Source organism: Escherichia sp. MOD1-EC6098, from assembly GCF_002965865.1.
Taxonomy (GTDB): Bacteria; Pseudomonadota; Gammaproteobacteria; order Enterobacterales; family Enterobacteriaceae; genus Escherichia; species Escherichia marmotae.
Map to the genome: position 1 here is coordinate 1 of NZ_PTSN01000022.1, position 54451 is coordinate 54451.

The 54451-nt window shown below is 52.2% G+C and carries 68 protein-coding genes and 5 pseudogenes; 10 read left to right on the forward strand and 63 right to left on the reverse strand.

All coding sequences use genetic code 11. The features are described from left to right. The 5 genes and pseudogenes from C0K55_RS20310 to C0K55_RS20335 all read left to right on the forward strand — a co-directional run. The coding region (locus C0K55_RS20310) for an RHS repeat domain-containing protein (RefSeq protein ID WP_172955696.1) at positions 1-740 on the forward strand (740 nt) is incomplete at its 5' end. After that, positions 737-1333, forward strand: a complete 597-nt coding sequence (locus tag C0K55_RS20315) for a hypothetical protein (protein ID WP_236942610.1) — start codon at positions 737-739, stop codon at positions 1331-1333. The genes C0K55_RS20310 and C0K55_RS20315, both read left to right, overlap by 4 nt. 155 nt (positions 1334-1488) lie before the next feature. Further along, positions 1489-1983: pseudogene (locus C0K55_RS20320) on the forward strand (RHS repeat-associated core domain-containing protein); the annotation flags it as partial. Further along, complete coding sequence (locus tag C0K55_RS20325) at positions 1970-2419, forward strand: DUF2947 family protein (RefSeq protein ID WP_105267054.1); 450 nt, start codon at positions 1970-1972, stop codon at positions 2417-2419. The pseudogene C0K55_RS20320 and the gene C0K55_RS20325, both read left to right, overlap by 14 nt. A 604-nt stretch (positions 2420-3023) precedes the next feature. Beyond that, complete coding sequence (locus C0K55_RS20335; RefSeq protein WP_001516396.1) at positions 3024-3308, forward strand: hypothetical protein; 285 nt, start codon at positions 3024-3026, stop codon at positions 3306-3308. A 41-nt stretch (positions 3309-3349) separates the two neighbouring features. Here the strand turns inward: C0K55_RS20335 and C0K55_RS26705 are convergent. Further along, positions 3350-3481, reverse strand: a pseudogene (locus tag C0K55_RS26705) (SymE family type I addiction module toxin); the annotation flags it as partial. Between the two features lie 133 nt (positions 3482-3614). Between C0K55_RS26705 and C0K55_RS20345 the strand changes: the two are divergent. Beyond that, positions 3615-4223 (forward strand): annotated as a pseudogene (locus tag C0K55_RS20345) (ISAs1 family transposase); the annotation flags it as partial. A 29-nt stretch (positions 4224-4252) separates the two neighbouring features. Here C0K55_RS20345 and C0K55_RS20350 read toward each other — a convergent pair. Further along, positions 4253-5302: a sensor domain-containing diguanylate cyclase gene (locus C0K55_RS20350; protein ID WP_105266973.1), complete on the reverse strand. Its 1050-nt coding sequence runs from the start codon at positions 5300-5302 to the stop codon at positions 4253-4255. Between the two features lie 102 nt (positions 5303-5404). Next, a complete protein-coding gene (locus C0K55_RS20355; protein ID WP_105266971.1) occupies positions 5405-7381 on the reverse strand; it encodes an alkyl/aryl-sulfatase in 1977 nt (658 codons plus the stop codon). Positions 7382-7703: 322 nt separating this feature from the next. On the opposite strand from C0K55_RS20355, the gene pptA reads away from it, so the two are divergent. Beyond that, on the forward strand, positions 7704-7931 hold the full coding sequence (pptA, locus tag C0K55_RS20360) for a tautomerase PptA (RefSeq protein ID WP_001120151.1): 228 nt from the start codon (positions 7704-7706) through the stop codon (positions 7929-7931). A gap of 4 nt (positions 7932-7935) precedes the next feature. Here the strand turns inward: pptA and C0K55_RS20365 are convergent, their stop codons facing one another. Further along, complete coding sequence (locus C0K55_RS20365; protein WP_000085920.1) at positions 7936-8505, reverse strand: flavin reductase family protein; 570 nt, start codon at positions 8503-8505, stop codon at positions 7936-7938. A 174-nt stretch (positions 8506-8679) separates the two neighbouring features. Between C0K55_RS20365 and nhoA the strand changes: the two genes are divergently transcribed. Beyond that, the gene (nhoA, locus tag C0K55_RS20370) at positions 8680-9525 is read left to right on the forward strand and encodes an N-hydroxyarylamine O-acetyltransferase (RefSeq protein WP_061090624.1); all 846 of its coding nucleotides are present in this window, start codon (positions 8680-8682) and stop codon (positions 9523-9525) included. A gap of 143 nt (positions 9526-9668) precedes the next feature. Here the strand turns inward: nhoA and C0K55_RS20375 are convergent, their stop codons facing one another. From C0K55_RS20375 to C0K55_RS20575, 43 genes and pseudogenes are all read right to left on the reverse strand, one after another. After that, positions 9669-10562 (reverse strand): PhzF family isomerase, encoded by an 894-nt coding sequence (locus tag C0K55_RS20375; RefSeq protein ID WP_000804361.1) that lies wholly within the window; start codon positions 10560-10562, stop codon positions 9669-9671. An 80-nt stretch (positions 10563-10642) separates the two neighbouring features. Then, positions 10643-11323, reverse strand: coding sequence for a respiratory nitrate reductase subunit gamma (gene narI, locus C0K55_RS20380; RefSeq protein WP_000617141.1), 681 nt, complete (start codon positions 11321-11323; stop codon positions 10643-10645). Next, positions 11320-12015, reverse strand: a complete 696-nt coding sequence (gene narW / locus C0K55_RS20385; protein ID WP_061090623.1) for a nitrate reductase molybdenum cofactor assembly chaperone — start codon at positions 12013-12015, stop codon at positions 11320-11322. The genes narI and narW overlap by 4 nt, the downstream gene beginning before the upstream one ends. After that, positions 12015-12539: pseudogene (locus C0K55_RS20390) on the reverse strand (respiratory nitrate reductase subunit beta); the annotation flags it as partial. The pseudogene C0K55_RS20390 and the gene narW, both read right to left, overlap by 1 nt. Before the next feature lie 107 nt (positions 12540-12646). Then, positions 12647-13372 (reverse strand): Mom family adenine methylcarbamoylation protein, encoded by a 726-nt coding sequence (locus tag C0K55_RS20395; protein ID WP_072160522.1) that lies wholly within the window; start codon positions 13370-13372, stop codon positions 12647-12649. Continuing rightward, entirely contained in the window at positions 13293-13478 is a 186-nt protein-coding gene (locus tag C0K55_RS20400; protein ID WP_001372435.1) for a Com family DNA-binding transcriptional regulator, read from the reverse strand. Before C0K55_RS20400 ends, C0K55_RS20395 begins: the two co-directional genes overlap by 80 nt. A gap of 123 nt (positions 13479-13601) precedes the next feature. Further along, a complete protein-coding gene (locus C0K55_RS20405) occupies positions 13602-14177 on the reverse strand; it encodes a DUF4376 domain-containing protein (protein WP_105283426.1) in 576 nt (191 codons plus the stop codon). A gap of 14 nt (positions 14178-14191) precedes the next feature. Further along, positions 14192-17290 carry a prophage tail fiber N-terminal domain-containing protein gene (locus C0K55_RS20410; RefSeq protein ID WP_105283427.1) on the reverse strand — a complete coding sequence of 1033 codons (3099 nt, stop codon included), beginning with the start codon at positions 17288-17290 and terminating at the stop codon, positions 14192-14194. Further along, on the reverse strand, positions 17277-17717 hold the full coding sequence (locus C0K55_RS20415; RefSeq protein WP_000988326.1) for a tail fiber assembly protein: 441 nt from the start codon (positions 17715-17717) through the stop codon (positions 17277-17279). Before C0K55_RS20415 ends, C0K55_RS20410 begins: the two co-directional genes overlap by 14 nt. Continuing rightward, a complete protein-coding gene (locus tag C0K55_RS20420) occupies positions 17717-18604 on the reverse strand; it encodes a gp53-like domain-containing protein (protein ID WP_105266511.1) in 888 nt (295 codons plus the stop codon). Before C0K55_RS20420 ends, C0K55_RS20415 begins: the two co-directional genes overlap by 1 nt. Before the next feature lie 3 nt (positions 18605-18607). Beyond that, positions 18608-19192: a YmfQ family protein gene (locus C0K55_RS20425; RefSeq protein WP_000951402.1), complete on the reverse strand. Its 585-nt coding sequence runs from the start codon at positions 19190-19192 to the stop codon at positions 18608-18610. Further along, positions 19177-20253 carry a baseplate J/gp47 family protein gene (locus tag C0K55_RS20430; RefSeq protein WP_105266510.1) on the reverse strand — a complete coding sequence of 359 codons (1077 nt, stop codon included), beginning with the start codon at positions 20251-20253 and terminating at the stop codon, positions 19177-19179. The genes C0K55_RS20425 and C0K55_RS20430 overlap by 16 nt, the downstream gene beginning before the upstream one ends. After that, positions 20243-20695 carry a phage GP46 family protein gene (locus C0K55_RS20435; protein ID WP_000206926.1) on the reverse strand — a complete coding sequence of 151 codons (453 nt, stop codon included), beginning with the start codon at positions 20693-20695 and terminating at the stop codon, positions 20243-20245. The genes C0K55_RS20430 and C0K55_RS20435 overlap by 11 nt, the downstream gene beginning before the upstream one ends. Continuing rightward, entirely contained in the window at positions 20692-21228 is a 537-nt protein-coding gene (locus tag C0K55_RS20440; RefSeq protein ID WP_105266509.1) for a phage baseplate assembly protein V, read from the reverse strand. The genes C0K55_RS20435 and C0K55_RS20440 overlap by 4 nt, the downstream gene beginning before the upstream one ends. Beyond that, complete coding sequence (locus C0K55_RS20445; protein ID WP_105266508.1) at positions 21219-22289, reverse strand: phage baseplate assembly protein; 1071 nt, start codon at positions 22287-22289, stop codon at positions 21219-21221. The genes C0K55_RS20440 and C0K55_RS20445 overlap by 10 nt, the downstream gene beginning before the upstream one ends. Beyond that, positions 22289-23563 (reverse strand): DNA circularization protein, encoded by a 1275-nt coding sequence (locus C0K55_RS20450; protein WP_105266507.1) that lies wholly within the window; start codon positions 23561-23563, stop codon positions 22289-22291. Before C0K55_RS20450 ends, C0K55_RS20445 begins: the two co-directional genes overlap by 1 nt. Further along, the gene (locus C0K55_RS20455) at positions 23563-25434 is read right to left on the reverse strand and encodes a phage tail tape measure protein (protein WP_105266506.1); all 1872 of its coding nucleotides are present in this window, start codon (positions 25432-25434) and stop codon (positions 23563-23565) included. Before C0K55_RS20455 ends, C0K55_RS20450 begins: the two co-directional genes overlap by 1 nt. Continuing rightward, positions 25421-25558 (reverse strand): hypothetical protein, encoded by a 138-nt coding sequence (locus tag C0K55_RS26145; RefSeq protein ID WP_001127483.1) that lies wholly within the window; start codon positions 25556-25558, stop codon positions 25421-25423. The genes C0K55_RS20455 and C0K55_RS26145 overlap by 14 nt, the downstream gene beginning before the upstream one ends. After that, complete coding sequence (locus tag C0K55_RS20460) at positions 25521-25916, reverse strand: phage tail assembly protein (protein WP_000829451.1); 396 nt, start codon at positions 25914-25916, stop codon at positions 25521-25523. Before C0K55_RS20460 ends, C0K55_RS26145 begins: the two co-directional genes overlap by 38 nt. A 1-nt stretch (position 25917) precedes the next feature. Continuing rightward, complete coding sequence (locus C0K55_RS20465; RefSeq protein ID WP_001062748.1) at positions 25918-26274, reverse strand: phage tail tube protein; 357 nt, start codon at positions 26272-26274, stop codon at positions 25918-25920. Positions 26275-26283: 9 nt separating this feature from the next. Further along, on the reverse strand, positions 26284-27759 hold the full coding sequence (locus C0K55_RS20470; RefSeq protein ID WP_105266505.1) for a phage tail sheath subtilisin-like domain-containing protein: 1476 nt from the start codon (positions 27757-27759) through the stop codon (positions 26284-26286). Next, positions 27759-27944: a DUF2635 domain-containing protein gene (locus C0K55_RS20475; RefSeq protein ID WP_024195697.1), complete on the reverse strand. Its 186-nt coding sequence runs from the start codon at positions 27942-27944 to the stop codon at positions 27759-27761. The genes C0K55_RS20470 and C0K55_RS20475 overlap by 1 nt, the downstream gene beginning before the upstream one ends. Continuing rightward, positions 27925-28536, reverse strand: coding sequence for a hypothetical protein (locus tag C0K55_RS20480; RefSeq protein ID WP_105266504.1), 612 nt, complete (start codon positions 28534-28536; stop codon positions 27925-27927). The genes C0K55_RS20475 and C0K55_RS20480 overlap by 20 nt, the downstream gene beginning before the upstream one ends. Further along, entirely contained in the window at positions 28533-29075 is a 543-nt protein-coding gene (locus tag C0K55_RS20485) for a phage virion morphogenesis protein (protein WP_105266503.1), read from the reverse strand. Before C0K55_RS20485 ends, C0K55_RS20480 begins: the two co-directional genes overlap by 4 nt. Continuing rightward, on the reverse strand, positions 29075-29512 hold the full coding sequence (locus C0K55_RS20490; RefSeq protein WP_000540583.1) for a gp436 family protein: 438 nt from the start codon (positions 29510-29512) through the stop codon (positions 29075-29077). The genes C0K55_RS20485 and C0K55_RS20490 overlap by 1 nt, the downstream gene beginning before the upstream one ends. Then, positions 29512-29823 (reverse strand): hypothetical protein, encoded by a 312-nt coding sequence (locus C0K55_RS20495; protein WP_001290368.1) that lies wholly within the window; start codon positions 29821-29823, stop codon positions 29512-29514. The genes C0K55_RS20490 and C0K55_RS20495 overlap by 1 nt, the downstream gene beginning before the upstream one ends. A gap of 81 nt (positions 29824-29904) precedes the next feature. Continuing rightward, the gene (locus tag C0K55_RS20500) at positions 29905-30807 is read right to left on the reverse strand and encodes a Mu-like prophage major head subunit gpT family protein (protein WP_105266502.1); all 903 of its coding nucleotides are present in this window, start codon (positions 30805-30807) and stop codon (positions 29905-29907) included. Beyond that, the gene (locus C0K55_RS20505; RefSeq protein WP_105266501.1) at positions 30807-31769 is read right to left on the reverse strand and encodes a phage protease; all 963 of its coding nucleotides are present in this window, start codon (positions 31767-31769) and stop codon (positions 30807-30809) included. The genes C0K55_RS20500 and C0K55_RS20505 overlap by 1 nt, the downstream gene beginning before the upstream one ends. A gap of 214 nt (positions 31770-31983) precedes the next feature. After that, positions 31984-32748 carry a phage head morphogenesis protein gene (locus C0K55_RS20510; RefSeq protein ID WP_105266500.1) on the reverse strand — a complete coding sequence of 255 codons (765 nt, stop codon included), beginning with the start codon at positions 32746-32748 and terminating at the stop codon, positions 31984-31986. Beyond that, positions 32741-34312, reverse strand: a complete 1572-nt coding sequence (locus C0K55_RS20515; RefSeq protein WP_105266499.1) for a DUF935 domain-containing protein — start codon at positions 34310-34312, stop codon at positions 32741-32743. Before C0K55_RS20515 ends, C0K55_RS20510 begins: the two co-directional genes overlap by 8 nt. Continuing rightward, positions 34309-35844: a terminase large subunit domain-containing protein gene (locus C0K55_RS20520; protein ID WP_000192879.1), complete on the reverse strand. Its 1536-nt coding sequence runs from the start codon at positions 35842-35844 to the stop codon at positions 34309-34311. Before C0K55_RS20520 ends, C0K55_RS20515 begins: the two co-directional genes overlap by 4 nt. Continuing rightward, on the reverse strand, positions 35841-36422 hold the full coding sequence (locus tag C0K55_RS20525) for a DUF3486 family protein (protein ID WP_000426824.1): 582 nt from the start codon (positions 36420-36422) through the stop codon (positions 35841-35843). The genes C0K55_RS20520 and C0K55_RS20525 overlap by 4 nt, the downstream gene beginning before the upstream one ends. Beyond that, positions 36412-36570, reverse strand: coding sequence for a hypothetical protein (locus C0K55_RS26250; protein WP_165787343.1), 159 nt, complete (start codon positions 36568-36570; stop codon positions 36412-36414). The genes C0K55_RS20525 and C0K55_RS26250 overlap by 11 nt, the downstream gene beginning before the upstream one ends. Then, the gene (locus C0K55_RS20530; RefSeq protein WP_000101554.1) at positions 36560-36859 is read right to left on the reverse strand and encodes a hypothetical protein; all 300 of its coding nucleotides are present in this window, start codon (positions 36857-36859) and stop codon (positions 36560-36562) included. Before C0K55_RS20530 ends, C0K55_RS26250 begins: the two co-directional genes overlap by 11 nt. A gap of 2 nt (positions 36860-36861) precedes the next feature. Next, entirely contained in the window at positions 36862-37149 is a 288-nt protein-coding gene (locus tag C0K55_RS20535) for a VpaChn25_0724 family phage protein (protein WP_024168521.1), read from the reverse strand. Between the two features lie 5 nt (positions 37150-37154). Continuing rightward, positions 37155-37460 (reverse strand): DUF2730 family protein, encoded by a 306-nt coding sequence (locus C0K55_RS20540; RefSeq protein WP_001372558.1) that lies wholly within the window; start codon positions 37458-37460, stop codon positions 37155-37157. Continuing rightward, positions 37445-37672, reverse strand: coding sequence for a TraR/DksA family transcriptional regulator (locus tag C0K55_RS20545; RefSeq protein WP_000128966.1), 228 nt, complete (start codon positions 37670-37672; stop codon positions 37445-37447). The genes C0K55_RS20540 and C0K55_RS20545 overlap by 16 nt, the downstream gene beginning before the upstream one ends. Then, on the reverse strand, positions 37669-38277 hold the full coding sequence (locus C0K55_RS20550) for a hypothetical protein (protein ID WP_000371429.1): 609 nt from the start codon (positions 38275-38277) through the stop codon (positions 37669-37671). The genes C0K55_RS20545 and C0K55_RS20550 overlap by 4 nt, the downstream gene beginning before the upstream one ends. Next, entirely contained in the window at positions 38265-38675 is a 411-nt protein-coding gene (locus tag C0K55_RS20555) for a hypothetical protein (protein ID WP_063103520.1), read from the reverse strand. Before C0K55_RS20555 ends, C0K55_RS20550 begins: the two co-directional genes overlap by 13 nt. Continuing rightward, the gene (locus C0K55_RS20560) at positions 38659-38886 is read right to left on the reverse strand and encodes a hypothetical protein (protein WP_040088621.1); all 228 of its coding nucleotides are present in this window, start codon (positions 38884-38886) and stop codon (positions 38659-38661) included. The genes C0K55_RS20555 and C0K55_RS20560 overlap by 17 nt, the downstream gene beginning before the upstream one ends. Before the next feature lies 1 nt (position 38887). Then, positions 38888-39484 (reverse strand): glycoside hydrolase family 108 protein, encoded by a 597-nt coding sequence (locus tag C0K55_RS20565; protein ID WP_105266498.1) that lies wholly within the window; start codon positions 39482-39484, stop codon positions 38888-38890. Positions 39485-39569: 85 nt separating this feature from the next. Continuing rightward, positions 39570-40019 carry a Mor transcription activator family protein gene (locus C0K55_RS20570; RefSeq protein WP_105266497.1) on the reverse strand — a complete coding sequence of 150 codons (450 nt, stop codon included), beginning with the start codon at positions 40017-40019 and terminating at the stop codon, positions 39570-39572. Next, positions 40016-40567, reverse strand: coding sequence for a gp16 family protein (locus C0K55_RS20575; RefSeq protein ID WP_105266496.1), 552 nt, complete (start codon positions 40565-40567; stop codon positions 40016-40018). Before C0K55_RS20575 ends, C0K55_RS20570 begins: the two co-directional genes overlap by 4 nt. A 72-nt stretch (positions 40568-40639) precedes the next feature. Here C0K55_RS20575 and C0K55_RS20580 point away from each other — a divergent pair, with 72 nt between their 5' ends. Next, positions 40640-40879, forward strand: a complete 240-nt coding sequence (locus C0K55_RS20580) for a hypothetical protein (protein ID WP_105266495.1) — start codon at positions 40640-40642, stop codon at positions 40877-40879. Here C0K55_RS20580 and C0K55_RS20585 read toward each other — a convergent pair. The 13 genes from C0K55_RS20585 to C0K55_RS20640 all read right to left on the reverse strand — a co-directional run bounded on the left by C0K55_RS20585 (position 40839) and on the right by C0K55_RS20640 (position 47083). Next, positions 40839-41120, reverse strand: coding sequence for a hypothetical protein (locus C0K55_RS20585; RefSeq protein WP_105266494.1), 282 nt, complete (start codon positions 41118-41120; stop codon positions 40839-40841). The genes C0K55_RS20580 and C0K55_RS20585 overlap by 41 nt on opposite strands. After that, a complete protein-coding gene (locus tag C0K55_RS20590; protein WP_105266493.1) occupies positions 41117-41425 on the reverse strand; it encodes a hypothetical protein in 309 nt (102 codons plus the stop codon). Before C0K55_RS20590 ends, C0K55_RS20585 begins: the two co-directional genes overlap by 4 nt. Before the next feature lies 1 nt (position 41426). Next, positions 41427-41576, reverse strand: coding sequence for a hypothetical protein (locus C0K55_RS26255; RefSeq protein ID WP_172956166.1), 150 nt, complete (start codon positions 41574-41576; stop codon positions 41427-41429). Further along, positions 41569-41751 (reverse strand): hypothetical protein, encoded by a 183-nt coding sequence (locus C0K55_RS20595; RefSeq protein WP_105266492.1) that lies wholly within the window; start codon positions 41749-41751, stop codon positions 41569-41571. Before C0K55_RS20595 ends, C0K55_RS26255 begins: the two co-directional genes overlap by 8 nt. After that, positions 41744-41974: a hypothetical protein gene (locus C0K55_RS20600; protein ID WP_236942611.1), complete on the reverse strand. Its 231-nt coding sequence runs from the start codon at positions 41972-41974 to the stop codon at positions 41744-41746. Before C0K55_RS20600 ends, C0K55_RS20595 begins: the two co-directional genes overlap by 8 nt. Before the next feature lie 94 nt (positions 41975-42068). After that, a complete protein-coding gene (locus C0K55_RS20605; RefSeq protein ID WP_001107927.1) occupies positions 42069-42593 on the reverse strand; it encodes a host-nuclease inhibitor Gam family protein in 525 nt (174 codons plus the stop codon). Between the two features lie 20 nt (positions 42594-42613). After that, positions 42614-42901: a hypothetical protein gene (locus C0K55_RS20610; RefSeq protein ID WP_105266491.1), complete on the reverse strand. Its 288-nt coding sequence runs from the start codon at positions 42899-42901 to the stop codon at positions 42614-42616. 12 nt (positions 42902-42913) lie between these two features. Then, positions 42914-43333 carry a hypothetical protein gene (locus C0K55_RS20615; protein WP_105266490.1) on the reverse strand — a complete coding sequence of 140 codons (420 nt, stop codon included), beginning with the start codon at positions 43331-43333 and terminating at the stop codon, positions 42914-42916. A gap of 14 nt (positions 43334-43347) precedes the next feature. Continuing rightward, on the reverse strand, positions 43348-43611 hold the full coding sequence (locus tag C0K55_RS20620) for a hypothetical protein (protein ID WP_096965955.1): 264 nt from the start codon (positions 43609-43611) through the stop codon (positions 43348-43350). Between the two features lie 32 nt (positions 43612-43643). Next, on the reverse strand, positions 43644-43871 hold the full coding sequence (locus tag C0K55_RS20625) for a hypothetical protein (protein ID WP_000987805.1): 228 nt from the start codon (positions 43869-43871) through the stop codon (positions 43644-43646). Next, the gene (locus C0K55_RS20630; RefSeq protein WP_105266489.1) at positions 43868-44827 is read right to left on the reverse strand and encodes an AAA family ATPase; all 960 of its coding nucleotides are present in this window, start codon (positions 44825-44827) and stop codon (positions 43868-43870) included. The genes C0K55_RS20625 and C0K55_RS20630 overlap by 4 nt, the downstream gene beginning before the upstream one ends. Before the next feature lie 38 nt (positions 44828-44865). Beyond that, on the reverse strand, positions 44866-46854 hold the full coding sequence (locus tag C0K55_RS20635; RefSeq protein ID WP_105266488.1) for a transposase domain-containing protein: 1989 nt from the start codon (positions 46852-46854) through the stop codon (positions 44866-44868). A 7-nt stretch (positions 46855-46861) separates the two neighbouring features. Next, the gene (locus C0K55_RS20640; RefSeq protein ID WP_000551058.1) at positions 46862-47083 is read right to left on the reverse strand and encodes a helix-turn-helix domain-containing protein; all 222 of its coding nucleotides are present in this window, start codon (positions 47081-47083) and stop codon (positions 46862-46864) included. Between the two features lie 185 nt (positions 47084-47268). Between C0K55_RS20640 and C0K55_RS20645 the strand changes: the two genes are divergently transcribed. Then, positions 47269-47793: a MerR family transcriptional regulator gene (locus tag C0K55_RS20645; RefSeq protein ID WP_105266487.1), complete on the forward strand. Its 525-nt coding sequence runs from the start codon at positions 47269-47271 to the stop codon at positions 47791-47793. A 335-nt stretch (positions 47794-48128) separates the two neighbouring features. On the opposite strand, the pseudogene narH reads toward C0K55_RS20645, so the two are convergent. The 3 genes and pseudogenes from narH to narU form a co-directional block, all read right to left on the reverse strand. Next, positions 48129-49166 (reverse strand): annotated as a pseudogene (narH, locus tag C0K55_RS20650) (nitrate reductase subunit beta); the annotation flags it as partial. Then, complete coding sequence (gene narZ / locus C0K55_RS20655; protein ID WP_105266486.1) at positions 49163-52903, reverse strand: nitrate reductase Z subunit alpha; 3741 nt, start codon at positions 52901-52903, stop codon at positions 49163-49165. The gene narZ and the pseudogene narH, both read right to left, overlap by 4 nt. Before the next feature lie 143 nt (positions 52904-53046). After that, positions 53047-54435: a nitrate/nitrite transporter NarU gene (gene narU, locus C0K55_RS20660; protein WP_001207879.1), complete on the reverse strand. Its 1389-nt coding sequence runs from the start codon at positions 54433-54435 to the stop codon at positions 53047-53049. Positions 54436-54451 lie beyond the last annotated feature (16 nt).

The following is a 54451-nucleotide window of genomic DNA, read 5'->3' on the forward strand; positions in this document are numbered from 1 at the left end:
AGGGGATAAGCCGCCTGTATATCTACAGCGACCAGGGGAGTTATGAACCGCTGGCGCGGGTGGACAAGGCGGGCAAAGAGGGACCGAACCGGATACTGTATTTTCACACAGATGTGAACGGCGCGCCGGAAGAGATGACGGACAGTGACGGGAAAATCGTGTGGGAGACGGGGTATCAGGTCTGGGGTAACACGATACAGGAGAAGGACCACGGCAGGGTGGAACAGAACCTGCGTTACCAGGGGCAGTACCTCGACAGGGAAACGGGGCTGCACTACAATCTGCACCGTTACTATGATCCGGATGTCGGGCGGTTCATAGTAACGGACCCGATAGGGCTAAATGGAGGTATCAACCTCTATGCTTATGCGCCGAATCCTCTGTCATGGATCGATCCACTTGGATTGTTTTGTGGTTCGTCTCAGAAGCACCATCCAATACCTAAATTTTTAGGCGGAAATAAAAAGCAAGATTTAATCAAATTGGATAAGGCACCTCATGTTGATTTTCATAATGCTTTAAACGAGAGCCTTAAAAAGCTTTTGGGTATGAGAGGTGGTGGCAAAGGTGGCGGGACTCGTGACTGGGAAAAAATGATGCAACGTACCCCTGGTGCTCAACAAAGAGCACTGGATGCCGCGCTCGATGCTGCCAGAAAGACTGACGCAACTCACGGGACCAGTATTTTTGATGCTATTATTGATAATATTAATAAAGGTAATTATAAGAAAATACCATGATGCGCGAACAACTTTATCATCTTTATTACTCTGGAATGGATGTCTACGATTTGACTCCTGAGTGGATATCCAAAAATGAAAGGCAGTTTTGTGGTTGTTGTGGACTACTGAAACTGCCTCATAGTGGTATGGATTTTGTTACGGACGGGAAAATAAGAAAAGACCTAGACATGATATCTATAGGACATTATTTGATACCTAGTGTTATGTCGCTCCGCTTATTTGAACTATTAGGTGAAAATGCTGTTCAATATCTAAATATTGGAACTATTTACAATGGTGTATCAAGAGATGATAAAAAACAACCTTTTGTCACCTTCGTTAGTAAGTACGACTACACTGTACTCAGGGGTGAGAAACCTGATATTTTTGATGGTATTCCTGTTTCTGAAGATGAACGGGAAATAATTTGTCCAGAGTGCCACTTTCGAGCAAGAAGAGAAAGGTCTCCATATTTTTTACTTGAAAATGAATATCCGGAACATCCAATTTGTTGTACAGACGCAGGATTGTTAATATATGAAAGTGTTTATAATAGAATAAAAGACATTAAATTGGTTGGTGTTCGGATAGAGAAAGTTAAAATTAAGTAAAGGCTTTTAAACTTTTGTCGTTGATGATCATAATTAAGGATGAAAATATTCCAAAAAAAACGATAATTTAATATAAAATGGAAATGTTCCCGATCAAAATAGACCGAATATTCAGGCGGTAACGTGTGAACTATGACGTCATGGTTCCAGAAAGGTATAGCAGAAGCAGGAAGTATGATCCACTGATTGGGTAGATTCATCGCACTGACCCGATAGGGCTAAAGGGTGGGATAAATTTATACCAGTATGCACCTAATCCATTAAGCTGGATCGATCCACTTGGTTTATTGAAATGTGGTCTGACTGGTAATGAAGTCGGTAATGCATCAAATTTACCTGTTATACGACTTGGCACAAAAGAATGGAGACAGGCTGTTGAAGCTATCAGAAGCGGTAAAAATACTAACTTCAGGGTAGCAAGCGAAAAAGATGCTGTAGATCTTATTAGTCAGGGCCGTGGACGGATGCAAAGACAAGGTGCTCCTAGCGATCCCTATAATGAGATGGGTGAACCTTACAAGAAAGGATATGAAGTTCATCCAAATGAATCACATACGCAAAATGCGCCTGAAAATGACATACCCCATGTCAAATGGAAAGATTGGGAATCGGGAAAATCTAGCGGAGGAAGAAGCCATGTCTTTTTCTGAATATGAAGAATTTTTTGAAATATGGCGTTTTGAGGAGTGCTCTGAACTAATGCAAGCTGTTCAGCGCGGAGATATAATGTTATTTAATAAAGAGCAGAGTAAAATTCTTTGGTCTATGTTTGTCTCACCAAATGTGAAACATCTGATGAGAATGGATATGAAAGTGTTCTCGAAAATAGAATATTGCGATGTCGATTTCGACAGAAAGGAATCTGCTGATGATTTATTCTATAGATTTAATGAATTATCTGACCATTCTCAATATGTGTTTTTATTCTTTGGTGAGAAACATCTATGTATAACTCCATATTCTCTTTTGCAGAAATATTGGAATTATTGTTTTTTACCATCAGATGAGACAACTATAATTATCACGCCTCAAAATAAGCATTTTCTTTTCTCTTATGAGGAACGTTTTTTTATTGTAACCAGATGATTGCTTATAATAATTAGATAAGATAAATTATCTCCCAATGAATTTATCAATCGATGACAACAAGTTATGATGGTATAACACTATGATTTTGAACATTTATGTTTGACGTTGATGGTACGGTTCGCTAAATGGGTAGATTGCGTATCCTGATCCGATAGGGCTGGCGGGGGGGGGGCTGAACTTATATGCTTATGCGCCTAATCCTCTTGGATGGATAGATCCTCTTGGATTAAGTGCCGCCTCTGATTTGCCTCAATTAAAAGGAAGATCCCCAGGGGCAATAGGTTCTATTCTTACTGATAATGGATTCAATTTGGATAAACAAACAAGTACCGGGAATCAGACATGGAGTCACGCTGATGGCTCTAAAGTTCGTGTCGATCCCTATGGAAATCAAAGTATGACGATGAAAAACGGTGATCCATTACCCAAGTCTGGGGCTAACGCACATGTGCATAAATATGATCCCGGTGAGGTACCTCTGAATGACAGAGGCATTCCGAGTACTAATCCGAATGAAACACACATAGGGATCAGGAATCCAAATGATTATCCTACAAAACGAGGGCGGGCCCATGGGTGCGGCGCATGAGGCAAGAAATTAATGAGTGTTGAATATATTATACATGTTGATGATAAAGTAGATAATTTACTTTCTTTTATTGTCGAGAGAATAAAAGAAAATCAACCATCCTCTCGGATTAATACTGATGGTTCACTTTGGATTCCATCTAGTTATTCAAACTGGATTGATTTTTCAATAGAAGATCATGAGGATGGTTTTTTTATTGTAAATAATTTAAATGGAAGTGATAGAGATAAATTATTTTCACTGATATTTACTGCCTTTCATGAATTGTCTATAAAATATGAAATAGAAGAAGTCTAATGAAAGCTGGGAGGAAAATTAGAACTTCCCGGCTTTCATTTTTATGCTTCTTTCAATACGCCGGATATCCCAATCTTCATTTCTTTAACCACCTGTTTAACCTGATAAAGCTCCTTCCTCAGTTCCTGTACTTCGTTGCAGTCAGCGATCAGGATCAAACATCCCAGGGAAAGATCACGTAACGCTGCTTTTTTGTACTAAATAATTCGCACTAAATGTTCAATAATTAAAATATTCCTTATTACCTAAAGCTATTTTTCATTGCTTATACATGATCAAATACTCCTTACATAATTTAAAAAATTGATGGAACATATTTCTATCATCCCCGATTACAGACAAGCCTGGAAAGTGGAACATAAATTGTCTGATATTCTACTGTTGACTATTTGTGCCGTTATTTCTGGTGCAGAAGGTTGGGAAGATATAGAGGATTTTGGTGAAACGCATCTCGATTTTTTGAAGCAATATGGTGATTTTGAAAATGGTATTCCTGTTCACGATACTATTGCCAGAGTTGTATCCTGTATCAGTCCTGCAAAATTTCATGAGTGCTTTATTAACTGGATGCGTGACTGCCATTCTTCAGATGATAAAGACGTCATCGCAATTGATGGAAAAACGCTCCGGCACTCTTATGACAAGAGTCGCCGCAAGGGAGCGATTCATGTCATTAGTGCGTTCTCAATAATGCACAGGCTGGTCATCGGACAGATCAAGACGGATGAGAAATCCAATGAGATTACAGCTATCCCTGAACTTCTTAACATGTTGGATATTAAAGGAAAAATTATCACAACTGATGCGATGGGGTGCCAGAAAGATATTGCAGAGAAGATACAAAAACAGGGAGGTGATTATTTATTCGCTGTAAAAGGAAATCAGGGGCGGCTTAATAAAGCCTTTGAGGAAAAGGGAGCGTAATCTGACTTGTCTCCCAAAGCTTACAAAGCCCACCGGTTCCGCCCGCTTTCTTTCGCCCGGTACAGCGCAGCATCGGCATCTGCAACTATTTGTTCAGTCGTTTTGGCGGGAGCAGAACAGGTGATCCCCTGGCTAACCGTAACAAACGCACTTACAGAAGATGCCTGATGGGCAATCGCTGCTAGTTTAAGTTCTTGCTTAATTCTGGCTGCTATCTTTTCGGCTTCCTGCAAGCAGGCATTAAAAAGAATAATGGCAAACTCTTCGCCACCATAACGAGCGACTATATCTTCGGGCTGGCGAATTGCGCGTTGCAGTACATCGGCAACTTGTATCAAACAACGATCGCCCGCCGGGTGTCCGTAAGTGTCGTTGTAGCGTTTAAAAAAATCGACATCCAGCATAATTAGGGCAAATGAGGCCTCTTGTTCTACTGCATCACCTAAAATACTATCCAGCGCCCGTCGGTTTGCCACTCCCGTTAAGGGATCGCGATGAGCCAATGCGTCGAGGCGATTAATTAGCAGGTTGTTGTATCTGTTTTGTTGCCATGCTTCTTCAAACCAACGTAATAAAATAAAACGTCCACCATAGAGAGCGAGAGAAAAAAGGCACCAGATAACAACGAAATGAATATTTAAATGATGATTGAGCATAAGACTGGCTAACGGAATGGTAAACCATAAGGGAATGATAAATGCGAGTAGTGATGGAGTATGAAAATACAATGCAACAATGGCGCTAAGCATTAATAATACACATAGCGGATAAGCAAAAGGTAGCGTCCAGTGTGCAATAAAATAAAAGCAACACCATGACCATAACAGGCTTAGAACGAACAATAACCGCTGAATATACAGTACGTTTTTGCGGGGGGTGACCAATAAAAGGCCACTGATCAGCAGAATGCCAAATGATGAAATATCGATAGTATGTACAAGGTTTTCCTCATTAAACCATGAAGTCATATCCTCATTGAATAAAATGCTTCGCAGCAAAATCATCGATGAAAAAACGATGTTAATCAAGGCAAACCACGGCAGGCTAATCGACATTCCACGAATAACCATATCCTGTCGTTTTTTCCACGAATAATGAGAGTGTTTTCTTTTATCAAAAATCATTTCTTATAACCAGAAAAGGGCAGGAAGCCTGCCCAATTTATGCTGAACTTATGGCGTCACAATATTGAACCAGAATTCAAAATTATCCATATAGCCTAACATTTCGTTGAGTTTCTCTGCATTGCCACTGATTTTGACTTCGCCTTTATCTATCGCTTCTTTCAATGTCTCTTCCTTCAGAACGATTTTATTCAAGACATCGCGGGAGAGAGTGATTGTCGCGTCAGCATCAGATGCTTGCGTACCTGCAGTGTGATTGAGCACACCATTTTCAAGCTCTACTTTATAAGTGCCGCCATCTTCACCGAAATCAAAATTCAATACAGCTTTAGCGTCTGCTGCTTTCTCGCCATTAATGTGCACCGCAAGATAATCAAAGAACATTTCCGGCGTCATTGCGCGTACAGTGTCAGGGCTGGCAGTATTTGGCGTTGGCAGTTTTTGCACGCCGTTACGTAATTCCTGTGCGCCAGTAAGATAGAAATTACGCCACGGCCCGGATTCTGCCTGGTAGCCTAACTGTTCAAGCGCATCGGCTTCCAGATTTCTCGCAGCCTGGTTATTTGGATCGGCAAATACCACCTTGCTGACAACCTGGGCAACCCAGCGGAAATTACCCTGGTCATAATCCTGTTTGGCTTTTTGTAAAATGGCATCAGCACCGCCCATATATTCGACAAATTTCTTCGCAGCGTCTTCTGGCGGCAATTCATCAAGCGTTGCCGGGTTACCATCAAACCAACCGAGATAAAGCACATAAGTTGCTTTCACATCATGACTCACCGAACCGTAATACCCGCGATTCGCCCAGGTGTTAGCAAGCGAGGAGGGTAATTTAAAGTTTGCGGCGATCTCATCGCGGGTCTGCCCCTGATTCGCCATGCGCAGCGTTTGATCGTTGATGTAACGATACAAATCGCGTTGGGTTTTTAGCAGTTTAACGACGTTGTCATTGCCCCAGGTTGGCCAGTGATGCTGAGCGAGAATTATCTCCGCTTTATCACCCCACAAATTGAGTGCCTCGTTGATGTATTTGGACCAGGGAAGAGGTTGACGAATTTTGGCACCACGCAGTGAATAGGTGTTGTGGAGGGTGTGCGTGACATCTTCTGCAGTTTCGATCAGTTTCTTTTCTTCGATAAACCACAACATTTCAGAAGGAGCTTCGGAACCGGGCGCCATCAGAAAATCGTAGGTCAACCCATCGATCGTCTCTTTTTGCCCGGTTTTGGTGATGTAGTTGGTAGGGGCAATCAATGTAACTGTTCCTGCTGACGTTGTTGTTCCCAGCCCGGCTCCAACCTGGCCTTTAGCATCAGGTTTCAATAAGTTGCCGTACATATAACTGGCTCTTCGGCTCATCACATTGCCAGCCATAATATTTTCTGAAACGGCCTCCTCTAAAAAACCGGCTGATGCATAAATTTTTGTTTTACCTGATTTAACGTCAGCTTCATCAACCACGCCGCGAACGCCACCGTAGTGATCGACATGGCTGTGCGTGTAGATAACTGCCACTACCGGTTTTTGACCACGATTTTTGTAATAAAGATCCATACCCACTTTGGCTGTTTCTGCAGAAACCAGTGGGTCAACGACGGTAATACCTTCTTTACCTTCGATGATGGTCATATTTGATAAATCGAGATTGCGAATTTGATAGACGCCGTCGGTTACTTCAAATAAACCACTGATATTTATCAGTTGCGCCTGACGCCATAAACTTGGGTTAACCGTATCAGGTGCTTTATCGCCTTCTTTTATAAAAATATATTGCTGTGGATTCCAGATGACGTTCCCTTGTTCACCCTTAATCACCTCCTGAGGTATGGGGGCAATGAATCCTTTATGAGCATCAGTGAAATCGGTGTTATCGGAAAAGGGTAATTGACTATAAAGCGCATTATTCGCTTGTTGGGTGGCTGAGGTGGCCTCTTTTGGTGCTTCCGCGGCAATGAGAGGAAGTGAACTGGTGGTGAATAATCCCATGACTAGCAGACTTTTAGCAATATGATTAAGCTGCATCGCAAGTGTCTCCAGAAAGACTTTATAAAAGAAAGGATATTCCGAGCGAAAATTCTTAGTGAGGGCAAGAATAACTATAATTGGCATTAATAAATCAGCAAGCTGGATGTCGTGAATTTTCTTAATATGATAAGAAATAAAGAATAGATTCTGTATATTACAAGACAGGTGTTTATTATTGTGGAAGCTAATAGTATATGTACGTTATTAAAATGGAGATGTAAATATCGCTATCTCTTTGCACATCATTTCGCATCAAAGAACACATGACGTTTTCGGCTTGTGCTAATTTTGCTGGCAGTCTTTAAAAAGGAGCATAACAATGCCACATATTGATATTAAGTGTTTTCCCCGTGAACTGGACGAGCAACAAAAAGCGGAACTGGCCGCGGAGATTACCGACGTCATTATTCGCCATCTGAACAGTAAAGAGAGTTCGATCAGCATCGCACTACAGCAGATCCAACCGGAAGCATGGCAAGCTGTCTGGGACAGCGAAATCGCGCCCCAGATGGCGACATTGATCAAAAAACCGGGTTACAGCATGTAGCGCGCTATCCTGCCGTGACGCGTTTACCGCTGGTAACGAAAGTGCCAGCGCCTAAATGGTGAAGGGTGTTGAGTTTATCATCATCAAATTGCCAGCGACCTTCGACAAATACCCGCGCGTCTGCCGCTGCCGACACAACTTCGCCAAATAGAGTATCGTATTTTTCTTGCGCAGAAGTCGCGGGCAGCAGGCGGCATTCCATCCACGCCAGACATTTCTCTTCGACCAACGGTAAACCCAGCACCGGACCTTTCACGACAGGAATGCCGTAACAGTTAAACTTATCTTCATCGCGCCCTGAAACGCTACCTACCGCCCAGGTCCAGTTAGTTGCCGCTACGCCGGGGATCACAATGCCAAACATGCCGCTACGTTCTATCAACTCCCGTGACCAGGTGGATTTATCCACCACAATTGCCACCCGCGGCGGCTCAAATTCTACAGGCATCGACCAGGCTGCGGCCATTACGTTTCGTAACTGGGACAGTTTATCGTGACTGGTAATCAAAATAGTCGGGCCGTGGTTTAACAGACGGCTGGCATGATGCAACTCGACGGGAATAAATCGGCTCACGGTATCGCCTCGCTATGAAGGGGGTTTTAAAAGCGTAGCTCGTAACGCAATAAGCAACGAAATTAACGGGATTGGCGATTTACGAACGTGATGGATGTCCACGAACGCACAAAATAGCCGGTGCTACGTCTAATCCAGGTTATAAGTTGATAAAACCACTTAGGGAAACGCCTGATGACGCCCATTCTGAATCACTATTTTGCCCGCATTAACTGGTCGGGAGCCGCTGCGGTCAACATCGACACGCTGCGCGCATTACACCTGAAACACAATTGCACCATTCCGTTTGAAAACCTCGACGTCTTGCTGCCGAGGGAAATGCAGTTGGATGATCAATCGCTGGAAGATAAGCTGGTCATCGCCCGTCGTGGTGGTTACTGCTTTGAGCAGAATGGCGTGTTTGAGCGGGTGTTACGCGAGTTAGGTTTCAACGTTCGTAGTCTGTTAGGACGCGTTGTGTTATCTAATCCACCATCGTTGCCGCCGCGCACGCACCGTTTGCTGTTGGTGGAGCTGGAAGATGAACGCTGGATTGCCGATGTCGGTTTTGGTGGGCAGACGTTAACCGCGCCGATTCGTTTAGTGCCTGACATCGTGCAAGCCACGTCGCACGGAGAGTATCGCCTGCGACAGGAAAATGACGACTGGATTTTGCAGTTTAATCATCATCAGCACTGGCAGTCGATGTACCGTTTTGATCTCTGTGAACAGCAGCAAAGCGATTATGTGATGGGCAACTTCTGGTCGGCGCACTGGCCGCAATCGCATTTTCGCCATCATTTGCTGATGTGCCGTCATTTGCCAGATGGCGGCAAGCTGACGTTGACCAATTTCCATTTTACCCGTTATGAAAATGGTCACGTAGCAGAGCAGCAGAATTTGCCAGATGTAGCGTCGTTATATGCCGTGATGCAGGAGCAGTTTGGTCTGGGCGTGGATGATGCAAAACATGGTTTCACTGAGGATGAGCTGGCGCAGGTGATGGCAGCATTTGATACGCATCCGGAGGCAGGTAAATAGTTTGTGTCAGAGTGCCGGATGCGGCGTAAACGTCTTATCCGGCCTACATTAGCCAACAGATTCAATAAATTATGATGCGGTTGTAGGCCTGATAAGCGAAGCACATCAGGCAATTTGTTTTTCTGCCATTTATGGCAACGGTTTTAAAGATCAATTGCCCACTCGGCATGAAATAAAATCACCGCCGTACCAGAAATAGTCACTTTCTCCGGCTGGTTATCGCGAATTGTCACCGTCACATCAATCACTCCATCACGACCTAATGCGCGCCCCTGATGGCCTTTAACACGCAATACATTGCCATCGTGGGGTAACACGTTGTGATGCACCAGCCATGCGCCCATCGGGCCGTTGGCATTGCCGGTAACCGGATCTTCCACAATGCCAATTGCAGGCGAGAACATGCGTCCATCGGTTTCATTTTTACCAGGGCGGATCTGGAAGGGGAAAAAACCATTACAGCCAATCTGTTTACTGATGGCAGTCAGCGCAGCGAGGTCTGGTGAAAGGGCATCGATATCCACTTCCGGCTTCAACGGGATCATCACTTTTGAGTGTCCGGTAGTCGCCACCTGGATCGGCAAACCGGGCAGAATGTCGTCTTCAGTGAGATGAAGCGCGTTGATAATCGCCGCACGTGTTTCGCCTTCCAGCGGTGGCTCAAAGCCAGGGGAACCTTGTTCCAGCGAAATACGATAATCATCGTTATGTTTTTCGATAGTCACGCGGTGCTTTCCCGCCAGTGACGTTTGCCAGACGGTGCAATTCCCCAAACCTGATACCTTCGAACGCACATAGTGCGCCGCCACGGTCGCGTGACCGCAAATCGGCACTTCAACCGTTGGCGTAAAGTAGCGAATGCGCACATCGCTGTCGTCGCTGTGCAACAGAAAAGCGGTTTCAGAATGGCCTAATTCGCGGGCGATAAGCTGCATTTGCGCTTCGCTGAGATCATCGGCAGGGAAAACAACACCGGCAGAATTGCCGCGAAACGGTTGAGAGGTAAAAGCATCGACGTGGTAAACCTGCGGTTTCATTAACGTTCTCCTGTGGCTGGAGAACTAGCATAGCCTGCAAGTGGCCGGAGAGCGAAGGGCTAATCCGGCCAACGTGAGAATCAACGCCGCGAGCGCACAATCTGATACCGACGGGTAAAGTACTCAAACGGCGCACTCCACACATGCACCAGTCGGGTGAACGGGAAGAGCAGGAAGATGGTCATTCCTAACACCAGATGAACGCGAAAGATATAAGCCACACCATCAAGATGCGTCGATGCACCGCCCTGGAAAGTGACGATGCTTTGCGCCCAGCCCACCAGCTTCATCATTTCGCTGCCGTCCGGATGTTGTGCTGAAAAGGGAATGGTGGTTAACCCCAGAATGCACTGAATTAACAAAATGGCGAGGATCAGGATATCCGCACCAGAAGACGTCGCCCTGATACGCGGATTCGTTAAACGGCGTACCAGCAACCCCGCTCCGCCAATCAGTGTCAGCACACCGCAAATACCACCGAGGATCATCGCCATCTGCTGTTTTACCGCCACTGGCAGAAACCATGCGTACATCCAGTGTGGCGTTAGCATGCCAAACAAATGGCCGAAGAAGATCCCCAGAATGCCGATATGGAACAAGTTCGACCACAGCACCATTCCACGTTTATCCAACATCTGGCTGGAGGAGGCACGCCAGGTGTACTGTCCGTAATCGTAGCGCAGCCAGCTTCCGAGGATAAAAACCGTGCCACACAAGTACGGGTAGATATCGTAAAAAAAGACGTTCAGATACTGAATCATTTCCCACCTCCCGCACTGATGTCGACATACTGCGGTGCGACATCCTGGCTAAAGCGTCGCTGATATTGATTAAGCGGCGAGCTGTCACACGCCGTGGCGTTATCTTCAATAAACTTCACCTGTTCCTCTTCCCACACTGCATCCAGCGCCTGACGGGTGTCGTCGCGCTCCTCGCTGCGTATCTGTTTTGTGACACTGTCACTTGAAAGAGTACTTCCCGCCAGATGCAGCAGGGCGTCAAACAACGGATACCACGGTGCCTCGCGTTGTTTTAAGCGTCCGCCAAGCAGGGCGAGGATTGGCGCAACGTTGAGCAAACCTTCTTTAGCCTGGTCATCCGGCAGCACACTTAAATACTCCAGATACAGCGGCAGATAATCAGGCAGCTCGCGACAATTTAGTTGCAGGCCGACTTTTTCATACTCCGCCAGCAGATCTACCATTGCCTGACCGCGATCGCGGGACTCGGCATGAACATGTTCGAATAGCAGCAGCGAAGTGGTACGTCCACGGTCAAACACTTCACACCATTCAGCCTGTTTATCCAACAGCGGTGCATTGAGCAGGTCGCAGGTGAAATCGGTGAGCATCGGCGCGTTACGGCGAATCAGCGCCAGTGCGTCGTCTTTGTTCTCCCATAGCAGCTCGTCCGGATACTCCATCAACAAGCCGATCACTTTGAGGATTTGCATTATTCCCCCTCCGCTTTATTGCGTACTTCGGTAATGTCGATGGCATCGATCCGGCTACTGTTGAACAGGTTGAATTTGGTATCAGAACCGTGGCAACCGTCGCCAAAGGTAAAGCCACAGCCGTTACGCTCTCCAAACGCATCACCCGCCATTTCCCGATGACTGGTTGGGATGACAAACCGATCTTCATAGTTGGCGATAGCGAGATAGCGATACATATCTTCGACCTGGGCGACGCTCAAACCCACTTCGTCAATTGCGCGGGTATCAGTTACGCCTTCTACGGTTTGCGAACGCATATAGTGCCGCATCGCCATCATCCGTTTCAGTGCCCGTAGTACAGGGCCGGTATCACCCGCACTTAACATATTGGCGAGGTATTGCACCGGAATACGCAGGCTTTCGATGGCCGGCAGCACGCCTTCGCTTTTGGGCAGTCCGCCCGCGTCGGCGTAAGACTGAATGGGTGACAGCGGTGGCACATACCAGACCATCGGCAGGGTGCGATATTCAGGGTGAAGCGGCGCACGAAAAACGCGAAAACGTTTCACGATAAATGCGAAAAATCTAATTTTCGCGCTTCAAACGAAACAGCGGCATTAACCGCTGTTTTTTTATTCATTACGAGGGATCACTTCGGGTATGGCTGAATCCTGAATAGCTTGGTGTTTAGGCGCTTTTTTGCACGCTTATTCAGGAATCTGATGTAGCGATATTGATTAAATTTGTGTACCACGGCCCGCTCCTTATTAGCCCGCAAATACACGCCTCGTTGCCCTCCACGCTTAATCGCGTTCATCGTTATCTCGTGATACCACTCGCCGTCCAGCTCGTAGAACGTGCTTTCATGGCTGCCAATAAAATCAAAATTCGACGCCTGATATACCACGCCTGCACGTCCGCAACGTTCGTCTGCAAAGGACTGAACCCACTCCACTGACGGATACAGTAACCTGATGGTTTTCAGCGCGTAGCTGATGGCCCGTGATTCAGAGTTGCGGGGCATGTCATCGTGTAACCACATGCGGTTCAGTTCCATATAGCCCCGGTTATCCGTTTCAAGCACGACCCGGCGCCCTGAGTTGGGGTTAAGGGCATATCCCCACTGAAGAACACCAACCAGATCACGTCCGCTGAATACGCCCAGATGCAGGTAGGAGTTATTCACAAAACGGCGGGAATAATGCTTTGTCTGAATGATTGTGCGGGCCAGCCAGCAGGATATGGTTTCAACACGCAGCTCCTTTGAACCATAACCGACAATACGGCCTTCATACTCAATAACGCAGGGTTTTGTCAGAATGCGTGATTTCTTCTCTTTTCCCACAATACAGCTCCGTGGGATGCTCTTTGGCATTCGATATGACAATGTAACGTTTACAGCGAGGACATTTAATTTCTATATGCTTAAAACCTCCTTTAAACAGTAATTTATTGCAGTTTTTACAGCGAACAGAGTCCATGATTCCCCCTGTGTAATAACCAGACATGAGCGCCCGGAGGGCTGGGGGTATTTAATCACAACCGATGCAAACCGACGATCGATATGATGTTATCGATCGTCATAAACTATACAAACTGATTATTTAATCACCGACAGTTAACGCTCTCACCTCGTCCAGTATGGACAGCTGGGAAAGCTGCTCCTTCATTTCACGCTGGCGCTGATAAATCTCGTCATTGCGATCGACCTGTGCCTGCGCCATTGCTGTCGCCAGTTCTTCCAGTTCCTGTATCGACAGTTTCACCTGTTGATTATCGGCGTCACCCCACGTCATAACGTCGCGTGCCATATCGGATTTTGATGCCATCACCACCGGATAAAGGCGAGCCAGTGAGTCGGGGCCAGCGTTCCAGGTATGACCGTTCCATTCGAACGTGAACGGCTGCGCTTCCTGCTCTGTTCGCCACGCCTCGATTTCCCGTTTTTTGGCATCTTTTGCCGCTGCGATAAGTTCCGGCGTGACGGTGAACGGGGCGATTTCGCCCCATTTGCCGCTCTGTAACTCTTCCCAGATGCGCTGGCCTGTCGGGGCGCTATCGTCCTGCATGGCGGTATACGGGACGAATTCCCTTTCACCTTCAAATAGCACCTCGCAGTCAACCGCACCATTTTCGAGATAATGCGCGTTTCTGATGCCTTTTACCGCTCTGATTTTCATGTTTTATTTCCTCGTTACTCGATGCGCACAAACAGGCAGATACGACCGCTTGTTCCGTAAGAGTCCCTGACCCCGGATAACGCCATATAACGCCCCGGGAAAGTGTACCCTGTAGCTCCTGCACTCGGTGTGGAACCGTAGGAGCCAGCCCCCGCAGAAGATATTGTGCACGAAAGATTAACTCCGCCCAGTTGTGACCCTGGCACCACATCACCCAGGCCAATTTTGATTTCTTTATCCCCGGAAGTTGTTCCGCGATAAACAGCAAGCACCGGAACACCCACTGCCGGGTATTTGAAATATGAGCCTGAGCCTGCTGTCCGGGACAGTAAGAACGCCAGCGAATCGCCGTCGTAAATGACAGGGCTTACTGTTGCATTCCAGTTGTTTCCACTCCAGCGGTAAGTCAGGCGATGAATACTGTGCTCACCTTCGTAATACTGGTTAAAACACAGCAGCATTTTGAATTTACGCGTTGTGTCTGATTCATCGTTATCAAAGGGCGACCACATCACATCAATGATGCCGTTAAATTTTGTGGTGCCTGCCAGTAGTGTGGAAGAGTCCGCAATGCTGACCGCATAACGCCCCGGGGTGGCCTCTTTCAGCCATTCAGCAAAATCGGCCTGTCCGTCAAATGTCAGGGCTTCGGTGCTGGCAAATGCCTGACCGAACCCATACATGCCGGACAGTGCCAGCCTGCCCGGTGTGCGGTCGCGGATATCGCTCTGGGGTTCCATCGTCGCAGCCGCTTTCAGTTCAAGCTCCGTGCGCATGGCTTCTGTCGTGTCCAGCGCCAGTAATGCGCGGGCTTTTTCTGACAGTTGCGCCAGTAAAATCCGGCCCTCTGCACTGAAATAAGGCAGCGTGTTTTCTTCCGGTGTTATCTGGCTGACAGCCGTTAACACGTCATTAAGCGGCTGTTTACCTGCCAGTGCTTTAGTGACCGTTGTCGCAAAGTTCGGGTCATTGCCCAGCGCCGCTGCCAGCTCGTTCAGCGTGTCCAGGGTTTCCGGTGATGAGTCAACCAGCGCGGCGAGCAGTTTGCGGACAAACGCCGCATTGGCTATCTCAGTGCCTGCTGCGTCATCCGGCGGGGTTGGTGTTGTCGGCGTTCCGGTCAGCGCCGGGCTTTTCAGTGGTGCGCGGGTTTCAATCAGCGCCCTGAGTGAAGCCTCATCAACCTTCAGGTTCTCCCACCCAACCAGATAACCACTTCCGGTGTAACGGTTGTAATAAATATGACCGTTAATACCGTAGAAAATAATGACCTTATAGGCCTTATCATCGGTCGGGTAGTCATTGGGTGTTGGCCAGATAATTTCAACAACACCACTGAACAACACGCCCTGTATTACTGCTTTTGTATCCGCATAAACGGCATAGCGTCCGGGTTTTGCCATTTTTACCCAGCGGAGAAAATCAGCTCCTGTTTTAAACTCGGTCCTGTCGATGCTGGAAAACGCTTTCCCAAACCCGAACATGCCGGGAATCGCCAGACGACCTTCGGTGCGGTCGTAAATATTCTCCTGCGCATCCTTCTGTGCTGCATTGCCAAGTTGTGGCGTCAGATTCGTCCAGGTGACCGGGGCGGAGATATTATCGCCACGAACGGTCATAAGAATCCGTCCGTCTTTTCCAAAAAACAGAACCAGCTTTGTTGCTGTCTGGCTGGTTTTGTCGCCCCAGCCATTATCCAGCCAGATAATTTCTGTTATCCCGGTGGTTTCTTCCGTTCGCGTGGAAAAGGTGTAATACCGTCCCGGGTGCAGGTTGTGAGCGGTTCTGGCTATATCCGCTATATTGCTGGCAATAATTGAACGTGCTCCGGCGTCCGTCATTCCGTAACCAAATGCACCAGGCAGCGCAACGCGACCTTCCGTGCTGTCGTAAAGGTCTGTCTGTATGTCCCTTACCGCTGCGCTTTTCAGCTCAAGCTCATTACGCATGGCTTCCACTGTGGCCTGTGCCAGCAGTGACCGGGCTTTTTCTGACAGCGGAGACAGTGAAGCATTCCCGTCCTGATTAAAGCACAGAAGGTTATCGGCTCGCTCTTCCAGATTACTGATAGCGGTTAACACGTCGCTGAGTGGTTGTTTACCCGCCAGCGCGTTCATGATTGTTGTCGCAAACTCCGGGTCATTGCCCAGCGCCGCTGCCAGCTCGTTCAGTGTGTCCAGGGCTTCCGGGGACGAGTCAACCAGCGCGGCGAGCAGTTTGCGGACAAATGCCGCGTTCGCCATCTCCAGCCCGGTCGCATCGTCCGGCGGGGTTGGTGTGGTTGGCGTACCTGTGAACGCCGGGCTGTCCAGTGGCGCTTTTGTTTTCGTCTCGTCCATGACGGTTTTGACGGCTTTTGGCGTGGCTGCCAGTTCTTCGCTGTCGTTGTCTGTATCACTACAGAGTTGCACCAGACCTTTTTCTGTCGTGGAAGCATTGCTTCCCTTCAGGTCATCAACTATCCGTTGTGCCTCGTCCCTGTGCTGTTTCGCGCTCTGCTCGCTTTTTGCTGCCGCTTCGGCGCTGGCTTTTGCCTCGCCGGTCAGCGTTGCAGCTTCACCGAGTTTATCGACCGCTTTCTGGACTATCTTATCGGCATCTTTGACCGCCTGTTCTGCCCGGGCGGCATTCTGGTTTGTTTCGGAGGCCAGCTCTTCAGCTTTCTGGACATTACCCGCAATTTCTTCTGCATCCTGCCGTATTTCCCCTGCGAGGGTTTCTGTATCCTGGCGGGCCTGTTCAGCAGCGTCCGCATGCTCTCTGGCTTTTTCTGCGCTTTGCTGCGCCTGTTGCGCCAGTTCCTCGAATTTCTTCAGGGCTTCCGGGCGCAGGTCAATATCGGTTGCCCCCAGAAAATCATTCAGCGAACCGTCTGTCGAATCTTCATAAACGCGAATGACACCGATTTCTGAAAGGCGCTGTGTGCTTTGTGTCAGGCGAACGCTGTACACACCCGGCAGAACGGGGAAGTCGTACTCCCCGCTCTGTGTGGTGACGTGGCTGAAAACACCTTTCAGAATCCCTGCGCGGTTGTGCAGGGAGGTCAGTGTAATGGTTGCGCCGCCCAGCGGTTCTCCCGTGGGCGTTTTAATCACACCTTTAAGCTGCGGCATCGGGACGCTCCGGCCAGTTGATGGAATTAAAGGAGGCTTCATCGGTAACGGTGCTTAAATCCAGCGCCTTCAGTGATTTGATATGCGCCATCCACCGCGCCAGACGGGCTTTATCGTCATCGCTGATGATTCCCAGTTCCAGCTCAGTTTTCCAGTCGGAGGTGATTTCCCTTGCTTCAGCCAGCAGGTGCTGGCGTTGCGTTTCCGCTTTCTGCTGCCAGTTAATTACGGGTTCTTTTAATACCGGATATCCGTTTTCGCCAGATACAATAATAAAACCGTCAGTCTGGCCCTGTAACAGTCTCTGATATTCTTCATCCGTGATTTCCTGTAAATCATTCGGCCACGTTCCCGCATTTTCATAATCACCCTGAAGGCCAGAATGATAAAAACCGTTTGTTGATGGGCTGAAATAAATAGTCATCATTAATACCCTATCGCTGTCCAGTACATAACGCCGTTATTCTCGCTGTTGAATGTCGCACCTGCTGCTGATAACGATTTCAGGGAAATAGAGTAATCAGCACGGGTGTATGCGTTGGTAATAGTGATGCTGGTACATGCTGACGGAAATGATATCGGAAACGTCAGCCCGGCACTGGCATTGCCGAGATACCCCCACTGAATAATCACCCCGGTGGACGTGTCCTTAAACCAGCCATTACCGGCTTTTGACGCCGTGTTTTTTTGCTGGTAACGGTTGTCACCTTCAGTTTGTGACATTCCCGCAGAAATCGTGATATCGCGGCTGCCATCAAACAGCACATTGTTAATCCTGCGGGCCGTCTGAAGGCGGGTTGCCGTTCCGGCGTTGCCGCTGATGTTGTTGATGGTGATATCCGACATCAGAGCCATGCCGTTGACCTTGCGGGTATTCGGTACGGCATTACTGGCTTTATTTACCGTGTCACGTAATGAAAGCGCATTGATAATTTCATCGGCTGTGGTTTTCCCGAGAATACCGCGCACAAACGCACTGAGCGGCGTTAATGCCATTGTGTCCTTGCCGGTGAAATACGGGAACGTATTATTCTGACCGGTTAATCCGGCAATAGCTCCGGCTGAACCACTGTTCGTGATAAACAGCTTTTTCAGCGCCGTCATGATCTGGTCGGTGGTATTTTTATCCGGCTTGATATTTGCCTGCCGGAGAATTTCCAGCAGTTCAGACTGCACGATATTAAACCAGTCCGGCCCCGGATAGGTGGGTGGAATACCATTCCCGCCTTCGGTGAAATAAAGCGTTGTCTTGCTTAATTCAGCCGCGACAGGTGGCATTACCGGTACACCCGTCGGATTATCCACATGAAACATAAATTATTCTCCGGTGTAATAATATTCATATTCCGTGCCCGCCAGCCGGTAATGCTTCAGCAGGCATTCCAGCTCGCGGGTGCGTTCGCTGATTAATGGCGTCATGACGTCATCAATACAGGTAAACCGTCCGGCATCTTTATCCGGGACTTCCACTTTCAGCAGCCAGCGATACCGGGCCGGATGCAGCGGATACATACAGTCGCGCAGGCAGTGGTGCGGCAGAACAGCCGTCACCTTAATGGTGAAGCCCAGCGCCGCCGCAGCGGCTTCAATCTGCCAGGTTGCCAGCCCGCCTTTGCGGCGGTATTTCTCCACCACGGCCCGGCGGCGGGCTTCCGTTGTGGTGGCGGCAATTCCGCATTCCGGCAGCGCCAGATATTGCTCCCACTCCGGCAGCAGCTGGAGCGTGGTTTCCGGTCGCATCTCCACATGCAGACGCGAGGCGTCGTATTCAACGCGGGTTAAACGCTCTGCAAGCGCCCTTAAAAAACGGTTTAAATCCGCGTCGTTATCACGCGGCCATGCCTTACCCCGTGGCATGACCTGTTGTAGTGCGGTCAGCCATTCCGTCACGCTGTGAGCCATGTCACCTCCCCGATGGTGATAAGCTCATCCACATCACTTGTGGTGTCTTCCCCGATGTTGAGGAAGTAATCCGTGATACCGGACGTCATACCGATGGCCGTGCGCAGCGAGGACACCGGCAGCATCTGACCGGGGGCCAGCGTTTTCTGTAATGCGGTCAGGTTTGCCCTGACGGCGTTCCTGTTCGCCTGGCTGTCCGGTGTCAGGCGGATGGACAGGTCGAGCTTCTTCAGCCTGACCTGCACTGGCCAGACCTCGATGCCGCCCGGTTTACCCACCATCACGCCGGTGACCGGGTGTTTGTGGCAGAACAGATACTGCTCCATTGTCTTCAGGTCGTCCCGTGTGGGGATAATGTCTTCACGGTCATCATAAAGCCATGCCAGCCCGACCGTGCCGGGGCCGTGCCACGCATCCCATGCCCACGCGCGGCTGACACCCGGCACTTCACGCGCCCAGATGACGTAATCATGCAGTGCACCGCCCACCGGGGGATTGCGGCGCACATACAGCAGACGGTCCAGCAGCTCTGCGATGGATTCGATGTCTGCGCCACCGGTGATGCCACTTTCAGTCACCGCGCCTGTGCTGCCCGTTCCGGGTAGCGGGGATAACAGGGTCAGCACGGCACCGGCAGCAAGATTGCCCGCCACACCGGCTTCTTCAGCCTGCACGATGACAGTGACCTCGCCGTCCTGTACCTCGCCGGATGTGAGTACCTGATACACCTGATTTGTGTCGGACTGCATCCGGGTTTCTGCCGGAATGGGGGACTGACTGGTGAAGGTCACCGGCCCGCTGGCAAAGGTGGCCTGCTTGCGGATAACCCCTTCATACGTTGCTGTTTTGATAATGGTTTCATCATCAGACGCGGTGGACGGAATTATCTGGTCCTTAATCCAGCTCTGATGGTCGTATAAATCCCGGACCTGACTGCTGAATGACACGTTCAGTGCCTGCTCAACACTGACAGGCGGCAGCTTTTGCAGGCCGAGTTCATACGCAATATCTTTTTCGCCGTCGGCAATCAGTTTGCCCAGCGTGGGGATTTCATACGGCATTAATGGTGGCCTCCCATCGGCGGGTGATTTCAATTGTGAGCGTGGTTTTGTCCGGGCGGGTTAACACCACCTGAAAGGCAATACGGTCAGGGACGATGATTCTGGCCGTGACGGTGGCGTTACGGGCGTAACCGGCCCGCAGCAGCGGTTGCATGGACAGCCGCGCGTAATCTTCCACACGCAGGCGGACATCTTCCGTCAGCTTTTCACGCTCAAGCAGCCACAGGCGGGAACCCCACGAAAAATCGCTGTACGTGTCGCCCGGCCAGCCGCGCGGGTCGCCAGAGCCGTCAGGAATGACATCATCGTCATCAGCACGGGCATCGGTGAAAAGGCAGATAAGAACCTGAGTGACCAGCCCCTCATCCAGTGAGAGGCCGTTATGGGTGACGGTGATGTCACCCCGTGAGAGCATGTTATTCCAGCGGATTCCTGTCGTCATACGGGCGGTGATGTATTCTCATTGTCGCCGTCCTTATGAATATGTTCGCTGAAAGATTTGCCGTTGATGGTGATGTCTTCAGTAAAATCACAGGGGCCGACGAATTTCATTTGTCCGCTGATGATATTCAGCAATTCGTCGGCAGTGAGATTTACCGCTTTCCCTGAAAAGTCTAATTGTTCTCCTGTGATTTCAATGATGCCGCCTTCCTTCAGGGTGATGTGTGATTTGCCGTCCTGGTGATACAGCCGGACGTCGCCGGGGGACAGCCCTTTCGGGCGACATCGCTTATCCTCCACCGCGATGGCAACCAGCCCGTCACGCCGCCCGCTAACGGCCAGCACTATGGCTTCAGAACCTTCCGGCGGCACGGATGTAAAACCGTAGTTCTGGAAGCGTTCCACGTCGTCGTCGGTGGCATCTGCCAGCGTCTGGATTTGCAGGTTCTGCCGCTCCAGACTGTCAGACACCATGCGGACAATGGCACGGTCAACCATCAACCGCAGACGGCGGGCAATGGCGTTTAATCCCATGTGGCCACCGCCTTTGTTTTCTTCGTCTTCGCTTTCATTTCCGGCATGTCCAGTGATTCAGGCGGAACCAGCGCCAGAACCGTCATCCGCCCCTGTGCGCCATCCGTCCAGGTCACCCCGGATATCAGCCAGGTGGTTTTCAGGTTCTGAATGCTGTCGTCGATATCGACAAGGCGGTTGGTCTGCCACAGCGGGCCGCTGTCGCCCTGTTCGCGCCAGCCTGCCACCGTGATTTCCGTCGTGCGGGATTCCCCCAGCATCCGGGCTTTGTACCATTCCCCGCGAATGCTGGCCCCGCCCACGGTCAGGCTGTCTTCATTGACCAGAATGCGCGGGCGGTAACGGTTAATTTCCGGGTCTTCGGTGATGTACTGGCGACCACCCACCATCGAGGCAGGCTGGCTGTCCCACAGTTTGCCACCGGCACTGGTGGTGCCCTTGATGATGTACTGGCTGTTACGCTCCCGCCAGCTGAAGCGCCCACGGGCAGCGAGGATATTTTTCCCCAGCACCAGTGACACACCCGCGCGAACGGAAGAGGCGCGGGTGATAATCAGGTTACCTGCGCCGTCAGACGTCAGCAGAACGCCGCGCTGTTTTGCCAGCCGGTCGAGCAGTTCAAAGCCCGTTTCACCCTGTTCCAGAACAACGGACGCAAACGCCTCCCCGGTCGGGGTTTCCGTGATGACGGTTATCCCGAACGGGCGGCAGACATCAGCCGCCACCTGTTCAAGCCGCACGCCTTTCCATTTCCCGGATGAATGCACCACAGAGCAGTCCACCAGGTCACCGGTTTTGTCGCGCCCCATGACGCGGATCTCCACGTTATCTGCGTCATAGCTGGGGATAAAATCATCAATATACCCCGTCAGCACGGTATCCGCGCCCAGCCTGACCGTGCAGGGTTGCCCCTCACGAATCACGCGCGGTGTCGCCGCTGACCAGCGGGTTGTCACACTGAGATCAAACTCACCGGCAATCGCCTTCAGGGAACGGCTGATGGACATTTCCGTCCAGCCCTCCCACAATTTGCTGTCAACGGTAAGAATCACGGATTCCATCAGTCGGTAATCTCCACAGGTTGCGTTGGCAGTATGAATGACGGATGGCGCAGGCGGTTACGCTGCACGATTTCATCCCGTCGGCTGGTGTCACCATGCTCGCGCCATGCCAGCAATGCGGCAGATGTGGTTGTGGTCAGCGTCACCTGCCGGGTTTCCGGCAGACGGGCGGCACGCTCGCGGGCATCCGTAATCACGGCCTGCCGTAAATCGCGCAGCGTTCGCCACAATGCCCGCTGGTTATTTTCCACCGCCGCCACCGCCTGCTCATGCAGTTCAGCCGCCAGCGTGTCACCGGCAGATAATGCCGCATCACTGGTATCGAACGTCATCGAGGCCACGGCATTTGCCTGTCCCAGCAGGGTTTCCAGCACAACCACCTGGCGGAAGTCGTCAATGTTCTTCTGCAGGCTGTCAGATACCGGCTGATAATCCGGTGACAGCCCGATAGCAAAGCCTATTTCACCGTCTGCCACGCTGCCGGGCTTCACGGTGATATCTTCCGGCAGTGCGCCGGTGGCAACCTGTCGGGCACGTTCTCCGGCCCACTGGTTGCGTAATGTCGTGTAAACCGCCAGTGCTTCGGGTGGTTCCGTCACCAGATCAACCACGCCGTCGATGAACGAGGACAGCTCACTGACCAGACGCCCCGGTGTGGCAATGATGGTTCCGGCCATCTCCTTAAAATGGTTCAGCCTGTCCATCCACTGATTCAGTGCTGCCGGTAACGTGGGCAGATTAGCCACAAGGTTCTCCATATCAGCCAGAAAGCTGTCGGCCATCTCACCCAGCCCGTCGAGTGCGCCGAACCAGTCGCCATCGTCAATGGCGGCTTTCACCGCATCAATGCCCGTCAGCACTTCCTGCTGCGTGTTATCCGCCGCAGACGGGAACAGGCGCTCGCCTGCCTCAAACACTTCAAAGGTGACATACGCAATGCCATCTTCCTCCGTGCTGAGGCGATGGGTGACCTTGCCAACCTGTACGGTCTGTATCCCGAACCACGGGTGGATAAGCTCGCCGGGGCCTGGGGTATTGAGCGCGTCTAAAAGGGCGTTTAAATCATCCTGGAAGTTTTTACCCAGCAGCTTTGCGTTAATCTGCTGTTGCCCCGGAACGGCCCCGTTATCATCCGTCCAGGCGGTTTCGCGCCGGGGATACGCACGGGGAATAGCCCTGCGGCCACCGGTGCCTTCCGTATCCACCAGAAAGAAGGGGACACCGCGAAACGAGGCGTCGCGCAGCCCGTCCCATTTGCCTTTGCTTGTTGTCATTACCCTTGCTCCACGCTGGTGACGCCAGCCTGCGCACTGAGTCTGACGCCGGGTTGATCCACTCTGACGCTTTTCACGCGGGCGTCACCTTCCACCACCACACGGATTTCCCCCTGCAATTGTTGCGGAAGAAAAGGATAATTCTGTGTGGGTTGCATACCTGCCCACGGTCGCGGGTCGGCAATGTTCTTGTCACCCAGCGAGTTGAACCAGTCCGTTACCTTACGCCAGACGGACTCGAGCGCTTTCTGATTGTCCTGACTCTGTTGCGCGAACTCGCGCTCCCACGGGCTGGCGTCGGTGGCACCGGCAACGGATTTTGTAAGGCTGTCAACTTCACCCGGCAGGGCGTATTGCGTGGTCAGAAAATCGTAAAACTCCAGAGCACCGGCAATGATGCCAGCGCCTTTACCTGCCTTTCCTCCACGGTTACCCGGCCCCCGAGGATTGCGGGGGTTACGGGGATTGCGCGATGAATCCGGCGCATCCGACAGACCGCCGGTATTACCCATCCCGCCACTGCCCATATTAACCACATACACCGGCATCACGCCGGAGCCGAAAACATCCGTGATGCCGCCGGGTATCCCTTTGCCTTTCCCTTTGGGATTCATGATGTCGTGGATGGTTTTACCGAACTGGTACGTCTTTCTGATGGCGATAATGCCGCCCAGCGCGATCGCCATATACTTACCGACCTGTAACCAGGTCTGGACGGTGTTCTGGTCCACGCTGTTAATGGCATCAGCCAGTTCCTGAACGGGTTTTGCCAGCTGGTTGTGGGAGAATTTTTTCCAGCTGGTTTCCAGTGCCTGCATGGCGGACGTAAAATCCTGTGCAGCATACGCGGCATCTTTCATGATGCCTTTACCATCACCGACGACTTTCATATAACGTTGCAGGTTTTCTGCACCTTTGCCTGACGTTACGCTGCTTAAAAGCATGACTGAATCCTGGTTAAAACCGGCTTCAATCAGCCTTTTATTTTGTTCTTCTGCGCCCCGGTTCCCTGATTTTCTGGCAATCTCCTGAAGCAATAGTGGAAGCGAGCGCATCCGGCCATCTTTCCCGTAAACATCAATGCCATTTGTCCGCAATGTTTTTACAACCTTAGGAAGCTGTAAATCACGGATCAGGTTTTCAACAGCGGTTGCGGCGGTATCACGGTTCCCTGTGGCATCAACGGCAGATTCAAGTGCAACCCCTACGTCCTTGACACCCTGCACACCACGTCCGCCCGCAGCGGAATACAGCGACATCGCACGGGTTGCTTTTTCTGCGATGTCTTTCAGTTCATAGGCACCTTCTTTTCCCAGCAGGTTCAGGGTATCCATTGCCTTTAAGGCTTCGTTTTCATCCCTGATGCCGAACTTCGTAAACTGAGAAAACAGCGAGCCGATGGATTCGCCTGAACTTCCGGAAGCGGCAATAGATGCCGCCATCATTTCTTTGTTTTTAACACCAAAATCAATCTCACCCGTCACGGTGCCGACTTTTTCCACTGCGCTTATCAGTTCACTGTCATCAACCTTAAATTTGATGGCGGCATCCTGAATACCATTCAGCATCTGTGCCATTTCGTCGCGCGTCTTTTCTGCGGCAATACCAATACGGGTCATCCGGCGATCCACCTGCGCAAACTCACGCATCATGGCGCTACCCGCAAAACCGGCAATCATCGCCGTGTAGCGGTTACCCAGCGTGTCAAGGCCACGCGTGGCAGCCTCCGTTGTGGCTTTGACAAGGCGCATGGCCTTCTGATGATTCCGGGCGAACTGCGACATATTTGCGCCGTACTGCCGGGCTTTGGCGGTCAGGTTCCCGGCAAGGTTGATCATGATTTCCGTGCTGAGACGGTTACCTGTTGCCATGCTGTTTCTCCAGTTGCTTTATCAGGCGGAACAGCTGCCGCAGGGGCAGCTGTTCCAGGTACTGAATGCTGAATCGCTGAGACAGGTTAACCAGCAGGTTCATCAGTGCCGCCGCCAGCGGCATCAGTTCGCCCCCGCGTTGCCACCTCCTCAAGCATTTCATCCAGCGCAGCGGCTTTCGTGCTGATAAGCTCAAGGTCTGCCGGGTGGAGCATTCGCAACTGTTTCATGTCCAGCGGGCCGGGAATGCTGCCGATGGCCGCAACCTGACGGCGCATCATCTCCAGCCCCATCAGCACTTCAGAGCAGTAGGCCACTGCCTTTCCGTTCCCGCCCATGACGACGCGTTCTGCGGCCAGTTGCGCATCAATCACATCACTGGCAGTCAGTTCGCGCAGCTTCACGGTTTTATGCAGGGTTTCATCTGCCGTGCCTTTGCCGGTCAGAAGCCCGTGTTTCAGTTCAAATTCCATTTCAGCCATGTCACACCTTCACGCATTTTTCACCGATAAAGTTCGCACTGATGGTGCCGGAATCCTCGTCCAGCTCCGCCGGGTTATCCGTGGCTGAACCTGTCATCATGTAGTTCAGGCCGTTGTCGCCGTAGAACATCACCGTGACGTCTTCCCAGCTGCTGATTTCAATCACGTCCATATCCGCTGCCGCTGCAATGGTCACCTTGATGGACGGCGAGGCCATCTTGCTGGAGATACCCCAGACCTTGCCGCCGCCCATATGCTGGGTGCGGCTGAAGCCGCCCGGGTTCAGCGTGGATTTCCCCTCGGTTTTAATTTCGCGGCCATTCACGCGAATGGTCGCCATGCCAAGAATTTTTGCCATGTGGTCCCCTTAAAGCTTGAACTGAATCAGGCCTGCCAGCACACGCATCTGGTTCACCAGATTCGGGTGACAGATAAAGTTCAGACGGTTTTTATCGCTGCTGTCGCGTGTCACCTGAAGCGTGTCCTTGTAATCGCTGAAGTTCTCCACAAGGCCCGCCGGGAGGAGTTCGGTCTGGCAGATATCCAGCAGCTCTGCGGTACACAGCTTCGGCGTCATCACCGGCTGCCCCGCATCCAGCGAGTCCAGCACGTCATCGTCCGCCAGCTTGTGGCGCGGATAACGGTTCGAGAAACGGTTTTTGATGATGTAACGGATACGGCCCAGCGTGGCGGGGGACTGCACATCAAGGTACGACACATCCGCATCACCGTACTGGTTAACCCGGTACATGGTGATTTCACGCTCGATGCAGACGTTATCCCCGGCGTCCACCATGTGCGTGGCAATGCCGTCATGCAGCAGCAGGTTACGTTCCGGCATATCCCAGCGAACATTACGCGCAGGCGGCAGAATGCCGGTCAGAACCAGCGTCTGAAGCGGACGTGCCGGATCAATGGCGAGGTAATACGCTGCCGTTGCGCCGTATGACGCGGCCCACATCCACGCCGGGTGCGGTGACAGGTTGGTGCCGATACAGCTAATCAGCCAGTCATTGCGGGTTTCACCAAACGTACCGGTTTCCCCGTGTGTGCCACGAAACGCCGTCCACAGCTGCGCCTCCATCATTTTGAGCGGCCCCCAGCGGTTCAGCAGTTCATCACGCAGGGTGTTCAGGCTTTGCGTGTCGGTGAACGGGGCGATGATATCGGTAAACCACTCCGGGCCGATGGCCGCAACGGCACCCGCCATTTCCGGTGTCCCGGTGCCGCCGGTAAACGCGGTGGCTGTCACCTTCACACCTGCCGGGAAGGCTTCTCCGGTGTAGTAGTTCAGGCGAACGTCGGCACCGTTGCCGGTGACGCCGTGCCAGTTCACGGTCAGCTCCACGGTATCCGTGGCATCATCCTTCACCGCAGCGGCCACCTGCGTGGCAGGCTTTTTCGTCACCGCATCAGCAATGGCTTTTGCAATGTTTTCTTTCGTAGCCCCGGCGCTCACGCTCACCTGAACGGACACACCGTTAATCAGCAATGCCACCGTTCCGGCTTCAGTCGCTGTCCCCAGCACGGTCAGCGTGGCTTTTGCGGCAGCGCCTTCAGGCGCGGCAACCGGCATTGCCCAGGTTTCCGTGTACGTGTTGGCACGACGCAGCATTTTAAGCATTTCAGCCAGCATCGACCCTTTGCCATAAAGCTGGTCTGCCTGGCTGTCACTGGTGATGCGGGTCAGTGACAGGGCGTCTGCGCTGCCGGACGATACCGCATGGCCCATGACCAGAATTTTTCGGCTTTGCGCGGATGCACCATCCAGCGCCTGTGAATTGTCGATATCGATCCAGACAAGCGGGACGCGGATATCATCAGGAATTGAACCCAGCGACATTATTTTTTCCCTCTGGTTTTGTTGCTATTTTTCGGAAGCGCGGTTATTTCCACATCTCCCTCGGCTTCACGGCGCAGCCAGTAAGCGCAGACGTCGAGACGTTCCCCTTCCGGGGATAAATGCGCGCCATCCGGTTTACGGACACGAACGTTTTCCCGCGCTGGCTTAATCAGTTTCTGTTCCATCGTCACCCCGTACATGGATCACGTCGTTAATTTCAGTGTGTTCGCCGCAGCGCAGCGTTGCCCCGAGGCGCAGGAAGTCCGGGAGCGCGGCGAGATCAATCTCTTCATCCAGCCGAAATTCCTGCTCCCACGTCACCGCCCACATGGTGACACCCAGCCCGTCGAGGCTGGCGGAGTAAATGTTGTCTGCCCGTACATCAGCAGCCAGGCGTTCAGCCCCCATGCCCGCTGTGGCATCCGACGACAGCAGACGTTTGATCACCTTTCCGGCCAGTACTTCACAGCGCACGTCGCGGGAATACCCCCACGAATCCGTCGCCATGATGTAAGCCACCCAGGTAACCAGACCGGACAGCCCACCGCGCGGGTTGATATCCCGGACACGCAGGGCAGCTACCCGGATACAGCCGGTGCGACCGGACATATAGCGTTTGACTTCCTCCGGGCTGTTAAACTGGCCGATGTGACGCTCCACCACATCAGCCCGGTCTGGGGTGTCCCCCTGAAGGGCCGTTTGCAGCCAGGCCACAATGCGCTCTGCGGCCGCAACGGTGCTCCCCGGTGTGCGCAGTTCAGGGCGTTGTTCTGTCATGGCAGAACCTCCTTCCAGAAATGACTGATAACCTGTTGCAGCTCCTGCTGATTGGCAGAAGACAGCCCCAGAAATTCACGTTGCGGAATGTTCATCATGCGGTTATGTGCGCCGACGGTCTGCCAGACCGGATATTTCAGCGCCCGCCCGAAACACTGCGAGATAAGCCGTTTGTGGGCTCTGACCGGCACACTGCCGGAAAAGCCGTCATTCATGATGCGGGCATAATCCAGCGGTGAACCGATACGCACCACGCGGTTTTCCACGATGTACTGGATACTCTCCAGCAGATGGCCTTCACCGCGCAGCAGACTCTGGTTGCCGTGGCGGGTCTTTTTGTACCCGTCAGACCAGTCTGGCCAGCGTTCGCCACCCGGACTGGTTTTCTCATCGATGATGCGGCGGCGGGTCTGTGATTCCACCACCGCACCGATGCTCTCCAGCAGCTCTGCCTGCAATGAACCATCTGCCAGCTTTTCAACGGCGCGGCGGATATCCTCCAGACGCTGGTCACCGCTGACCTGTACAGAAATCCCCATCACAGCACCCCTTTCAGGTTGTTACGGGTGAACAGCCGGGCATTGGCACCCACTACAATGATCTTCCCGTGGTCGGTTTCTGCCGGGGTGGCATACGTCGGCAGCCCCAGGTCACGGGTGCCGTTCGCCATCTCACGCAGGGTTTTAATGGCGTCATCGTAGCGTTTCTGGATCAGCTCCGTGATTTGATTGTCACGCTCTGACAACCAGTAAAACGCCAGCGATACCGCCACGCGTTGCAGCGGGCGCGGGATTTCCGTCACTCCCAGCGGCAGCTGGTAGCGGCGGGACAGAAACGAATCAATTTCCGCTTCGGCATCACTGATGGCCTGACGGATTTTGTCTTCATCCAGTTCGTTGGTTTCCCGGTTAATCGCCATGTTCCAGACAAGATTGCCGTCCGCGCGTAACAGGTCTTCCTGCGTGATATACCCCATCAGCCTTTCTCCGCTTCCCGGACAATCAGATTCGGCTCTGCCATCAGGCGGGTGGCAACCGCAGCGGTCACCGCCACATCCTCACCAGCATGTGACCAGAAACGGCCACAGCGCCAGAACCCGTTTTCAGACACGGCCCGGACGTTCAGCCGGACAGGGGCGTCACCCTGTACAGTAACCGGGTCTTCAGCCGGACGTGGTTCATTCGCCTGACCGTCAGCCACAATAACGTCTGCCAGCGGTGCCGGGTTTTCCTGTGCTGCGCTGTTCTTTGCGGCTTTCGCGCCTTTGGTTCCTGCTTTTTCACTCATGACTCTGCCTTTTAAAAGGCAGTTAAAAGGGCATTCACAGCGCCTTTTAACTGCGGGTTACAACAGATTACGGATGACGGGTTATGCCGGGGTGGTGATGAACGGACTGACCACGATGTCCACATCCTTGTACCAGATGTTGGAATCGCCGCCGTTAACCAGCATGGCGTCAATGATGCGCTTCGCGGCTGCACGGTTTTTCGGCCCCACCACAAGGGTGGTCGGGCGGATGCCCAGCGGTTCACCGTTGGTGGTCTTCATACCCAGCAGCAGATTGCTGGCCTTCTCGTAGTTCTCCGCTGTCAGTGCCGCACGGGAACCGACGGCGGTCTGCCAGAAGCCGAAGCCCGCATTGCAGCGACCGTCCACCCCGTAAAGGAACTCGTTATTCTTGAAGGTGTGCTCGCTGTTCAGATCATCCAGGGCTTCAAACTTAAAGGCGCGTCGCGTCTGCCAGATGATGGGTTTCAGTACCTGAGAATCATCAATCAGAAACCACGGTTCCCCCTGGTCTGATGCCGGGGTGCCGACAACGTTGCTGTATGTGCCGTCGCCCAGCGGGTGGTCTTCATCAAAGAAGTTCTGACCGTCAAAACACAGGGTGTTAAACCCGGCACACAGCAGGGGGTAACACAGCTTGTCCGGGAACTCCGACGTCTGGCGGCCATAGCGTTCAGCGATAATGCTGTACTGACCAATCTGATCGTCTTCAATGTGTTCGCGTTTAACGCGGATCGAACTTTCCCAGGTTTTGTTCGCAAGGGTGTAACCATAACCGTCCAGCGTTGCCATCTGACGGGCGCTGACCCATTCCTTAATCTCCGGTAAATCTTTCATCCAGCCGTAGGTATTGGAGGCGGACGAACTCGGGATTTCAGAGGCGATGCGCTGCCACTGTGGGGTGACACCACTCAGCCCACGGGTATAAGCGGCGCTCAGACAGGTGGTCAGCGCGTGAAGGACTTCGGAAGTGACTGCTCCCATCAGTTATTCTCCTGTTTAGGTTTAGCGGCGAGGAACTCTTCCCCGGTAATACCCATGCTGCGGCACATCGCCAGTTCGGCGTCGGTCAGTGTCTGCGCGGGTTTATCCTTGCCCTGGCTGGGCTTGTCGTTGTTCACCAGCGGCTGTGCACCTTTGGTGTACTCCGCAAACTGTTTGCGGCCTTCTTCCGTACGGCAGGTGGCAAGGAACATGTCACGGTTTGCCGGGGCCACTTTTCCGGCTTCGATGGCCGCATCCACAAGCGCTTCTGCTTCCTTCTCTTCCAGTTGCTGAAGGCGTTGTTCTGCGGTTTCGGCACGGTTCAGTGCCAGATTGTGGGTTTCCACCGGCACAAACTTCGTCAGATCAGGTGTCTGTGCGCGGTTCAGCGCCACCTGTTCGCTCTCCTGAAGTTGTTTAATGGCGGCCACGGTATCGTCCACCGTGGCAGATTCAGCCAGCCCAAGCAGGCCGGTGATTTGCACAGGTACTGTCATCGGGTTTTTCTCCGTATTCAGTGCAGGAAAATCCAGGTTAGGTTTGTTGGTCAGCCCGACGCTGGACAGGCGCGTCACCACACCGTCTGCGTCAAAGAAAAACGCCGGGCTGTAATAGCGGTAACGGCGTTCGCTCAGCATCCACCGGGCGTACTCGCTCCAGACAACACGGCCTTCAATGGTGCCGCTGTCCGTCACGCGCAGTTCTTCCACCCAGCCATACGCCGGGGCTTCATCACCGCGTTGCCCTTTAATTTCGGTGGCGTGTTCAATGTCCACCGGAATTTTGATGTCGGACGAACGGGTGACCACCTCATGCGGATTGCGGTTAATCCACGTCCGGCCATCGCGCCCGGTGAACTCACCCGCAGGGACGAGTTCAAGCCATTCCGGCAGTTGAGCAGGTGTCAGCTCAGGGATGGGTTCTGGCAGGGAAAAACACAGCGCCAGCAGTTCCGGTTGCATGTCAGTCTCCGTCGTTTGGGGTTACCGACGGTCAGTATGCGGAAGGCAGAAAAAAAGCCGGATTTACCGGCTTCACTGAAAACGGGAAGAACACCCCCTTCAAAACCCCTTCAAAAACGCCACAGCATCTTCAAAAACGTCTGAGTGCACATTCACGCCATCAGAATAAAAAACGCGTTTCTGATGCGTTTCAGGGGGATTTACGGCGGGAGGGTTACTCACTGTCAAAACGGGCCTGTTTTGTCGCCAGCTGGCGCGCCAGCTCCTGCTCACGGTTTATGCCGGGATTGTAGTTCCAGCCCGGATCAATCCCTTCCGGCACATCTTCCTCTTCGCCCGTGCGTTTGTTCACCCAGCGGACAGTTCTGATTTCCGGCGCTTCGGTATGAATGGTGCCCTGTGCCGCCAGTTGCGCATACTCACCACGGCTGACCTGACGAATGGTGCATTTGCAGCCCCAGCCGTTAGGCGCAAAATGCGTCTGCCAGAACGGGTGGTCTGTCGGCAGACACAGACGCGCCCATTTCACATGCTCCGCCCGGTGCTCACGGGATGGCCCCAGCTCATAAATCAGATACGGCATGGCCCGCTTTGTCCGCTGAATGCGTTCCCACTGGCCCGCCGCGCGGGCGGTGCGCATGTTGGTGTCAAAAATCGTGCGGAGGCGGCGGTCGCTGCCCAGTTGCACGGTGCGGGTTTCACCCGTCAGCGGATCATCCATCTCCTGTACGCCCCACCATCCGCGTTTTATCAGCAACGGTTGCAGCATCTCCCGGAACTCGCTGAACGTCTGCCCGCTTTGCAGGGCGTCTTCCACAAGGGCTTTCACATCCGACAACAAATCCAGTTGCAGCATTTTTGCCACGGTGAAGCTGTTCCGGTGTTCTTCCCGCCATACATCCCGGTAATCAAAACCGGGGCGCAGCTTCTTCGCCTTCAGCCACGCCAGCGCCTCTTTCGGGATGAGGGTTTCACGCATGGCCGGTGTCCCCCAGCGCACGCGCCTTAAAGCACACCTCCGCCAGTTGCAGGGCAAAGTCGTCCGCGTTCAGCGTTTCCTGAAGCTCAGGCAGGCGTTTCAGAAAGTCATCAAAACTGTCGCATTCCTGCGCCAGTGTCAGCACCGGGTTCGTGAACGCCTCGCCGGTTTTCTGCCAGTCACGCAGGGCATCATCCACCATCTGTGCCAGTTCGTCGGGGTGTTCCCGGTTCAGGGCGACGCGCTCGCGGTTCATCGCCATATCACCCGGCATCCCGGCAGAAACCGGATGCAGAACATCAGCCCCGTCGTCCGGTTCAGCCAGGCCGAACCGGTCCCGCAGCTCCGATTCCTGAACCCGCATCCCCCGGTCAATCAGCGGCACCAGAGCATCTGTCAGCGCCTTCAGATCTTCCGCTTCACTGATACGCAGAACAACACGGGGGTAGTGCGCCTGTGGCCCGTAATTGGCCTCGATATAGGGACGCACCAGATATTCATTCAGCGTGTTAGCCAGCTGTCGCGCGTCCCAGCGCACAATGTCCATGCGCACCTGATTGTGCACGTCCGCCTGTGAGCGCGAACTGCCGTTATCCGTGGTCATGGTCTGCCCCAGCACGGCTTTACTGATTTGCGCATCACACCATTCCGCCATTTCACGGAACAGTGCGCCGCCGTTATTCCTGCTGGCGGTTTCCTTCATCTCCAGTTGCATGGACTGCGGAATGGCACACCCGGCATCCGAGGCAATGGAGGCAATCGCATCAATCAGCACGCGGATTTGCTCCTCCGTGGCGTTGGGACCGTATTTCCCCACCGTAACCGGAATGCCGAATTTTTCCGCAAATGCCCACCAGTCGCGCACGGTAAAGGATTTCAGCATGTACATCACCGCCACCAGACGGGCCAGACCGTTACGCAGCGGCAGACCGGATTTCAGACGCGGCTGGTGAACAATGAATTTTCCCGGTGTCAGCGGTACGCCATCCACCGGTTCATCGTCAGTCAGCAGGCGGAACTGGCGCAGCGTGGGTTTTTCGGCTTTCAGAAAACGGGGATCAACCCACTCATAATCACGGGGCACCCAGTGGTTGTTGCGGGTGTTCCACAAAATTTCACAGACCGCCACGCCTTTTCCCAGCCCGTCGAGCAGATCAAACATCAGCTCAGGGATTTGCGGTGCCTCCATCAGTGCACGGATGGCGTCCGCCAGTTGCACGTCAGCATCGTCATCACTGGCGGCCACCACCACCGGTTCGATACCCGCCACCGTCAGCTTGCGGGTGCGCAGTACCGAGGCGTAATGCAAATCGCGTTCTTCCATCTCTTCAGCAAGGATAAAAAAATCACGCGTGATGCCGTCAGTAGCATTGCGCAGAATGCCTGCCAGCCTGCCGGGGTTCAGCCCGGAGGCGACGCTGATACCCGGCGAGGCCGAACGCACACCGGCATGACGCGGACGGGCCTGTGCTTCGTTGAGCGCCTCTTTTTTCAGCGTGTCTTCCTCACCGGTTGCCGGGTTCAGCAGACGGCGAACGGCCCCGGCCAGTTGTTTCAGGTTCACAGTAAACCTCCCTCATTTTTCAGGCCGCGCGTTAGCTTCATCTGGCGGCGCGCGTTGCGTTCTTCCGGTTTCGCCGGGCGGTTCAGGCGGTGCAACTCGTAACGGTGGCAGTCATCCTTGCTGGCAAGGAAGCCCAGGAAAATGGCCACAGCGGCGTCGCCGTGACGTTTGTGACCGTCGCTGCCTTTGGTTCGTGAATCATCAATGCCGGGAACGCCACGCAGTAACTGAATGGCTCCGAGGTCATTGATCACGTCTTCATGCTTCGGAAGGATCAGCTCATCATCTTCAAACGCCGCACGGAAACGGGGCATGTTTTCGCGGTAAAACGCCACGGACAGCATCACCTGTTCCACTTCATCGCCGTACCGCTCTGCCGCCTGTTCTGCCAGATACTGACCATTCCCCCGCGCATCCATTTTGATGCCGTCACGGCGGGGCAGACGATCGCAAAGCCAGAACAGCACCTGCTCCTGCTGTTTAAACGGCACATTGCCAAGCTCAACCAGGAACGGCACCTCGCGGGTGGTGTCATCGTTCACCGTCACCGGGGCCAGTACGGTCAGGTCACCCGAACGCGCAAAGTCTTCCCCCAGACAGTGGCGCAGGTTCTTCGGGAGTTTTTCCAGTTCAGGGCGCACCACTGTTTCCAGCCATTCCCGGATATCTGCCCGGCGCTGGCTTTCCGTCAGTGCGTTAAATTCCGGTGTGCCGGTAAAGCGCAACACTTTCCCGGTGCCACGGGCCGCACGTTCACGCAGTGAGCGGGGGATATACGTGCCGCCGCCGTTTTTCGGGACGCAGTAATACTCCTCCAGCGCGTCTTCGCGGGTGGCGGTATTTCGCAGCAGGCCTTCTTTCCATTCCGCCTCGGCTTCCGGTGACCACACCATGCCGCGCACCTGACAGATACGTCGGTACAGCCCGTCATTGCAGGCGTCGTCCAGCGTGATGGTGTGAATGCTGTAATCTTTTTTGCCCGCGCGGCTTTCCTGAATAAGCTGATTAAACAGGTTGTCCACGCCGTCATGGGTGGAAATAAGGCGAATTTTGCCGCCCCATGTTTTCAGCGGCAGCACCGCCTTCAGCAGCTCGTCCAGTTTTTCATGGAACGCGGCCTCGTCGATGGTGACATTCCCCTGCATCCCGCGAATGTTGCTCGGGTTGCTGGACAGTGCCTTGACCTTAAAACCGCTGGCGAAGTACACGACGAACGTCAGAATGTCCTTGTCTTCGTCGGTGATCACTTCCTCGCAGATTTCTTCCGCTGCCGCATTAAACGCCTTCGCCCACATCGCCACGGCGTCGATAAATTCGCGGGCCATCTCCTTATTCGAACCGATATAAAAGTGATCGCGCCCGCCGTCTTCCTTCTTCAGTGATGCCGTCAGTGCTGCATCCGCCGCTTCCGCCCAGGTTAAACCGGTACGGCGGGATTTCTCGGCAATTTTCAGGTCGGCATCATCCGCCACCCAGCGTTTCTGATACGGCAGCAGAACATCATATTCACTGAACGTATCCATTTGTGTCATACGCTAATCCCCAGAATGTCTCGTTTGATGGTGTCAGCCGCACCACCTGACAGACCGCCCGTTCTGACCAGTTCTTCGGTTTTCTCTGCCATCTCCTGCGCAAACGCATCACGGATCGCTTTCTCGCGTTTATGGCTGGTCATGGCTGCCGCTTCCAGACGCTGGGCAACCAGCGCCAGTTGCCCCAGCGCCTTCGGTGCAACAGGCTTGTCGTCTTCTGCCATCGACATGGACGTTTCAAAAGCCAGCGTTTTTACAAACTCCATCAGCAGTTTGCCGACGTCTGACGTCGGCGCGGAACCCAGCTTTGCCGCCCAGACTTCGGCCATTTCGCGGGAGGCACGGATTTTTGCCCCGACTTTTTCCATGCGGATGGCATAGCGGTTTAAGCCCGTCCGGCTTAACTGCATCTCTTCCGGCAGGTTGTGTTCGTCAATCAGGGCGTTGATGGCTTCGCGGATTTCCTCCTGCGTGTGCCGCTTTTCCCGCAGCATCTGATGCAACTGCTCCCGGATGCTGTCCGGGAGTAAATCCACTTTGGAAAGACGGCCACGGGTGGGGCGTTGTTCATTTTCCATGTGTGCCCTCCTGTTGCTCACTACGCTGTAAACTTTCGTATGCAGATTTCAGTGCGCCGTTCTGGATTTCCCGCCATGTCAGGTTATGCGCCAGACGGCGGAGTTCATCACGGGACGCTTTACTTATCGGATTCTTTTTACGGTTCACGACGGCCCCCGTCTTCAGTTCCCGGTGTTTTCAGACCGGCGTATATTTCTTCGCGAACGGAGCGGATATCCTTACCCAGCAGCTTCCACAGCCGCGCACATGCCGGTGATGAACGCAGGGCACGTTTCATGGGGGTATCCGGTGCATCCGGGTTCCAGGGCTTTCCGGTCTGTTGTTCATATGCACGGGCGATGGCGTTTTTCTCAATATCCGCGAGCACAAGACAGTACGCCAGCTGCCGCACGACGGCCCGTTCTCCGCGACTTAACGGCTTCAGTTTTCGGGCCATGCTCAGTCCCTCGCACGGGGTTTTTTAACGCCCGGAACGCTGGACAGGCCGTTTGCCACATCCTCACCGCTGCCGGTGATTTCAGCCACGTAACAGCCGCCCACATCAGACAGACGAACCAGCCCCTGCTCGCGCAGCCATGCAAGCTGGGTGCGCACCACATCACGGGATACCTTATGACCGTAGGCCTGAAGGCAGGTCTGCAACACGGATTCATTCGCGCTGTCGCCACAATCCAGCAGGGAACGCAGCAACACCAGACGACGGTCTTCAGTGAGGATCTCTTTCATCGCCATTAATTTTTTTCCTTTAACTCGTTCTCTAATAACAAATCGCTGATGCGGGATACCTGGCGGATGGATGGCCCCAGCTCTTTGATTTCTCCCCGCAGGTTGCTGATATCCAGTTGCAGGCGGTGGAACTCATCACGATCAGGTAGCTGATGTACCTGGCTTTCCATCACCGACACGCGGGAACGCAGCAAATCAAACTCTTCGCGTTTGACGTAGGTCTTTGCCAGAATCAACTGAAGCAGGTTTATTCCTGTCATCAGCAATGCCCACAGAATGGGCCAGTTGGCTCTGATCATTTCCCAGGACACGTTTTCCTCCTGCGTTCCCGCATCTGCTGACAGTCAATACAGGTCACCACATCCGGCAGCGCCGCAAGGCGCTGTGCCGGAATAACGTTCCCGCAGTCATTGCAGAAGCCCCGGCTGTGGGGCGTTTCTTTTGTCCGTGTCTGCCAGGCTTTAACGACGCTCTGACGCTCGTTCAGAACCACTTCACTGATGCGATCGATTTCGTCGGTCATTTCGGCCCCGCAGACATTTTGTGACGGCTTGATTTGCTGTAACGGGCAAAGCCGTCAAGGGTTCTTACACCGAGATAGCCCAGCGCCGGGGTAAGCAACATCAGCGTGATATCCCAGTCCGGTGATGGCATATGCAGCGTGATACCTCTGGCACCGGCAATGGCTCCGGCAATCTGGCCGCAGGAGAGCAACAGCACATAGGCCAGACTGCTGTAACAGGAAAGGCGGGCCAGCAGCGGGCGTGTCTGGCGCACATAGCTGTCCGTGGCGTTGTCACCATTGCGGATGGTTTCCTGCTGTTCGTGGTGTGCGGCCTGCTGGTCAGCCAGCACCAGCTTCTGCCGTTCCACCTCCAGCTGTTGCAGCTGAATTTTCAGGGTTTCCAGTTGCACCAGTTGCTCCGGTGACAGCATCACCAGTTTTTGTTCCAGAATGCGTTGCTGTTCAGCAACGGGAAGGCTTTCCCGGACGCTTTCCACCATACCGGCCACCGAGTCAGCGGCGGCAGATGTACTGCCACCAAACCAGCGCCCGACGGAACGAATCAGCCCCGGCCCGGCTTTCAGCAGAACAGAGGCGATGCCTGAAAGGGTTAACGGATCCATGAATCCCCCTTATGAAAACGGCGCTGATGTTTATAAAGTGCCGCGCAAAAAATACCGCCCAGCCAGAACGCCAGCTGATAAGGCTCCTTCAGATAAAGAATGCCGAATGTCAGCATGAAAAAACCAACGGCCCAGACCACCCATGACCACACGACAATTCGAAGGGAGGCGGCCCGGAAACGCCTTTTGGGCTGCAGGCGATAAGGTACGTTGCCCAGCTGGAAACTGTGAATCAGGCAGAGTGTCGCGCCGTATGCCAGCACCATGACCGCAAACGCCCGCCATCCGGCAAAACAGCTCGCCAGAAAAAGTACTGCCGACAGTCCCAGAAACGACCACTGGCACAACATAAAGCGGGAGTAAATAACGCGAACAAAAAGACTATTCATTCTGTGCATTGAGTTTTTCCTTGTACTTCTGGCACTGCCAGAAAATGTCCCGTGTATCCACGGAGTTCCAGCCACGCATGTAGTAGCTGGCGTGTGTGCCATCATGGCCGGTATAGTCCAGCGGTTTCGGGGGCGGACCTCCGGCCATGCGGTGCAGAACCTCCTGGCGCAGGCGGTCACGCCGCCCGGCTTTCAGTGAGGCATCCCAGCCTTTGCCCATATCACCCCCGCGTGGCGGACATGATGCCTAAAGGGGTATCGATGATTTCCAGACAGGCGTCGGTCAGCTTTTCCATGCGGTTAAACCAGCCGTTCAGGTATTTTCCCTGGGCGGGGTTTGATTTGATGATGTCGGCATAAAAGCGGGAACGACGGACAATGCAACGGGCCAGCAGCCAGTCCGGGGTGGACAGACTCACGGCCTTACGGGTACGCGGACCAATGATGCCGTCAGCATCCACATCAGCGGCTTCCTGCAAAATCCTGATGGCTTTTTTAACGCCATGCTGAACCGCCGCATCGAACACAAACATCGCCACGCCATCAGGCCACTGGTCACATCCGGCAGGCAGCCAGTAATCGCGCCAGTAAATCTGCGCAACCTGTTCGCGGGTTAAATCCTTAATGCGGGTATCCGGTTTGCCGTCGCCGTTGACATCGGTTTTGCCGTCAATCACACCGTCGCGGCGGTCAGAAATGCCGTATTTGGTTTCGCCGCCACGGTCAGTGGGGTCATTGACATAAACGCCTTCGATATCAGGACGCAGAATAAAATTCAGCGCATGCTCAAAGGCCGGGGAGAATTTTTGATTTTCCATAAAAGCACCTGTGAAGCAGATTTAAACGTGGTCTGCTTCATGGTGCCGGAGGCATAAAAAAAGCCGGATTTACCGGCTTCATTGATTAAGGGCGTCGTGGCGGACGACGAACGGGGTGAGGCAGGTTCGGGGAGTGGTAAAACAAATCCGGCTGGTATTTATTACGCTCCAGACGTCGCATCCGTTTGATGGCCTTGTAGACGGTTTTATACGTCACCCCATAACGCTGAACCAGTTCAGGAATATTATGGCCGTTAAAATCACGCCAGATACGCATATCCCGGACAAGATTCTCCAGAATATTCCCCCTAGGAACATAAACCTGCATCCCGCCGATATGGCGACAAATCGCCACAACCAGCTCAATGGAATGAGCAGGGTCTGCGCCAATCCGGGCCAGCTCTTTACGCAGCAGTGCGTTCAGTTCAGAAAGTAACGCCGGATAAGCGGTGTTTTCCTGGTAATCGTTAAGGTATTCCAGAACGCTGTCGTCCCGGAAGTCTTCGAATAAATCCTGCTCTTTCATCTGTTTCATACAGCAATTCTCCCGCTGTTTCGTGCGCGGGCATATGCACTGGTCAGTGCATCATAGCCGCGCAGTTCCCGCCCGGATGGGCTTACAGGTAAAGGCACACCATGTCGGGCAAAGGCTTCCCGGATGCAGCGCATATGCCACTGTTTGAGCGTTTCGAGCACAACATGCAACGATTCCCCGTGACACCAGGCCAGCGTGGAAACACCCTGACCACCATTACGTCTGGCCGTCAGGCGTTCAACGTATTTGTCCAGCGCGGCGTCGCTGATATCGGAGACGAAACCATCAAGAAACATCTGCTGCCAGATTTTATAAATCTTCTCGCGCGGTGTGACATGCCCCTTAAAGCGACGGCGGGGATGTTTTTTCTGCTTCTTAAAACCGCGCTCTTTCATGGCATCGAGCACCTGTTCCAGTTGTGCGACAGTCAGTTCGCGGCAACTGGTCTTGCCTGTGCACTGCACCAGAAAGGCGCGGTAAGTGTCATCGTCGAGTTGTAGATCACGACGGGCAACATGGATTAATTTAATCAGGGATGTGCGACTCATAATCGTACCTCCGAAAAGGGGCGGTGCTGCAACACCGCCCGTACTATTGATAACACTGAAAATGGAGACGACATGTCTGTAGAAAACAATGCGTCAATCACTTTTAATCTGGTTTCGGGTCTGATGTTGAAACTTGTCCAGAACAAGACTCTGACAAAGGGGGAAGCTCAATCCATACTGGCCTCAGCAATTCTTGAAAACATTCAGAACCGGGAGGGCGTTACGGATCTTGATCTTCATGCGCTTCGTCTGAAACTTGCTATGTCTGATTTCAGCGTTGAAAAAGAGCCTCCACAAGACGCTCAGGCGTAATCACGTCTGATGGTTTAAGCCCCAGCCTGCGGCGAATAAATTCGTCGCGGGCTTTTTTGTTATCCAGTGAAACTTCATCTGCAATAATATTAATTTCATGCTGGATAATATTCACAGTAACACGCGCAGACAGCCCTTCACGGATAGCAATATCAATAATATCGCGCATACGCTCAAGCATTTTAGCCTTCACCAGTTCTTCATCCAGATCTTTGGGGATAAATGTGATTTCATCGTTCATTTTGCAGTTCTCAGAATAAATTCAGGATAAAAATTCATACTCATTTGCTGTAATACATTCAACGCGGCAACCGCAGCCTGCTTATCATTCCCTTTGGCTATTCCTTTTAATTCTCTGATAATCCATGCCGGGCTAAGCGCCTCAGCCATTTCCAGTCGGGCGTCGTTAAAAAGCAATAGCTCTGCATCATCATGTTTTTCGTCTTCCAGATAAGATACGAGCTTATCCGCTGATTCCCTGCTCATTCCGCCAGCCATCAATGTGGCCCGAAACTCCGCATGCAGGGTTACTTCTTGTGTTATCATTTCATTCACCTTCACAATTCACGCATGCCGTGTCATCGCCCATATCGCAGTGGTTGCATTTCTGCTCGCCACAATAAGGGCACTCTTTCAGATATTCAGGGACTTCATTACCGCAGGCCGGGCATTCCTGCTTTTCGTTTACGTTATTCATTCCTTAATACCTCCTCGCAATAAAAGATTTCACTGGGATAACGTTTTTGTATGCGCTCCATCACCTGCATACATGACTGCTCTGTGGGCCAGATTTTTTCCGTTACGGGTATGGCATCACAGGCATCATTCCCGCAGGTGCCAACCAGCAGGACAAAGCCAATTGACTTAATCACTGCTCGTCTCCATCTGTTCCAGGCGCTGCGCTTCGCGCATACACAGCTGCGCAATCATCATCTGGCGGGTAATGCCTGCACGAATAAACGAAGCTGCGCGACGGAGATTTTTTGCATTCGCCTGTTGAATCAATGCAGGTACTGATGCCAGACATTCGGCGCTGTCTTTAATCAGCGTTGCTGCTGTTATTTCTGTTTTTTGTCGTTCACTCTTTGTGGTCATAAACATCACCATTTCAGATTCAGGCGCGAGCAATCCCCTGACGCATCGCGCCATAATTAAAAGAAAGTGAATTAATTAAATATTCGTGGTGATATTAAATACCGGCTTCCTGTTCAAACGGAATAATAGAAAAATCTTCAATGCCCGATTTAACTGTAATTCCGGCAACACCTGCGACCGCTTTCGGTTCCAGTAAAATCGCTTCCTTGTTGATTTCCTGTTTCGTGCGAATAAAGCGTTGCAGGCCAAGACGCTCCAGCGTTTCCATCACCGCATCCACACCGCGAATACTTACCGATGGTGGGCGCTGACGCCATGACACATCGCCGGTTACCAGGTTCGCCGTCTTCACCTTGCCGCCGTTCGTCAGTTCGTCACGGTTCGCTTCACACCACCCCTGAACGCCTTTTGAAAGGGTTTCAATACTGGTTTTAAGGGGCGCAATCTGTGAGGCGTATTTCTCCGTAATCTCAGCGATAGCGTCATTCATTTCCGTTTCAAGTCGTGCTGCTTCGCGTTGCAGGTCACCAATCCGGCGGATATCACATACCACGGCATCGCGGGATTGCGGAACATAAGCCGCTGCGGCGTTCTTGATTCGTTTTGCTGGTTTAGCCATATAAATAAAGCTCCTGTTAATTAATATTCGCTGTATACAATGCTGGATACAGCACGATTGCTTAATTCCATCTTTTGGGCAATGACATGAATAGCCAGCCCGTCTTTATAAAGTTCTCGACACAAATATTTGTCGTGCTCACTGATTCGATATGCACACAACGATATTCCGTGCCTTCTGGCGTGTGCCCGGAGGGCGGTTGTGGCAACGTTCAGTTTTTTCGCCATTTCCTCGACGGTCATTTTCCCGACACTGGCTTCGATAAATTCCCGGTCTTCGCGTGACCAGCGTTTACGCTTACACATCATTCCGGTCACCACTCAGTACAACAGGGGTTCGCGCAGTGATGCCGGAATATGCCGCAGCGATAACTGAACCGCTTTCAGGGCAAGGGAAGAATACGTCCCCTGCGTCCAGCCTTTCGCCATTTGCCGGTAATCGCGCCAGATGTTCTGCCACTGCTCCCGTGCGTCCGGGTCTGACGCGCTGATGTATTCTCGGCCCATGACGTATTCCCATAAATCCACATTGAAGGCATTGCCAAACGTAATGGCGCGGAATACCGCCTCCCCGCAATAACGCGCACAAATGCTGTAATGGTCGAATGCAATCAGGTAAGTCTTTTCGCCATACCCCTCAACTTCGCGCGCGCAAATAAATTCGCGCAAGTCTCCGCCATTGTTATTACGCATTTTGATTCGAATTAATGCCTGGATTTCGTTTCTGATTTTGGCGTTCATTGTCAGCGTTCCTTTCAGTGACGTGTTCCTTCAACTGTCGCTTCTGTGACACTGCCACCCGAAATGACGCCATCATTTTTCAGTATTTCAATGGCCTCATGGGCTGACTCGCGAACGATATCCCGGCTTTTTTCCAGAACCAGTAACGCTATCGCACCAGCAAGCGTGTACTCATCACCATCCAGTTCTGCGCTGTGGTCCACGTTAACATTGGTGCGTAAATGCTGCCCTTTAACTTCAGATGTCACATTTTTGATTTCGATAATGACTTTTGCCATTTTGTTATTCCTCACAAATAAATAAGCCGTTATTAACGCCAGATAATCTGGCAACCATTAAGGCGTGCCGTCCATACTGAACGGGCAACCCCTGATTTATGCTCCATAATCCTGACAGCGTTTCTGACCAGCTCCGGTGGCGGGCAGGTGATTTCAAGTACCGGGCGGGCCACGCCCAGCCAGGATTCGTTGACGTGGCTGCCGCGCTCCTGTAACCAGGTCTTTACTTCCGTCGCCATTTTGATATTACGAGACATCATGATTCAGCATCCCCTTGCACACCCAGCAGCATCGAAACATCAACGTCCTGGTCTAACTCTTTGTAAGCCTCACGCAGATAATCCTCATTAACACGTTCACCTTTACCGAAGGCATTCATAACAGCAAGGCGCAGCGTTTGATTTATAATGCGGAGCGCACCAGGCGTTTGTGCAATCTGCTGTAATAATTCCCGTTCATTTTTCCCGGTAATCTGCCAGGCATCCGCAATTGCGTTTACATCGTCTTCTTTGGTTTTATTAATTGCTGTGCGCTTTGCAATACGGGAAAACAGACGGGCAAACTCAATTGTTCTGTCGCCATTAGCGGTCATATTTGAATAAACACGGTGATTCCCCATCAGAACCAGACCAATACAGGCGGACTCCTGTAACAGACGGAGCTCTTCCAGCGCTTCGGTGTCAAGGTGATCAGCTTCGTCAACAATGACCAGTCCCTGCGTCCCTTTCAGGCGGCGACGCAGATTACGGGAAAGCGGCCCTTTGCGACATGGTGCATTATTCATTCCCAACTCTTCGGCAAGTTCAGTCAGACATTCCAGCGTACTGGCACGGGATGGCGCGATGGTGATCATCCAGACATTATTATTAGTGCGACAAAATTCACGGGCTGCTTCGCTTTTACCCACTCCTGGATTGCCACAGATAACAGCAATGGTTCCGGTCAGATTAGCAAAACGCATACTTGTCCAGATTTGACGGGCTGTTGCAGTTTCCACAAAACGCGGGGGTTCCGGCAGTTCTTCTGCGCGGTGATAGTTTTCCAGCCAGCGTTCCAGTGTGCGCCCGACTGATTCCATGTTGCCGTTATATTTATCATTCACAAAACCACTGACTGTGCTCAGGGCCACGCCTGATTCACTGGCGATGCGTGTCAGCGTGGTTTCTCCATTGTCTACAAGCGTGCGCAGTCCTGCGCGAATATCGGAAATATTCATCTAAATAACCTCGTAATTAAATTTTGTTTAAACGTTAATTAAATGGCTTTTTTACGTCTTTTCTGTTCCAGAATATCCAGTGACTGATTCAGATATTCATCACGAGCGGGTTCGTATTTATCATCGGGGGTGCGATATTTAACCCGTACTGTGTTACCCACAGGCCGGAAAATACCAACAACCCTTGATTCTGGTGCTGCTGGTTCGGCTATCTGCGGCAGCAGTTCAGCAACTTCCAGCGCGTCCATTTGTTTCTGCGCCTTAATGGCTGCTTTAGTTGCAGATTTCAGTTGTTTCTGGCGGCGGCGATATTCACGGCCTGCCGCAGCATCATTAAATGCAACAGGTGCCAGACATTCCGCTTCACAGATAAATCGACCGTCCAGGGTGTAACAATAAACCGTGCTGTGTAGCTGCTGCGGATCAAACCTGACCACAACTTTTTTCACGCCGGCATTCATTAACGCCATGTTGTAATAAACGTTTTTTGCGCCTTTTAGGGAGCCGCCAACTTTTAGCGTAAACTCGCCTTTGCGTGAAACGTTCACCGCCTCAGCAGGCAGTAACAGCATCCGTTTTTGTTCTTCGGTTGGCTTACGCACAATCGTTCTGGCGTATTCACGCTCGAAAACATCATCGAACGAGAGTTTGCCCCCGCACATTTCTGTTTCACGGCCTGTTCTGGCATTGAACATCGCAACACCTTCAGCAAGGGTTTTCAGAAACAGCTCTGCATCAACAGCACGGTCGCCATAGTTATCAGGTTTTGCCTGCGGATTTGGCCCCGTATATGCGCCAGCCAGTGCCGGATGCTTATCAACGTATTCCTCAAGCCCACCAACACCGAAAGCACGTTCAACAGGTTTTGCCTGGCCCCAGCCTTTACCGGCAACAACGCTTGTCCAGTGCATTTTTGCGCCCATCAGTAAAAACAGTCCCTTTGGATCGTCCTCTTTCACCTTAAAGCGGTAACGATTGGGCGCGCCCCCCGTCAGCCATTTATTCGCTGCACCATGGGTGTTATCAATGGTGATGTGAAAATCCTCCGGGATACCGTAGCGAGTCACAACATCCATGAACGAGAGGCGAATTGAATCAATGTTCTCGCTCACATCGCAGCGCCAGCCCAAAATTTTTCGGGTTTTCACATCCTGCCAGAACCATGTTTTCGGGCGGATCACATCACCGTTAAACCAGCGTACAAAGACGTTATGCAGATAACCGTCGCCGTTGATCCACTGCATGGCGTCCAGGTGTTCCACAGTTCGCTGCTGTGCCGGTATCAGATGCATCAGTGCATGTTCACCTTCACGACAGGCAACAACCATTGCCTCGTCCAGTTGCTGAATCCGGCGAAAGGCCGTGGCGCGGGAGGGAATACACCAGCCATGCTCGCGTGCTGCCAGTTCCAGACGCTCATAACATTTGCGGAAGGCGGGTTTTTCCGGTCGCAGATAATCTGCAATCAGAAACTGCCAGGCATCCTCGTCAAATTCACTTTTGTGAACATTGCGACGAGATGCACCACGTCCATCAACAAGTGCAGCCGCCCAGTCAGGCTTCGCAAACTTCTGTACCTGGTAATACTTGTCCCGCAAAGTGGATGCGCTGACCTGGTAATGCCCTGCAACGGTCGCAAAAGCCGTTTTCGTTGAAATCCCCTGGTTCAGCATTTCGTCTGCAGCCTGAACCGCAGGCAACCATTTTTCAGCAAGTCTGCGCTGGGAATCGCTGGCGTTATCCCATTTGCTCCACAGTGCCTCACGATCATAATCATGGGCTTCCAGCGTGGGGCGGGCGATTTCAAAATACCCCTGACTTGTTTCAATTCTCCCTTGTTGCAACAGAATTTCAGCACGTAATGCGACAGGGAATGATTTGATATTGAATTCAAATGATACACCTTTAGTTCCTGCAACCTGCCTGAACTCCCAGCCTTCTCTTTGTGCCTTACGTGTAATGTTAGTGGCTTGCTTTGGTAAACCTGCCAAACCGAGCAACTCTTTTGCTGTATACCATTCTTTCATAGCGCACCTAGTATCGAGACGGCCAAATATCTTGCGGTGTCATTCCCAGTGCATCTGCAATGATTTTCTCCGCTTTCGGATATCTCTTATCCAAAGCATTTTTTAATGTTGAAGACGAAAGATGATTAGATCTTCCCAATTCAGCTAGTGACATATTGCGTTTTCGTAGCTCTGCAACGATGTCAGCTCTGTGCCAATCTTGGCGGTTAGTTCTTTTATTCATATGCATTTCGTGTAATCCTTTCAGATTCCCCCGTGAGCTACGCTATAAAGTAGCTCACGGCATATCGTGTAATGTAGTGTGGAATCATTTTCAAATCAATAGTGATTTGAAAAGATTTACCATAATTTCACATAACGGTATGATTTTTATATGAATTTATTTTTCCTCTATTGAAATCGCTAGGATTTTAAATGATGTCTTTTGAAATCAAAGAATGGTTTAATGCGAAAGAGCTGGAAGGGATGCCTGGTGTACCAAAGTTGGCGACTAACATTACCAGGAAAGCTGTGGCGGAAGATTGGGTAAAACGTCAGCGTCACGGTGGGAAAGGTGTCGCTTATGAGTATCACATCAACAGTCTGCCAGAAGAAACACGTAGGGCCATTAAAGGAACCTCACTTTCTGATAAACCAGTGCATACATCAATCGCCCATACAGTTGATGAGAGGCTAATTTATGCAATGAGCTTCTTAACACCAGATGAGCAGGCCGCAGCTGTGGAGATCATTCGTGTAGCAGGGATTAAAGGACTTATGCCTACAATTGTCAGTAAAGATAAGGCATTAGAGGCATTAGGGATTACTGTGGAGCAACAGAAAACCCTGCAAACTCTTCAGGCATTACCACCGGAAAAAGTAAGAGAGATTTTGTCTCAGTATGAAGGCAAAGAACATAATTTCCCTGCAAGAGAAAACGATGTAAAGAAAGCCGTATAACAACCAGGTAATAGCTAAGACATAAACTTCACTCCAGGTAATTACATATGTAAGATACCCAAACAGTGATGATTGTTTTTGACACACATCACTTGCTGAAAGCCTGGTTGTTACCGTTTTTGAAGCATTTTTGAAGCTGTACTTGAAATGATGCGTGAAGTAATTACTTTTCGTGTCTTTAATGAATCAAAAGCTGTTTCCAATAATCTTTCGCGTTTCAAGACGTAACGGCTAAAATCTGTCCTACAGGCTTGCAAGCCCCACTAAATCTAATCCCGCCAAATCCCGAATAATCCAATGTCCTCCCGGTTTTTTTTCGTACTTCAAGTGAATCAATACACAGGGTGCAGCGGCAGCGCCAGTTTCCAGTCCATTGCCATTTTGTAAACCGGCGAACGCTGGGCGGCGTCAATCACGTTGTGTGGGATACCTTGCTTCAGGGCTTCTTCGATCACCGAGGGATCGTGCGGATCGAGGAACACTTCGCACTGGCGCTCATAGAGATCAACTTCACGTTCCGTGCTCGCCGCTTCTTCGATGCGGTCGGCGTCGTAGAGCAGCACACCAAGATATCGAATGCGACCTACGCAGGTCTCGGAGCAGACCGTTGGCTGTCCGGACTCAATTCGCGGATAACAGAAGATGCATTTTTCTGACTTGCCGCTTTTCCAGTTAAAGTAGATTTTTTTGTACGGACAACCGCTGATGCATAAGCGCCAGCCACGACATTTGTCCTGGTCGATCAGCACAATGCCGTCTTCTTCGCGTTTATAGATAGCGCCGCTGGGGCAGGTCGCCACACAGCTTGGGTTAAGGCAGTGTTCGCACAAGCGCGGCAAATACATCATGAAGGTATTTTCAAACTGACCGTACATCTCCTTTTGCATGGCGTCGAAGTTGCGGTCGCGGGCGCGTTTTTCGAACTCTCCGCCCAGCAGTTCTTCCCAGTTTGGCCCCCAGATCACTTTGTCCATCCGTTTGCCGTCGATCAGCGAACGTGGACGCGCAGTGGGAATGTGTTTACCTTCCGGCGCGCTATGCAAATGTTCATAGTCGAAGGTAAAAGGTTCGTAGTAGTCGTCGATCTGCGGTATCACCGGATTGGCAAAGATTTTGGTTATCACGCCCATTTTGCTGCCCAGCCGCGGGCGGATCTTGCCATTGACATCGCGAACCCAGCCGCCTTGCCACTCTTCCTGATCTTCCCAGTTTTTCGGGTAACCAATGCCCGGTTTGGTTTCGACGTTATTAAACCACGCGTACTCCATACCTTCGCGTCCAGTCCAGACGTTTTTACAGGTCACCGAACAGGTGTGACAGCCGATACATTTATCGAGGTTAAGCACCATGCCGACTTGCGAACGTATTTTCATTTTTTCGCCTCCTGTACCTGATCGCGACCTTCATCATCCAGCCAGTTCACGTTCTTCATCTTGCGGATCATGATGAACTCGTCGCGGTTCGAGCCGACGGTGCCGTAGTAGTTAAAGCCCCAGGCCAGTTGCGCGTAACCGCCAATCATATGCGTTGGTTTCGGACAAACGCGGGTGACCGAGTTGTGAATACCGCCGCGCATTCCGGTCACTTCCGAGCCGGGGATATTCATAATCCGTTCCTGAGCGTGATACATCATGGTCATGCCCGGCGGTACACGCTGGCTGACTACCGCGCGGGCAGTCAGCGCACCGTTGGCGTTAAAGACCTCCACCCAGTCGTTATCAACAATAGTCAGTTCACGGGCATCGGTTTCGCTGATCCAGACAATCGGTCCACCGCGTGAGAGCGTCAGCATCAACAGGTTTTCACTATAAGTGGAGTGAATGCCCCATTTCTGATGCGGTGTCAGGAAGTTAAGGGCTTTTTCCGGAAAGCCGTTTGGTGGGATCTGGCGCATTTCGCTAACGCTACGGGTGTCGATAGGTGGGCGATAAGCCACCAGACTTTCGCCAAAGGCACGCATCCACGGGTGATCCTGATAGAGCTGCTGACGGCCAGACAACGTGCGCCACGGAATTAACTCGTGAACGTTGGTATATCCCGCATTGTAGGAGACGTGATCGCTTTCCAGGCCAGACCAGGTCGGGCTGGAGATGATTTTACGCGGCTGCGCCTGAATATCGCGGAAGCGAATCTTTTCATCTTCTTTATGCCGCGCCAGATGAGTATGTTCGCGTCCGGTGATCTCACCCAGCGCCTGCCAGGCTTTTACCGCAACATGGCCGTTGGTTTCCGGTGCCAGCGCCAGAATCACTTCCGATGCATCAATGGCGGTATCAATCAGCGGACGCCCCTGAGCCGGGCCATCGCGTTTGGTGTAATTGAGTTTGCCGAGGAAATCGATTTCATCCTGGGTATTCCATGAAATACCTTTACCACCGTTGCCGAGTTCGTCCATCAACGGCCCCAGTGAGGTAAAGCGTTCGTAGGTAGCAGGGTAGTCGCGCTCCACCGCCACAATATTAGGCGCAGTCTTGCCGGGGATCAGATCGCATTCACCTTTGCGCCAGTCGAGCACTTCGCAAGGTTGGGATAGCTCTGCCGGAGAGTCGTGTAACAATGGCTGAAGTACCACGTCAGTTTCTTTGCCGAGATGGCCCACGCACACTTGCGAGAACGCTTTGGCGATACCCTTGTAGATTTCCCAGTCGCTGCGTGATTCCCAGGCGGGATCGACCGCCGCAGAAAGTGGATGAATAAACGGATGCATATCCGAGGTATTCATATCGTCTTTCTCATACCACGTGGCGGTAGGCAGGACGATATCGGAAAACAGGCAGGTGCTGGACATACGGAAATCGAGCGTTACCAGCAGGTCGAGCTTTCCCTCTATCGCGGCGGTTTGCCACTCTACTTCTTCCGATTGAATTCCCTCCGTCGGCCCAAGTTCTTGCCCCTGAATGCCACTTTCCGTACCCAGCAGATATTTCTGCATATACTCGTGACCCTTGCCGGAGGAGCCAAGCAGGTTAGAGCGCCAGACAAACAGGTTACGCGGATGATTGCTGCCGTTGTCCGGCTGTTCGCAGGCCATGCGTAACTCGCCTGACTTCAACGCCTGAGCGGTAAATTCGGTGGGTGATAATCCGGCCTTATCGGCTTCGGCTTTCAGCCCGAGCGGGTTACGCCCCAGTTGCGGCGCGGAAGGTAGCCAACCCATGCGCTCAGCGCGAACGTTGAAATCAATCAGATGACCGCTGTATTTACTGGCATCGGCCAGCGGTGAGAGCAGTTCCTGGGCGGTGACTTTTTCATAGCGCCATTGGCTGGAGTGATTGTAGAAAAACGAAGTGCTGTTCATCTGGCGCGGTGGCCGGTTCCAGTCCAGCGCAAATGCCAGCGGCAGCCAGCCGGTTTGCGGGCGCAGTTTTTCCTGACCAACGTAATGCGCCCAGCCGCCGCCGCTTTGCCCGACACAACCGCAGAAAATCAACATATTGATCATCCCTCGGTAGTTCATATCCATGTGATACCAGTGGTTGACGCCAGCACCGAGGATAATCATCGAGCGCCCGTGGGTTTTATGGGCGGTATCGGCAAATTCACGGGCGATGGTTTCAATATACTGGCGCGGTACACCGGTAATTTGCTCACCCCAGGCCGGGGTGTAGGCTTTGATTTCATCGTAATCTTTCGCGCTGTTTTCGTCCTCCAGCCCGCGATCGAGGCCGTAGTTTGCCAGCACCAGATCATAAACGCTGACGACCTGACAGGTGTTGCCATCGGCTAATGTCAGGTTTTTAACAGGTAACTGACGCACCAGGACGGGTTCGTGTTTTACGCTGCGAAAATGCGGATTTTCAATGCCGCCAAAGTAGGGGAAAGCCACGCCAGCGACAGCGTCGTGTTGGCCGAGCAGGGTTAATGACAAATCGGTTTCTGCACCTGCGGCAATGGATTCCAGATTCCATTTGCCTTTTTCGCCCCAGCGAAAGCCAATCGAACCGTTGGGCACGACCAGTTCACCTGCGGTATTAAATGCCACGGTTTTCCACTGCGGGTTATTGCTTTCACCCAGTCCATCCACCAGATCGGACGCGCGAATCATTCGTCCGGGAACGTAGCTGCCATCGTCACGCGGTTCCAGCATCACCAGCATCGGCATATCGCTGTAGCGGCGGCAGTAGTTGATAAAGTAATCGCTGGGATTATCGAGATGAAACTCTTTTAAAATCACATGCCCCATCGCCATCGCCAGCGCGCTATCGGTGCCTTGCTTCGGAGCCAGCCACTGGTCGCACAGTTTCGCCACCTCCGAGTAGTCAGGAGTAATGGCGATAGTTTGGGTGCCTTTGTAGCGTACTTCAGTAAAGAAGTGGGCGTCTGGCGTGCGTGTCTGCGGTACGTTAGACCCCCAGGCGATGATATAGCTGGAGTTATACCAGTCGGCAGATTCAGGGACGTCGGTTTGCTCGCCCCAGGTCATCGGTGAGGCGGGTGGCAGGTCGCAATACCAGTCATAGAAACTTAAGCAGGTGCCGCCGAGTAGTGACAGATAGCGTGTTCCTGCGGCGTAAGAGACCATCGACATTGCCGGAATCGGAGAGAATCCGGCAACGCGATCCGGCCCGTAAGTTTTGATAGTCCAGACGTTAGCAGCGGCAATCAGTTGATTCAGCTCCTGCCAGTTGGAGCGGATAAACCCGCCGCGTCCGCGCACCTGTTTGTAGCTTAAGCACTTTTGCGGGTCATGCATAATCGATTCCCACGCCAGCACCGGATCGCTGTGCTGTTTAAGTGTTTCGCGCCATAATTCGATTAACCGCTTACGAATTAGTGGGTATTTCAGGCGGTTGGCGCTGTAGAGATACCATGAGTAGCTTGCACCGCGTGGGCAGCCGCGGGGTTCATGATTGGGCAGGTCAGGGCGGGTACGCGGGTAGTCGGTCTGCTGGATTTCCCACGTTACCAGGCCGTTTTTGACATAGATTTTCCAGCTACAGGAGCCAGTACAGTTAACGCCGTGGGTGGAGCGCACGATTTTGTCGAATTGCCAACGTTGTCGATAGCTGTCCTCCCAGTCGCGGTTGCTATGCATCACCTGTCCGTGGCCATCGGCAAAGGTTTCGCCCTTTTGTTTGAAGTAGCGAAAGCGATCCAAAAGTTTACTCATGACATGACTCCTGCTCCAGGAATGATTTGGGATCTGATGCCTTGTCGGATGCGGCGTAAACGTCTTATCCGACCCCGACCTACGGGTGCGACACGGTTGTAGGACTGATAAGACGCATCAGCGTCGCATCAGGCATCGATCTCTTATTTTTGGCTAAACTGCCGCCGACCATAGACCAGCCAGGTCAGCAGCACACAGATGATGTAAAAGATTAAAAACACTTTCATCGCGCCAACCGGCGAGCCGGTCATATTCAGCGACATGCCAAACGCCTGTGGAATAAAAAAGCCGCCAACTGCACCAATTGCCGAGATAAAGCCAAGTGCGGCGGCGGTTTCGGTGATTGCTTCTCGCTGTGCTTCTTCATCGCTACCGCCTTTCATCTTCACCCGATAAATGGTTATCTGGCGGAAGATGACGGCAATCATCTGGAAAGTAGAGCCACTTCCCAGACCCGCCGTCAGGAACAACCCCATAAATACGGCGTAAAACGCAATGAAATTACCTGAACCCGTGCCGGGTAACGTCAGAAACAGCAACGCACTGAACAGAGCCATAAAAATAAAGTTGATAAGCGTAACGCGAACGCCGCCGAACTTATCGGAGATAGCGCCGCCAACCGATCGCGCAATGGCACCGATAAACGGACCAAAAAACGCCAGTTGCAGAATATTCACATCCGGGAACTGCGTTTTTGCCAACATGGCAAAACCCGCGGAAAAGCCGATGAACGAGCCAAAAGTGGCGAGGTAGAGCAGACTCAACAGCCAGAGATGCAGGCGTTGTAACACAGGTAACTGGTCGGCAATTGATGCACGTGAACTGGCAATATCATTCATCCCTGACCAGGCAGCAATGGTGGCAATGACCAACAATGGCACCCAAATCCAGGCAGCATTAGCCAGTGACATCACAGAGCCATCGGCCTGCGGTACGCCATTAACACCAAGAAAGGCAAATACCGGAACAAAAATCACCAGCGGCGCAACCAGTTGCATCACGCTGACGCCTAAATTACCCAGTCCGCCATTAATGCCAAGTGCGCTACCTTGTTTGGCTTTCGGGAAGAAAAAACTGATATTTCCCATACTTGAAGCAAAGTTTGCGCCCGCAAAACCGCACAGCAGAGCAATTACAATAAATACACCGAAGGGAGTAGCTGTATTTTGCACGGCAAAACCGAGCCAGATGCAGGGAATAATCAGGATAGCGGTACTAAAAACGGTCCAGCGACGTCCACCAAATATTGGCACCATAAAGGAGTAGGGAACACGTAATAATGCGCCCGAAACGGAGGGTAATGCGGTTAATAAAAAAAGTTGATCGGTAGTAAAATTAAAGCCGATTTTGTTGAGATTAACGGCGACAGCGCTAAATAACATCCAGACACAGAACGCAAGAAGTAAACAACTGACTGATATCCAGAGATTTCTTCGTGCTATATGCTTTCCTTTATTTTCCCAGAATGCCGGATTTTCTGGCTTCCAGTCGCGCAAAAGATAACGATTGTTTTTCTCATTTTGCAGTGCCATATTCTTCCTCGCATGC

Excerpts from the sequence above, each read along its gene's own strand:
- C0K55_RS20315 (WP_236942610.1), top strand. The coding sequence starts at position 737 with ATGATGCGCGAACAACTTTATCATCTTTATTACTCTGGAATGGATGTC.
- C0K55_RS20325 (WP_105267054.1), top strand. The coding sequence starts at position 1,970 with ATGTCTTTTTCTGAATATGAAGAATTTTTTGAAATATGGCGTTTTGAG.
- C0K55_RS20335 (WP_001516396.1), top strand. The coding sequence starts at position 3,024 with ATGAGTGTTGAATATATTATACATGTTGATGATAAAGTAGATAATTTA.
- C0K55_RS20350 (WP_105266973.1), bottom strand. The coding sequence starts at position 5,302 with ATGGTTATTCGTGGAATGTCGATTAGCCTGCCGTGGTTTGCCTTGATT.
- C0K55_RS20355 (WP_105266971.1), bottom strand. The coding sequence starts at position 7,381 with ATGCAGCTTAATCATATTGCTAAAAGTCTGCTAGTCATGGGATTATTC.
- pptA (WP_001120151.1), top strand. The coding sequence starts at position 7,704 with ATGCCACATATTGATATTAAGTGTTTTCCCCGTGAACTGGACGAGCAA.
- nhoA (WP_061090624.1), top strand. The coding sequence starts at position 8,680 with ATGACGCCCATTCTGAATCACTATTTTGCCCGCATTAACTGGTCGGGA.
- C0K55_RS20375 (WP_000804361.1), bottom strand. The coding sequence starts at position 10,562 with ATGAAACCGCAGGTTTACCACGTCGATGCTTTTACCTCTCAACCGTTT.
- narI (WP_000617141.1), bottom strand. The coding sequence starts at position 11,323 with ATGATTCAGTATCTGAACGTCTTTTTTTACGATATCTACCCGTACTTG.
- narW (WP_061090623.1), bottom strand. The coding sequence starts at position 12,015 with ATGCAAATCCTCAAAGTGATCGGCTTGTTGATGGAGTATCCGGACGAG.
- C0K55_RS20395 (WP_072160522.1), bottom strand. The coding sequence starts at position 13,372 with ATGCCAAAGAGCATCCCACGGAGCTGTATTGTGGGAAAAGAGAAGAAA.
- C0K55_RS20400 (WP_001372435.1), bottom strand. The coding sequence starts at position 13,478 with ATGGACTCTGTTCGCTGTAAAAACTGCAATAAATTACTGTTTAAAGGA.
- C0K55_RS20405 (WP_105283426.1), bottom strand. The coding sequence starts at position 14,177 with ATGAAAATCAGAGCGGTAAAAGGCATCAGAAACGCGCATTATCTCGAA.
- C0K55_RS20410 (WP_105283427.1), bottom strand. The coding sequence starts at position 17,290 with ATGCCGCAGCTTAAAGGTGTGATTAAAACGCCCACGGGAGAACCGCTG.
- C0K55_RS20415 (WP_000988326.1), bottom strand. The coding sequence starts at position 17,717 with ATGATGACTATTTATTTCAGCCCATCAACAAACGGTTTTTATCATTCT.
- C0K55_RS20420 (WP_105266511.1), bottom strand. The coding sequence starts at position 18,604 with ATGTTTCATGTGGATAATCCGACGGGTGTACCGGTAATGCCACCTGTC.
- C0K55_RS20425 (WP_000951402.1), bottom strand. The coding sequence starts at position 19,192 with ATGGCTCACAGCGTGACGGAATGGCTGACCGCACTACAACAGGTCATG.
- C0K55_RS20430 (WP_105266510.1), bottom strand. The coding sequence starts at position 20,253 with ATGCCGTATGAAATCCCCACGCTGGGCAAACTGATTGCCGACGGCGAA.
- C0K55_RS20435 (WP_000206926.1), bottom strand. The coding sequence starts at position 20,695 with ATGACGACAGGAATCCGCTGGAATAACATGCTCTCACGGGGTGACATC.
- C0K55_RS20440 (WP_105266509.1), bottom strand. The coding sequence starts at position 21,228 with ATGGGATTAAACGCCATTGCCCGCCGTCTGCGGTTGATGGTTGACCGT.
- C0K55_RS20445 (WP_105266508.1), bottom strand. The coding sequence starts at position 22,289 with ATGGAATCCGTGATTCTTACCGTTGACAGCAAATTGTGGGAGGGCTGG.
- C0K55_RS20450 (WP_105266507.1), bottom strand. The coding sequence starts at position 23,563 with ATGACAACAAGCAAAGGCAAATGGGACGGGCTGCGCGACGCCTCGTTT.
- C0K55_RS20455 (WP_105266506.1), bottom strand. The coding sequence starts at position 25,434 with ATGGCAACAGGTAACCGTCTCAGCACGGAAATCATGATCAACCTTGCC.
- C0K55_RS26145 (WP_001127483.1), bottom strand. The coding sequence starts at position 25,558 with ATGCCGCTGGCGGCGGCACTGATGAACCTGCTGGTTAACCTGTCTCAG.
- C0K55_RS20460 (WP_000829451.1), bottom strand. The coding sequence starts at position 25,916 with ATGGCTGAAATGGAATTTGAACTGAAACACGGGCTTCTGACCGGCAAA.
- C0K55_RS20465 (WP_001062748.1), bottom strand. The coding sequence starts at position 26,274 with ATGGCAAAAATTCTTGGCATGGCGACCATTCGCGTGAATGGCCGCGAA.
- C0K55_RS20470 (WP_105266505.1), bottom strand. The coding sequence starts at position 27,759 with ATGTCGCTGGGTTCAATTCCTGATGATATCCGCGTCCCGCTTGTCTGG.
- C0K55_RS20475 (WP_024195697.1), bottom strand. The coding sequence starts at position 27,944 with ATGGAACAGAAACTGATTAAGCCAGCGCGGGAAAACGTTCGTGTCCGT.
- C0K55_RS20480 (WP_105266504.1), bottom strand. The coding sequence starts at position 28,536 with ATGACAGAACAACGCCCTGAACTGCGCACACCGGGGAGCACCGTTGCG.
- C0K55_RS20485 (WP_105266503.1), bottom strand. The coding sequence starts at position 29,075 with ATGGGGATTTCTGTACAGGTCAGCGGTGACCAGCGTCTGGAGGATATC.
- C0K55_RS20490 (WP_000540583.1), bottom strand. The coding sequence starts at position 29,512 with ATGGGGTATATCACGCAGGAAGACCTGTTACGCGCGGACGGCAATCTT.
- C0K55_RS20495 (WP_001290368.1), bottom strand. The coding sequence starts at position 29,823 with ATGAGTGAAAAAGCAGGAACCAAAGGCGCGAAAGCCGCAAAGAACAGC.
- C0K55_RS20500 (WP_105266502.1), bottom strand. The coding sequence starts at position 30,807 with ATGGGAGCAGTCACTTCCGAAGTCCTTCACGCGCTGACCACCTGTCTG.
- C0K55_RS20505 (WP_105266501.1), bottom strand. The coding sequence starts at position 31,769 with ATGCAACCGGAACTGCTGGCGCTGTGTTTTTCCCTGCCAGAACCCATC.
- C0K55_RS20510 (WP_105266500.1), bottom strand. The coding sequence starts at position 32,748 with ATGCGTGAAACCCTCATCCCGAAAGAGGCGCTGGCGTGGCTGAAGGCG.
- C0K55_RS20520 (WP_000192879.1), bottom strand. The coding sequence starts at position 35,844 with ATGACACAAATGGATACGTTCAGTGAATATGATGTTCTGCTGCCGTAT.
- C0K55_RS20525 (WP_000426824.1), bottom strand. The coding sequence starts at position 36,422 with ATGGAAAATGAACAACGCCCCACCCGTGGCCGTCTTTCCAAAGTGGAT.
- C0K55_RS20530 (WP_000101554.1), bottom strand. The coding sequence starts at position 36,859 with ATGGCCCGAAAACTGAAGCCGTTAAGTCGCGGAGAACGGGCCGTCGTG.
- C0K55_RS20535 (WP_024168521.1), bottom strand. The coding sequence starts at position 37,149 with ATGAAAGAGATCCTCACTGAAGACCGTCGTCTGGTGTTGCTGCGTTCC.
- C0K55_RS20545 (WP_000128966.1), bottom strand. The coding sequence starts at position 37,672 with ATGACCGACGAAATCGATCGCATCAGTGAAGTGGTTCTGAACGAGCGT.
- C0K55_RS20550 (WP_000371429.1), bottom strand. The coding sequence starts at position 38,277 with ATGGATCCGTTAACCCTTTCAGGCATCGCCTCTGTTCTGCTGAAAGCC.
- C0K55_RS20555 (WP_063103520.1), bottom strand. The coding sequence starts at position 38,675 with ATGCACAGAATGAATAGTCTTTTTGTTCGCGTTATTTACTCCCGCTTT.
- C0K55_RS20560 (WP_040088621.1), bottom strand. The coding sequence starts at position 38,886 with ATGGGCAAAGGCTGGGATGCCTCACTGAAAGCCGGGCGGCGTGACCGC.
- C0K55_RS20565 (WP_105266498.1), bottom strand. The coding sequence starts at position 39,484 with ATGGAAAATCAAAAATTCTCCCCGGCCTTTGAGCATGCGCTGAATTTT.
- C0K55_RS20570 (WP_105266497.1), bottom strand. The coding sequence starts at position 40,019 with ATGAAACAGATGAAAGAGCAGGATTTATTCGAAGACTTCCGGGACGAC.
- C0K55_RS20575 (WP_105266496.1), bottom strand. The coding sequence starts at position 40,567 with ATGAGTCGCACATCCCTGATTAAATTAATCCATGTTGCCCGTCGTGAT.
- C0K55_RS20580 (WP_105266495.1), top strand. The coding sequence starts at position 40,640 with ATGTCTGTAGAAAACAATGCGTCAATCACTTTTAATCTGGTTTCGGGT.
- C0K55_RS20585 (WP_105266494.1), bottom strand. The coding sequence starts at position 41,120 with ATGAACGATGAAATCACATTTATCCCCAAAGATCTGGATGAAGAACTG.
- C0K55_RS20590 (WP_105266493.1), bottom strand. The coding sequence starts at position 41,425 with ATGATAACACAAGAAGTAACCCTGCATGCGGAGTTTCGGGCCACATTG.
- C0K55_RS26255 (WP_172956166.1), bottom strand. The coding sequence starts at position 41,576 with ATGAATAACGTAAACGAAAAGCAGGAATGCCCGGCCTGCGGTAATGAA.
- C0K55_RS20600 (WP_236942611.1), bottom strand. The coding sequence starts at position 41,974 with ATGACCACAAAGAGTGAACGACAAAAAACAGAAATAACAGCAGCAACG.
- C0K55_RS20605 (WP_001107927.1), bottom strand. The coding sequence starts at position 42,593 with ATGGCTAAACCAGCAAAACGAATCAAGAACGCCGCAGCGGCTTATGTT.
- C0K55_RS20610 (WP_105266491.1), bottom strand. The coding sequence starts at position 42,901 with ATGATGTGTAAGCGTAAACGCTGGTCACGCGAAGACCGGGAATTTATC.
- C0K55_RS20615 (WP_105266490.1), bottom strand. The coding sequence starts at position 43,333 with ATGAACGCCAAAATCAGAAACGAAATCCAGGCATTAATTCGAATCAAA.
- C0K55_RS20620 (WP_096965955.1), bottom strand. The coding sequence starts at position 43,611 with ATGGCAAAAGTCATTATCGAAATCAAAAATGTGACATCTGAAGTTAAA.
- C0K55_RS20625 (WP_000987805.1), bottom strand. The coding sequence starts at position 43,871 with ATGATGTCTCGTAATATCAAAATGGCGACGGAAGTAAAGACCTGGTTA.
- C0K55_RS20630 (WP_105266489.1), bottom strand. The coding sequence starts at position 44,827 with ATGAATATTTCCGATATTCGCGCAGGACTGCGCACGCTTGTAGACAAT.
- C0K55_RS20635 (WP_105266488.1), bottom strand. The coding sequence starts at position 46,854 with ATGAAAGAATGGTATACAGCAAAAGAGTTGCTCGGTTTGGCAGGTTTA.
- C0K55_RS20640 (WP_000551058.1), bottom strand. The coding sequence starts at position 47,083 with ATGCATATGAATAAAAGAACTAACCGCCAAGATTGGCACAGAGCTGAC.
- C0K55_RS20645 (WP_105266487.1), top strand. The coding sequence starts at position 47,269 with ATGATGTCTTTTGAAATCAAAGAATGGTTTAATGCGAAAGAGCTGGAA.
- narZ (WP_105266486.1), bottom strand. The coding sequence starts at position 52,903 with ATGAGTAAACTTTTGGATCGCTTTCGCTACTTCAAACAAAAGGGCGAA.
- narU (WP_001207879.1), bottom strand. The coding sequence starts at position 54,435 with ATGGCACTGCAAAATGAGAAAAACAATCGTTATCTTTTGCGCGACTGG.